Here is a 55,689-nt window from a genome sequence, read left to right on the forward strand (position 1 = left end):
ATGCAGGTTCAGAACTTAGCTGGTTCGGATCAATGGGATCGTGTGAAAAAGGAACTGAGAAACGAGCTCGGTGACGATGTATTTTCCAACTGGTTCGGCAGAGTAAACCACGAAGAAACCACGGGCGATGCGGTACGCCTGTCGGTGCCCACCCGCTTCCTGAAAAACTGGATCCAGAACAACTACGAGAAGCAGCTCGTCGGCCTCTGGAAACGTGAGCAGGACGATATCAACCGTATCGAGCTGACCGTTCGCGGTGCTCTGCGTCCTCGTCAACTCAATGTCGGCCTTGCCCCCAAGGCGATCTCCGCCCGGCGGATCAGCGGCCGTCCCGGCCCCTTTAGCAGCACGCCTCAATTCGGCGCGTCCCATGGCATGTCGGTTATTCCGTGCCTTGCGGACAGCAACGAGGATGCGGCGGCGGATTTCCTGAATGGTGCGTCTCTCAATCCGAAGCTGACCTTCGACACCTTTGCCGAAGGCGCCTCGAACAGCCTTGCCTGTGCCGCCGTGCGCCAGATGGCTGCCGGCCACCAGGGCACACTGGACCTGCTCTATATCCATTCGTCCACCGGCATCGGCAAGACCCACCTGCTGCAGGCAGCGGCGGCCGAAGCTCGCAAGACGGGACGGCAGGTTGCCTATCTGTCGGCTGAATTCTTCATGTACCACCTGGTGCCTGCTCTCAGAACGCCGGCCTTCCCGGTGCTGCGGCAGGCAATGCGCTCCATCGACCTGCTCCTGGTTGACGATCTCCAGTTCCTGCATGGCAAGCAGGCTGCGGACGAGTTCAGCAAGACGCTGGAACTACTCATGGAGTCGCCGACCCAGATCATCATGGCAGCCGACCGCTCGCCTGAAGACCTCGATACGCTTGGCGATGCGCTGCGCTACCGGATCCAGAAAGGTGAAGTCGTCGGCATCCAGTCAACCGATTATGCGCTGCGCCACGATATCCTGAAGAAGCGGATCACCGCAGCGCGTCGCACACATCCGGGCTTCTCCGTTCCCGAAGATGTAGCCGACTACATTGCGCGCTACGTGATCGCTTCGGCCCGTGACCTGGAAGGCGCTCTCAATCGCCTGTTCGCCCACAACCAGCTGACGAAACAGCCGGTAACGATGGACCTGGCGGAAAAGACCCTGCACGACCTGGTGCGGATCGGCGAGCCGCGCTCCATCAAGGTGGAAGAGATCCAGCAGGTGGTGTGCAAGCATTTCAGCGTTACCAAGGCGGACCTCCTGTCGTCCTGCCGGGCTCGCACGCTGGTTCGACCGCGCCAGATCGCGATGTATATCGCCAAGGTGATGACCGGACGCTCGCTGCCGGAAATCGGCCGGCGGTTCGGTAACCGCGATCACACCACCGTGCTGCATGCGGTCCGCAAGATCGAGGACATGGTGTCCAAGGACAAGGCCCTTGCACAGGAAGTCGAGCTCCTGAAGCGGCTGGTCCACGCCTGATCTGTTTCCGGGGACACCCCTCCCTCGGAAAACCTGCGGCGGCGGGCTTGCCCGTCTCCGCGATTGCCCTGCCCCCAATTCAGGGCAATCACCCTTCTGCGTCCGACGGGGCGCGGTCGAACTCAGGCGGTAAGAACCGCCGGGTGTTTCATCTTAACCTCCCTCTCCTTGAAGCCGCGCCAGCGGCTTTCTTTTTGCCGCGTTGACAGACTTCGAACCGGGGCGTATGCCTTGCGCCGGTTTGAGGGATCCGGCCGCCCGCAGGCTTCGGCCATGGTGAATTCCCTTGCGCAAGTCATCTTGCAGCTTTGATCGACCTTCACGAGACAGTGCAGGCTGATGGCAACGCGGGCCCCATGACGGGTCGCCGCCAATTGGCGAACACCTTACCGCCTGCCTTTCTTGGAAAGGTAATCGCATGACGCTGCCCAGCGTTGCCAATCTCAAAGCACAGGCCAAGCGCCTGCGCGCCGCGCTAGCTGCCAAGGGACAGGATATCTCCCACAGCCAGGCGCTCGAACTCCTGTCCGCCCAATACGGCTTCAAGGACTGGAACACCGTGTCCGCGACAGCCGCCAGACCAAACCAGATGCAGTTTGCCGTCGGCAACCGTGTCTCGGGCACCTACATGAAGCAGCCTTTCGAAGGAGAGGTGCTTTCGCTGACACGGGTGGGGCCGGCAGGCCAATACCGGGTGACCATCAAGTTCGACACGCCGGTGGATGTGGTCACCTTCGACAGTTTTTCTGCTTTTCGCAGCCGGGTCGTCGTTCTGATCAACGGTGACGGTGTCGCCGTCAAGCGAACCTCCGACGGTGAACCCTATCTGCGCATGCAAAGGGCAGACTGACGGAAAGGCGATTGTCTGCCGTGCCATCGGCCACGATGGAACGGCAGATGATCCCTGGCCGTCCCGTTGAAACTCGAACCGAAGGGATGCTCTTCAGCGCATGGGCTCTAGCGCAGCCGTGCAATCACAAGGTGCCCGGGGACAGGGTCTCCGTCCTCGAGACGAACAGTGATGGGGTCCATCGCGAGAATGTCGAAGCCAGCCGCATCCAGAGATGAGCGAATATAGCCTTCCCCCTGCGCAAACCGGCTTTTCGGCCCGACCATGTAGGGTCGCCCTTCAAGTGCTTCTTCGGACAGGGTTTCGGTAGAGAAAGCCAGGTAACCGCGCGGTTTCAGACGGTCAACTGCACCGGCAAGAAATGGTTCAACCGCCCCCAGATAGGGAAACACGTCGGTTGCCGCGATCATGTCCCAGCTGGGGCGAGAGCCATCGTCTTCCTCGAACTCTTCAAGGAACGCAACGGCCTCGCCCACATAAAGGTCGTCATAGACTTCCCGGTCATAGGCAAGTTCAACGATCCGCTCGGAGAGATCGACGCCGGTCCGGTGACCCGAGCAATCGGCAAGTGCCATACCTGTAAGACCCGTGCCGCAGCCGAGGTCGAGCAATCGATCGAATGGGGCAATCTCGAGCTTCTGGACGAGATCGCGAACCAGCAGGGGCACGCAGTAACCAAGCTCATCGACCAGAATGTCGTCGAACACATCTGCGTGCTGATCGAAAAGGGTCGCGACATAGGCATCCGGCATTTTCTGAGGGGTGGCTTCCGCGCCGATTGCCGCCAGACGAATGCTGACGCCGCCCGGGTCGTCCGGGTCCAGTGCAAGGGCTTCGCGATAGGCTTGCGCGGCACCTGCCAGATCGCCCGATTTCTGCAGGGCGAGACCTCGATTATAGGCTTCGGCCAACGCTTCGTTCTCCGAAGCGTCGTCTTCCAAGGCCTCGTCTAGCTCAAATTCTGGCTTGTCGTCGTTGCTCATGATCCATCCTTGCGGCTGAGCCCCTGCCCTACAGCCATGAGCAGACTTTTGCACGGCAATTCTGACGCCTGCGACGGTTCAAAACAGATCAAGCTGGTTCTTGTCCTCCTGCGATTTCTCCACGGCTGACGGCTTGGCAAGTTTTTTCAAGGGTACCGACATTTCTTCCGGCGAAATCTCGCACTGCACATCAGCATCGTCATTGACGACCTTGTTCACCCGGTTGGAAACCGGCGTCGCGACCAGAAAATCGTCTTCTACCGGCTGCAGCAGCTTTTCGGCTTCACGCCTGTCTACGTTGGCAACATCCAGCCACGTTCCGAAATCTTCCCGTTTCAGGATCACCGGCATCCGGTGATGGATCGCAGACATCATCCGGTTGGACTGGATCGTCAGGATTGCACCCGTGTCGATGTCACCGCCATCGGGATCCGACCAGGTTTCCCAAAAGCCGGCAAAGCCCATGACGTCGCCCTCTGCCGGACGGATCCAGAAAGGTTGCTTGCCTTCCGGCGTGCGACGCCACTCGTAAAAGCCGGACGCCGGCACGAGGCACCTGTGATGACGCATGGCATTGCGGAACGACGGCTTTTGCGATGCTGTTTCCGCCCGGGCGTTGATCAGCAGCGTAAAGCTTGCCGGGTCCTTGACCCAGGGCGGCATCAAGCCCCAGCGCACAAGATGAAAGCGGCGTGTGCCGTCGAGCGTCTGCCGCACGATGGCCAGCGGCTGAGTTGGCGCAATGTTGTATCGCGGCGGAAAATTGGGCTGATCGACGTAGTCGAAGAAGCTGCGCACAGCATCCGGTGGTGTCGTCAGAGCCAGGCGGCCGCACATCGTTCTTCTCCCGTTGGGGGCCCTGAAGCGGGGCAAACAGGGTTCCGCCAAGTTAGGCAATTGGAAATAAAAAAGAAGTACCGTAGACCCCAAGTCAATAACAGGGGGCCGGTATGGAATGTTTGCATCCAGTTTTGGGCGCCGGGGAGCTGGCAGCCGAGAGGCTGGAACAGGCAAACATTAATCCCCAAACCGGTTTGGCGACCGATTATCTCAATCATTTCAATGAAGTCATGATGCTTCTGGAAATGCTGCCGGATATGCCGGACTGCGCCGAAGATGTTCTGGAATGGGAGCCGCTCGACTATGAGGGCCATTTCGAGAACTCGAGTTTCAAGGACAAGAACCTGGCCATCCTGGCCTATCATGCCGCTCCGAACTACTTGCGCGAACACCTGGAAAAACAGGTCGCGGGTATAAACAAGCTCGTGGGCAAGATACAGGACCAGCTGCGCGATACGCCGGATCCCGCAATGATCGCGACTGAGATTGCCGACCGGGCCACGAACGAAATCAAGCCGCTGATAGCCGTTGCCGGCGCCGTCATCCACGGCCATGTGGAACCCGAAGCGACGCAGCACGAAGGCGAAGGCGCACAGGCGGAAATCGACGCCCTGTTCGCATAGCGCCTTGCGGCTTATTGTGCCCGGACAGAATCAGCCGTCTTTCCGCCCGCCGAGGTTCCATGTCCAGGTTTTATCCGGAAGCGCCACGCGCCAGTGTCAGTGTCCTGTGCCATCGTGATGGCCGTGCCCTGCTGGTGAAGCGCGGCAGGCCTCCTTTCAAGGATCACTGGAGTTTGCCTGGTGGAGTGATCGAGCTTGGGGAGACCCTTCAGGAAGCGGCCGCTCGTGAACTGCTGGAGGAAACCGGTGTCATTGCGGCAATCGGCGAGCCTGTCGAGACCTTCGATTCCATCCAGAGAGATGATGACGGCCGTGTCGTCACTCACTTCATCCTGACCGTCTTTTGTGGGCCGTATGTATCGGGAACCGCAGTTGCCGCCGATGATGCCGCGGCGCTCGACTGGGTCCGCCTGGAAGATCTCGACGGGCTGCTGACCACACCCGGTACGCCGGACCGCATTCGGCGGCACCTGGCAATCTCTTCAGCCAAGCAACCAGACCTCTAATCTTTGGATCAACTTGCCATAGTGCTTGCGGTGCGGCGCCGGGTTCAGCATGATCCGACCATGATCAAACGCCGCATGCAAGTTTTCCTGTCCCGGACCGCTGTTGTTCTGGCCCTTGGGGCTATGTATCCGGTGCAGGTTGTATCGGCGCAGGAAACCGCGGTCGACGCGCCCCCTTATGAACAGCAGCTCATGCGTCTGTCGGAGATTTTCGGAGCGCTGCATTTCCTGCGACCGCTGTGCAAGGAAAGCGATAACCCGAGCTGGCGTGACCGCATGGAAGATTTTCTGGACGCTGAAACGCTGGACGAGAATCGCCGCCGAAGGTTCATTGAGCGATTTAACCAAGGTTATCGTGGTTTCTCAGTCGCTTACCGAGAGTGCACAGAGGCTGCCCGTCTCGCAATGGGACAGTACTTGAGCGAAGGCGAGGTCATCATCAGCGACGTCACCAGTCGCTATGGTCGGTAATTTTCGCAGAAATCTTCAAATCGTTACGAGTTGGTTAACCTTTTGAATCAAATTTGTGGGTGGCCGTTAAGTTTGCGTTCACGGTTACTTATCAGCGCGGTTCGCCGTGCTAGGATCATTACTCAAGATTCGGGGCAGGAACACGCGGGGGTTGTCCCTCTTGCGTTCGGGAAGGACCGGTAAGGAAGCGAATGATAAACGACGATTACGCCGACGCGGCAATGGAAGCCGAATTTGCTGAAGACGAAGACATCAGACGTGCTGCACTCGGCTTCATTTCCGACGCCTGGGCCGAAGCCATCGCCAATGGTGTAGATGCGGATGCCGTCGCTCACGCGGCGATGTTCACTGCACTTGCGGATCTGGTTGCTGCCTATGGTGAAGATGCCGTGGCTAAATTGGCTGAAGGCCTGCCGGACCGCATCCTGCAGGGCGATTACACCGTGAACCGAGTACTTCAGTAAAACGCACGCTCACGACACGCATTCTGAAGAGGCCGGTCGCCCGGCCTTTTTGATTCCGGCGTTTCAGGAGCTGAGCGTATCGTTTCCGGCTAGCGCTACGCGATCAGATCAACGCCGGCCGCTTCGAGCGCCAGCTTGAGATAGATCAGCGCACCAAACACCACCAGCAGAAATCCGGCGATATGGTTGGCACGATCCAGCCAGAGATCGTCGATACGTGACTTGAAGTGTGAAACGGACGCCGAGACCAGCACCCACCATGTGGTCGCCCCCGCCGTGACACCGGCAACCATCACCAGTGCGCCGAAATGATCCCCCGTCTGGGGGCGATAATCTCCCAGACCACCAAATATTGCCACGAAGGCAAGCACCGCACCCGGATTGGTGATCGCCATGAAAAAGGCTGCGGTGGCATCGGCCCAAAATCCATGTTCTCTCGGATTGCCGTTCCTGGTCAGATGCGGATGGGTGTTCCAGATCTTGATGCCGAATATGATCAACAGCGCCCCGCCGACGATCTCGATGAGGTCGAACTGGCCTTCAATGAAATTGGTGACAGCGGAGATGCCGAATATCGCAGCCGCAGCAAAGATGGTGTCGGCAACGACAGCACCCAGCCCCACGAAGACACCCTGTCGAAACCCGCCATGCACGGCGTGTTGAATGGCCATGATGTTTACAGGACCAACCGGGGCTGTTGTGATAATGCCAACAAAAAACCCGATCAGCGCATATTCGAAAAACGACACGGCCGGTCCTTTTCTAGACCCTTGATATTACTTTTAAAGCGAACGGACCTCTCGATAGCGGCCCTGCGGCGTCGTGACAAGACAAGAGGAAATTCCAGTCCCGATGTTTTCAGTCTCGCATGAATTGTTTAAGGAAAGGCGCGGGGCGATGCCTGCTTGTGCCGGTGTGATACGACGGGGCCTGGCAGGCGCGGATAAACGAGGAACTTTCATGAGTCGGATTTATCAGGCTGCGGTTCTTGCCGCCGGTCTTCTGGCGGGCACAGCTATTGCAGCCCCCGGTTTCGCCAAGACTGTGCAGGTGGAAACAATTCCGGTTGCGCCGTCCGAGCCTGAAAGCGCCCCCTCAATTCCGGCGGAAGACCTCGCCGCGCCCGAAGCCGGGGAGCCGGCAGCCGCAGAAGGTTCCAAAGCACCCGCGCCGGATAGCGCCGAGTTGCCTCAGGTGCTCTACAGCACGTCCTATCTGCCGAAACCTGTGCAGCGCATGCAAGCCCAGCTGAAGGAAGCAGCGCTTTCGGGCGACATGGAACGGCTGCGCATGGTGTTCGAAAGCAACGAACTGCCGCCTACGGTCTCGTTCGGGCAAATCGACGACCCGATAGATTTTCTGAAGGAGATCTCCGGTGACGGCGAAGGCTTCGAGATCCTGGCCATTCTCGCCGACATCATGGATGCGGGGTTTTTGCACGTGGATGCAGGCACACCTCAGGAAATGTATCTCTGGCCGTATTTTGCCCGTTACCCCCTGCACGATCTGACACCCGATCAGAAAGTGGAGTTGTTCCGGATCGTTACCGCAGGCGACTTTGCTGAAATGCAGGATTTCGGTGCCTGGACGTTTTATCGCGTCGGCATCGGCCCTGACGGCACGCTTCATTACTTCGTGGCCGGTGACTGACAAAAGCCCCCCGCAGAACGCAAACCGCCAGATAAATCGGGCGCCTGTACCGATGGGGCTATTGCAGCAAAACAAAAAATCGTGACAATCAATACGAGCGCAAGAAGTTCATTACCCGAAAAGCACGTACTTGCGCCCCGCCTTCCAACTCCCGCCATCTGCGGCGCATGCGAGTGACCAATATGATTGTAAGATTTTTCTCCGCTGCCTTTCTGCTTTCGCTTCTGGCCCTGGGCGGCTGCCAATCCAGCAACCAGTCCGGCGATGGTCTGGAGAACGGTAGCGCAGCGCCCCCGATCGGCGGCCTGAGTTCAGTGGACCAGGGCCCGGATGGTGACCCGGACGCTTGCGCAGGCGAAATGTCCGAAGGCACTTCGATGACACCGGGCTGCTAAGCGCCCGGAACCTGATCAAAACCCGCTTTCCGGAACGCCTGCCGCAAACAGCACAAACGTTCAGGAAAGCTTCCGAGCTGCTTCGCCGGTGGGCGACCTTGACTGATTTCAAAAAATCGCCGGACCTCACTGTCCGGCAGGGGTGGTCCAGCCTGCTTCTTTCAGTCCTGCCATCAGGGAAGTGACAATCCGCTCGCTCGCCTGGTGGGAGCGCAGGAAGGTACCTGGGTCACGGCCCAGGCCGGGAGAAACGTCCGCCATCTTTTCCAGCGCAGCACGAGCTGCTGCCTTGTTGCCGAGCTTCGATTGGGCAATTGCGACGAGACACCAGCTGACCCCGGATCCATCCAGGACGCCCTTTTTCGCGGCTGTCAGCATCTCGGCGTAGCGGCCATTCAGCAGATGATTGATGGCGATCAGATGGAAATACCAGCCCGGCGCGTTCCGCGTGCGCTCGATCGCCTTTTCCAGATAGGGAATGCCTTCCTCGAACTTGCCCACCACGGCCAGTCGCCAACCCAGTTGAGCCAGGGTGTCCGGATCGTTGGGATTGAGATCGAGCGCCTTCTTGGCGAGCCTTTCCCCTTCCTCGATGTTTCCCATGTAGTGATTGATCGACGAAAGCGCCTTGAGTGCCAGGATGTTGTTACCATCAAGGCTCAGGGCATGTGACGCGGCGTTCAGGGCGCTGTCGAAGGCAAGTTCCTTGTCTCCCTCTGCAGCCAGACCGAAGCGTCCAGAATCCAGATAGAGCCAGCCCAGCATCGCCCAGGCTTCTACATAACCCGGATCCCGCTTGACCGCACTGTTCAGGCACTCCTGAACCTTTGCATGCAGTTGCCTGGAAAAGTTCCTCCGGTAAACGTAGCCCCGCAGCACGCACTCGAAACTGTCGTTGCTCGGTTCACTTCCGGCAGGCAGGTTGCTCGCAAGTTCCGACTTGATGACGCCGTAGGGCTGACCTGCGACCGTCGCAATTTCCGAAGCGATGCTTTTCTCGATTTCCAGCAAGGTTGTTCGGCTGCGCTTGCGATCGTAGCTGCCAGACCAGAGCACCCGCTTGCTGGGGCTGTGCACCAGCTTCGCACCGACACGGACGATCTCGCCTTCCGAGGCGACAGACCCGGAGATCAGGAAGGCGACATTTTCCTGCCGGCCGATTTCAACCGGGTCAAAGGTTTCGCCAACCTTTCTGCCGGATGGAGGCCAAAAGATCCGGAAGTCCGGAAACCGGCTCAATGCAGTCATGATCTGCTCGGCAATACCCGCCGCCAGGATCTGTTGTTCCGGATCCGTCGACGTCACGCTGAATGGAAGAACCATCACGGAAGGTTGGGAGGCCTCGAGCCGCACCTGTTGTGCCGGCTGAAAGAGCATCACGACTGCTGCCCCCAGCACCAGAAGCGCGAACAGGACAGCTCCCCCGGCAACCAACCAGGGCAACCTGGAGGAGGTTCGCACAGGTCTTGGCGACCCATTGACCTCTTCCGGCACATGAGAATCTGCCGTCTCATCGTTGCCGGTAGTCGAGCCGTCCCGTGCAGTCACACTGGCCAGATTGTCATGAAACTTCGGTGCATACTGGCCTTTGGGAATGGAAATGCGGATCGGGTTCCGCGCGCCTTCGGCAATGTAGTAACTGTCCAGATCATGCCGCAGGCGGCGGGCCTCCAGACGAACGATCGGGTCTGATTGCGGGTCAAAGTTCTCGTCACGACCGAAGACGGCCAACCCGATAGCATAGCCCTTCAGCGTGTCCGCGCGCCCGGCCAACGCCTCCTCTATCAGGAACGTCAGCATGGCGCGGCGCTTGGGCGTTGCGTGAAAATGATCGCTTTGCAGGACACGGGAAAGTTCTTCCCGAACGCGGGCCGGACAATCGAACTCCTCCACGTCACCCGTTGCAACCAATTGTTGCCTGCCTGACCGCATCTTTCCCCCTGAAAGTGCCGGAAAATAACTTCAGCCAAACGATAGTCCAATGCCTTGGCCTTTGCCATCCGTAACAAGCGCCCCAGTCCGCAAAGACGACGATCAGATCGCAGCAGACTCCTGTTCGTACCTGTTCATACCTTGTAACCAGCTTGAATCCCGTAGGTAATCCTGGAGGAATTTTCCTGGAGCCATCGACAACGGGGCATTGTCGTCATGCCGACAGCAGCTCTCATCATGCGTCGTTTCAACGTGGACGAACTCGCTGTCCGCCGCCTCTGCAACACTCATCCTGCCTTCTTGTCACTGTGCGAGGACTACGCAACCGCATGTTGTGCCCTCGAACGCTGGCAGAACGATGAAGCCAAGGCTGCTGACTATCGCTCCGTGATTGAAGAACTTGAACGGGAAATTTCAAGCTTCCTGACTGGAAGTGCACCTATCGACGGGCCGTCCCCGGCCTACTCCACAAATGGTCCAAATGGGAGCCATTAGGTATGTTCACCAAACTAGTAACCGGACTGGCGGTCGCAGGCATGGCCTGCACAGCGCTGTCAGGCGTGGCCTTCGCGCAAGACGCGAAGAAGCCAAACATCCTCTTCATTGTTTCGGACGACACCGGCTACGGCGACACGGGCCCGTATCTTGGAGGTGAAGCCCGCGGCATGCCGACGCCGAACATCGACAAACTGGCCGACGACGGCATGATGTTCACGCATTTCTACGCCCAGCCCAGCTGTACACCGGGCCGCGCCGCCATGCAGACAGGCCGTATTCCCAACCGGTCCGGCATGACAACGGTGGCCTTCCAGGGCCAGGGTGGCGGCCTTCCCGCAGCCGAGTGGACGCTGGCGTCGGTTCTGAAAACCGGTGGCTACGACACCTATTTCACCGGCAAGTGGCACCTAGGTGAAGCGGACTACGCGCTGCCAAATGCGCAGGGCTATGACGTGATGAAATACGTCGGTCTCTATCACCTCAACGCCTACACCTATGCCGATCCGACCTGGTTCCCGGACATGCCGAAGGACCTGCGCGAGATGTTCGCGAAGGTCACCAAGGGGTCGCTGTCCGGCAAGGCCGGTGAAAAGCCGACAGAAGACTTCAAGATCAACGGCCAATACGTCGACACGCCGGACAAGGGCGTGGTCGGTATCCCCTATTTCGACGGCTACGTTGAAAAGGCGGGGCTCGAGTTTCTGGAAGAAGCCGCCAAGAAGCCGGACACGCCGTTCTTCATCAACGTCAACTTCATGAAGGTGCACCAGCCGAACATGCCGGCGCCGGAGTTTGAAGGAAAATCGATCTCCAAGACCAAATATGCGGACTCCGTCGTCGAACTGGACAGCCGCATTGGCAATCTGGTCAACAAACTCGATGAGCTCGGCCTCTCCGACAATACGATCGTCTTCTGGACCACGGACAATGGCGCCTGGCAGGACGTTTATCCGGACGCCGGTTACACCCCGTTCCGCGGCACCAAGGGCACCGTGCGTGAAGGCGGCAACCGCGTTCCGGCAATCGTCCGCTGGCCCGGTCACGTCAAACCGGACACGAAAAGTGCCGCTGTCGTCGGCGGTCTCGATTTGATGGCCACTTTCGCTTCTGCCGCCGGCATTACGCTGCCGACCGAAGACCGCGAAGGCCAGCCGATCATCTTCGACAGCTATGACATGACACCTGTGTGGGAAGGTTCCGGTGACTCCGGCCGCAAAGCCTGGTTCTATTTCACCGAGAACGAACTTTCCCCTGGGGCAGCGCGCGTCGGCAACTACAAGGCCGTGTTCAACCTGCGCGGCGACGATGGCGCAACCACCGGCGGCTTGGCAGTCGACAGCAACCTTGGCTGGAAGGGTCCCGACAGCTATGTTGCTACTGTTCCGCAGGTGTTCAACCTGCTGGACGATCCGCAGGAGCGCTACGACATGTTCATGAACAACTTCACCGAACGCACCTGGTATTTGCCGGTGATCAACAACGAGGTGACGGAGCTCATGAAGTCCTACGTCAAATATCCGCCACGCAAGCTGCAGTCGGAAACCTATACCGGTCCGATCACGCTCAGCCAGTATCAGCGGTTCAAATATGTCCAGGAGGCTCTTGCCAAGGACGGCTTCTCGATCGGCCTGCCGACCGGCAACTGATTTTCGAAGCTGAACAGTGTCCACCCCGGCCTGGTCCGGGGCGGACATCGCTTTGAACAACACATAAGTGGAAGGGTGCAGCTATGAAGGTCAAATTCCTCTTCGGCGCAATGATCTCCGGCCTGTTGGGAGCGAGTGTCTGGATATCGGGTGCCCTTGCACAAACCGACCCGCTGCCATCGTGGAACGACGGTGCAAACAAGCAGGCGATCGTTGAGTTCGTCGAAGCCGTAACGAGCGAAGGTGGCGCGGATTTTGTCGCACCGGGAGAGCGGATCGCAACCTTCGACAATGATGGCACCTTGTGGGTCGAGCATCCCATGTACACCCAGCTTGCCTTCGCATTTGACCGGGTGAAGGCATTGGCGCCGGACCACCCGGAATGGAAGACGACCCAGCCTTTCCAGGCCGTTCTGGAAAACGACATGGAAGCCCTCGGCAAGGCCGGTGAAAAGGGATTGATGGAGATCCTCGCCGTCACTCATGCCAGCATGAGCACTGCCGAGTTCGAAAAGACGGTCACCGACTGGATCGCAACTGCCAGGCACCCGAAATTCGACAAGCCCTACACCGAGCTTGTCTATCAGCCGATGCTGGAACTTCTCGCCTATCTGCGCGCAAACGACTTCAAGACCTTCATCGTCTCCGGTGGCGGCATCGAATTCATGCGCCCATGGACAGAGAGCGTTTACGGGATACCAACCGAACAGGTGGTCGGCTCATCGATTGTCACTGAATACAAGGTCGTCGACGGCGTTCCCACCTTGATGCGGACACCCAAGATTGCCTTTGTCGACGACAAGGCTGGCAAGCCTGTCGGCATCCTCACCCACATCGGCAAGCGTCCGTTGGCAGCCTTCGGCAACTCCGACGGCGATTATCAGATGCTGCAGTACACGACCGCAGGCTCCGGCAAGCGCCTCGGCATGTTTGTCCATCATGATGATGCAGATAGAGAATATGCTTATGATCGTGATACCCATTTCGGGTCACTGAACAAGGGGCTGGACGACGCCCCGAAGGAAGGTTGGCATATCATCAGCATGAAAGACGATTGGAAGCAGATCTTTCCGGAATAGATTTGCCGGAAAAGACACATGAATTGAACAGCAACTGGATTGCACCGCTTTCGGGACAAATGCCTGAATGGCCGGACCGGGGTGATGCAAGCTGCAAGGATAGATCATGAAAAGAATTTTTTGCCTCGCCCTCATGACAGGATTGGCATTTGCCGGCCCGGCGCTGGCGCACGACCCCCAAAAGATTCAAAAACGCATGGAAGAGCGCATGCGGACACTCGGGCTGGATGTCGGCAATGCCTATGCCTGCACTCCGGACGACCAGAAAAAGGCGTTCCGTGACCAGGCCCGCCACCTGTTTGTACACGTCCTTTACGACCACGGTGAAGATGCTGCCTACGACTATGCAGCCTCTGTCGGTTTTGGCGCTGCTCGCGATCTTGAGAGCATCAATTGTGAAGAGCGGCTCGCCTATTGGGAAGACGTCAAGGAAACGCTGGAACTGGAGGAAAAGGAATGAGGCTTCGCACGATCAGACTTCTTGGTGTTGGCGCTGCCCTGCTCCTCGGCAGCAGTGGCATTGCAATGTCCCATGACGTTGTCCGCGGCGGGTACCATGGCGGTTATCACGGGGGCTACCATGGAGGATATCACGGCGGGTATCATGGTGGCCACAACGTGGTCGTGGAAAACAACAGCAGCCATGGCTACTACGGCCGCCCCTATTACGGCCCGACTGGCGGCTACCTGGCCGGAGCGGCCGTTGGCGCAGCAACCGGTGCACTGGTCGGATCTGCAATCGCAAGCTCGAACAGTGACAATGGTTGCCAGGTAACGGATGCTGCCGGCCAGAAACACGTCGTTCCCTGTTCAGACCTCGACTAGGCATCGGCGAGACGAAGCCGTGCGGAGAAGCAGCCGGAGCACGGCAGCTCCTCCGCATGGAGCTTGCACAAGCATCAGGCGGTGCCGGCAGAAACAGACGTCTCGTTGTACCCAGCGGATTTGACGGAGAGGTTTGAGCGTCCAGAATGTTGTTCACCCGATTGCTCGTCGCGCTCCTTGCCGTGCTCTGGTTCCAGAGCGCCTATGCAGCCGAAAACCTTTCTGCCGCTGTCCCGGACTATGCCGGCACAGCAACCTGTACCGGTTGTCACGAGGTGGAAGCCGACGCCTGGCGCGCTTCACACCATTCCAAGGCATGGATGGAGCCCGGACCGGATACGGTCGATGCGGACTTCGACAATTCGCAGTTCACGCACAAGGGACGCACCAGCCGCTTCTTTACCCGTGACGGCGACTATTTCATCGAGACGAGCGACGTTCCGGGTAAAACGCAAACATTCAAGGTGATCGGCGTCGACGGAATTGCACCGCTGCAACAGTATCTTGTCGAAACGGAACCGGGTCGGGTTCAGTCTTTCGACGTGGTCTGGGACCAGCAGAACAAGCGCTGGTATCACCTTTACGGAGACGATGCTCCCCCGCCTGAGGACGGGCTGCACTGGACCGGACCTTACAAGAACTGGAATGCCCGCTGCGCCGAGTGCCATGCCACCGGCTTTGAAAAGAATTACGACCCCGGCACCAGAACCTATTCCAGCCGGCAGGCGGAAATCGCCGTCGGATGCGAAGCCTGCCACGGACCGGGCGCGGCCCATCTTGCCTGGGCGAAAGACCCGGAAACCTACGGCAAAAGCCCCTTCCCCGGAACCGGGCCGACCGGTCTTCTGACGGTGTTTGCGAAAGGCCAGCCGGAAGCGGAAATCCAGCAATGCGCAGGTTGTCATTCGCGCCGCGAAGCCTTTGAGGACGGCAATCCGGTACCGGGTACACCGTTCCATGATGCATACCGCCTGTCGCCGCTTCGCGAAGGCCTTTATCACGCCGATGGGCAGATCCTTGACGAGGTCTATGTCTACGGTTCGTTCCTGCAGTCAAAGATGTATGCCAAGGGTGTGAGCTGCAGCAATTGCCACGAGCCGCACAGCGGAGAATTGCGCGCGGAAGGTAACGCCGTCTGCACACAATGCCACAGTCCCGCAGGCAACGAGGCGTTCCCGTCGCTGACGGGCAAGCTCTATGACGACCCTTCCCATCATTTCCATCAGCCGGAGACGCCGGGCGCCGAATGCAAATCCTGCCACATGATCGAGCGCGTCTATATGGGCATCGACGGGCGAAGAGATCATTCCTTCCGCGTTCCACGGCCGGATCTTTCGGAAAAACTCGGCACGCCGAATGCCTGCAACGACTGCCACACCGACAAGTCCGCCGCCTGGGCGGCCGGAGAACTTGAAAAGCGGCTTCCGGACAGTCGTCACCGTGGGCCGCATTTTGCGGAGATCTTTTCGGCGGCACGGCAAGACCCGGGCGTGAATGCCGCGGACCTTCTGGCAGTCGCCCATCAGGCGAGCTACCCCGGGATCGTGCGGGCGAGCGCGCTGGACCTGCTGCTGCCTGTTGCGACACCGGAGATCGCCGAGGCCGTCACCGACCTTTTGGCAGATCCGGAGCCAATTGTCCGCGCCGGAGCGCTGGCGTTACAGCAGCCGGTTCCGCCAACCCAGCGGCTTCCACGGATCATTCCTGCCTTGAGTGATCCGGTCAAAGCCGTCCGGATTGCCGCGGCCCGTCTCATGATCGGCGCGCCCATTGCCCATATGCCGGACCAAATGGCCGAGGCTGCCTCCAGAGCCACAACCGAATGGCAGCAATCGCTCGCGAACAAGGCGGATTTTCCGGAGACCCAGCTCGTTCTTGGGGGAACCGCGCTCGTTCTTCGCAATATCCCTGCAGCCATAGCGGCCTTTGAGGAAGTCACCCTGCTGGATCCGCAAATGATCAATGCCTGGGTGATGCAGGTGCGCATCAAGTTGGCGGTCGGTGACATGGCGGGAGCGCAGCTCAGTCTGCAAAAGGCCCTGGTTGCCAATCCTTCTGACCCGACATTGCAATCCTACAGGCAACAGCTTTCACAGCAATAAGACGAAAAGGCATGCTATACTCCTGATTGCCATTTCCTGAAATACATCCCAAAAAGCCCAGAAGGTGCGTCTGGGTTTCATGGATGATTAGGTCCCTGCAAGGGCAGTCCTCTTGAGCATGGAAGGCATGAGACCATGAAACAGCTGGTTCCCTTGTGCGCTCTGGCGCTTTTCTTCCAGATGACACCCGCAGGCGCTCAGGATTCCGATCTCGCAAAGAAGCTCTCCAACCCCGTGGCGTCGCTCATCAGCGTCCCGTTTCAATGGAACTACGATCACGGATTTGGTCCTGCCGACGGCAACAAGGTCACGCTCAACATACAGCCCGTGGTGCCGTTCTCGCTCAACGAGGACTGGAACCTGATCTCTCGAACGATCCTGCCTGTGGTCTGGCAGGATGACATTGCCGGAAATTCAGGCACGCAGTTCGGTCTCAGTGACACGACGCAGAGCTTCTTCTTTTCGCCAAAGGAGCCAACGTCCGACGGGATCATCTGGGGCCTTGGCCCGGTGTTGCTGCTTCCGACAGGAACCGACGACCTGTTGAGCACCCGCAAATGGGGCGCCGGTCCGACGGGCGTCGTGCTACGCCAGTCCGGCCCGTGGACCTATGGCGGGCTCGTCAATCACGTCTGGTCCTATGCAGGCGATGACAACCGCAACGACGTCAATTCGACCTTCCTGCAGCCGTTCCTGTCCTACACAACCGACGACGCCTGGACCTTCACGCTGAACTCGGAAAGTACCTATGACTGGACGTCGGACGAATGGTCCGTGCCGATCAACGCCATGGTTGCCAAACTTGTGACCATCGACAAGCAACCCATCAGCTTTCAGGCAGGTGTTCGGTATTATGCGGCAAGTTCCGACAACGGCCCGGAGGGCTTCGGCGCACGGGCAGCAGTAACCTTTCTCTTCCCGAAATAGGGAGCCAACAGGGGTGGGGTGATATGAAAAGAAGTGCTTTTCTTCTGATTTTGGCCAGCCTGCTGACCGGGGGCGCACAGGCTGCCGATCTGGCCCAGGCGCCTGCTCCGGTTGAAACACCGGATGTGCGTGTCGACCGAACGTGGAAATTCGTCGTCGCGCCTTACCTGCTTGCCCCGACAATTCAAGGAAACAGCCGTATCGGCCGACTGCCCAATACGTCGCTCGACGTTTCCCCCGGAACCATTTTCGAGAACCTTCAATTCGGGGCGATGGGTCATTTCGAGGCGCTTTACGACAATCGTTTCGGCGCGACGCTGGACGTGGCCTACATGGACCTTGGCAAGGGCCGCAGTTTTCCGCGTGTTGGCGGCAGTATCGATGCTGGCGTCAAGCAATTGGTGACCGAAGCCTTCTTCGGCTACCGCTTCTGGCATCAGGACCGGAACTGGGCCGAAGCCTATGCCGGGGGCCGCTGGTGGTACAACCAGCTGAAGGTCAGTGCCAACACGCCGGCCAACACCTTTACCCGAACAATCACAGAACAATGGATCGATCCGGTGATCGGCGTTCGCGGGCAGGTTTTCGTGGCACCCAAATGGTCGCTGTTCGGCAGCGGTAACGTCGGTGGTTTTGGCCTGGTGTCGGACTTCACCTGGGGTCTGCAAGGCGGTGTCGGCTATCACTTCAATGATCGTGTCGCGCTGCATTTGCAATACAAGGCAACCGGCGTCGATTACGACAACGGCAAGTCCGGCCAATCAGCCTTCAGCTATGACACGGTCACACACGGCCCATTGATGGGAATTGCCATCAGCTTCTAGGACGCAGGCAGGGACAACAAGTCAAAAGGCCGGTTCCTCATCGGGACCGGCCTTTCCATTTCGTGCTACGACTTCGTCGGAAGATCACGAAAGCACGTCCGTTGCCTTGTGATCCGCGTCGACGCCTTCGATCAGGAACACCTCGCCCACCGCCTTGTTCAGGCGTAACGGCAGGATCGTCCGGTAAGCCGGCGATGCATACCAGGCCTCGGCCCGTACCCGGTCAGGAAACGCAATCACGATGAGGTCCCCCTGGAACGCGCCTTCCAGCTGAAATTTCTCGCCTCCATGGATGATGAAGCGGCCGTCAAAAGGTGCCAGCGTTGCGTCGATCCCTTCCAGATAGGCCACGATGTCGGGCCCCATTTCGATTTCGCGCAGATGGCCGATAGCGTAACAGGTCATGGTCCGGCCTCTTCAAGCAAGCGGTTGCGCAATGACGGGCTGAAGCCTCGCGGCTTTCCACTCCAGCCAGGTGAAGCAGAGCACGACGACAGCCTGCGCCAACAGGAACGCCCAGCCCAGCACATTGGGCGCAATCAGGCCCGCCAACGGCAGCAGCAAACTGGCCAGCACCCAAAGAAGATTGCCGGCAACGACCAGGCTTGACGCCCAGACAGGCACCTGACCGGCAAACGCAAACACTCCCATGAAAACCGCTACCGGAAACAGGGCCAGACCTGCCCAGAACAGGAGCTCGCCTGGAAGTGCCGTTAGCCCGGCAATCCATCCGGATGCGCCGACCAGCAGGACACCCATCACCGCACAGGTGAGCGCGTCAAACCTTAGAACCACCTGTAACGGAACACCTGAATTCGATTTGGTCATCATCTGTCTCCACTCATGAAATCCACCCGCACACTGCAAGTGCGATGACAAGAGGATTGCCAATCGAAGTTCTGAAGTCGATTACTTCGCAGGTAATTGAATCTTCGAAACTGCACCGGCAGGGTAGTGCTCATGAAACGAACAGCGGAAACGGCGGGTGACTTGCTGCGCCAGTGGCGACAACACCGGCGAATGAGCCAGCTTGCACTGGCCAGTGAAGCGGATATCTCTCAGCGCCACCTGAGTTTTCTGGAATCAGGACGGTCTCGTCCGAGCCGGGACATGGTGATGCATCTTGCCGAACAGCTGGATGTCCCCTTGCGTGAACGCAATGCCATTCTCGTTGCGGCAGGCCATGCCCCGCAATATCCGCAGCACGGGCTGGATGAGCCTGAACTTGCCGCGGCAAGCGCTGTTGTCCGACAGATCCTCGACGGACATCTGCCCCACCCTGCCCTTGCCGTGAACCGGTATTGGGAGCTGCAAGCCGCCAATCAGGCGATCTTTGCCCTGCTGGACGGCGTCGCGCCGCACCTGCTGGAAGCACCGGTAAATGTGCTTCGTCTCAGCCTGCACCCTGATGGTCTCGCCCCACGCATCCTCAATCTCGGTGAATGGCACGCCCATATTCTTGCACGCCTCGCACATGAGGTAGATCAGTCCGCCGACCCGAAGCTTGCCGCGCTCAGGGACGAACTCGCCGAGATGGCTTCGGACCGGTCGCCCAAATCACGGAACGAGGCACCGTCACAGAAGGGACGCATCGCCGTTCCGCTTTATCTGCAAGGCCCCAACGGAACATTGAGCTTCCTGAGCACCACGACGGTGTTCGGCACGGCCGTGGATGTCACCTTGTCCGAAATCGCCATCGAGGCCTTCTTTCCCGCAGACGAGGAAACGGCAAGGCAGATGAGTGCCTTGAGCGCAGGAAGCGCAGGCGGCCGTTCTTGAACCGCCCGCGCTCCGGACTCAAACGTGTGCCTTGACGATCAGGATCATCGGGCGCTCCATCTCTTCCGCCAACGATGGCATGGCTTCGATCTGCTCTTCACCGGGGAACCATTCCAGTACATGATCGACCGTGAAACCTGCCGCGATCAGCGTGTTGAGCGTGGAGCCGATGGTACGGTGGTATTTGACGACGCCATCGGCCAGCCAACTGGTTTCCCGTGCTCCTTCGCGAAGATACTGGTTGACCGGCCAAGACTTCCGGCCGTTCAGCTCGATCCATCCAGGTTCTGCTGGTGCCATGAAGATCGGGTGTTCGATGCTGAAGACGAAACTGCCTCCTGCCTTGAGTGATCTGAAGATCTCTCCAGCCAGCCGGTTGAAGTCCTCGATATAGTGAAAGGCGAGCGAACTGTAGACCAGGTCGAAGGCAGCCTGAGGCAGCTTCAGGGTTTCCAGGTCAGCAGTCCGGTAAACGATCGCATCGTCTTCGGTTTCGTCCCGCGCACGGGCAAGCATGTTTTCAGACAGGTCGAAACCAAGTACATGCGCAGCACCAGCGCTCCGGACCCAGCGGGCAAACCAGCCGAACCCGCAGCCGAGATCTGCAACGTGCAGCCCATTTGCTTCCGGCAACAGTGCCCGGATAGCAGGCCATTCGGGAGCCCCGTTAAGGCCGAACTGCGACCTGGGCAGCTGGCTGTAGCCTTCAAAAAAGGCCGGTTCGTCATAGATGTTTTGTGCCATTTATTTCTCCATCAGAGTGCCGATGGACGGCGCGCACCGCAACAGGCAAAGCCCCGCCCGATCCGGCGGGGGTGCAGGTGCGCGAAACGCTTGAAACTCAGCGTACACAATCAGCCTGCATCCCGCCTATTGGGATGCAAGCGAGCCGGGACACGATATGAGTATCTTCTTCGCACATGAGAGCATCATTAGGAGCGCCCCTGGTACCTGTCAACGAGTTGCAGGTTTCTGGCGCGGTTCGCCCTGGCGAGAAGCAGCTACTTCCCGCAAATTGCGAAGAGGCCGGCTCTGGAGGTAATGCCAAGCTTTGCGTAGGCGCGTTTGCGGTATGTGATGACTGTCGAAGGAGCAACGTCGAGATCCGCCGCGATCGCCTCCGCCTTGCGTCCGGACAGGATGCCCAGACACACCGAACGCTCCCGCTCGCTGAGCGCCGCCAAAGGCGGTGGCAGATCCGTGTCCGATGCCTTTTCGAAATGGAGCAGAGCCAGACGGCCTGCAAGACGTGCAAGATCCGGATCACACAGGGGAGCGGCAGGATCGCTTTGATAGAGGCTGACGAAAAGGCGCAGTTTTTCTCCGACCGCAAGCAATGTCGTCTTTGCCAGCATGCCGGGATTTTCGAAAAAGAGCTTCCGGTAGTCTGAGCTCATCCGGCCCTCGATCTCGTCCAGCCGGCTCAAGGTCACGGACTGAGGCGGTGACGCCACCAGGTCGGGCAACAGTGGATCCTTGAGAAACCAGCCGTCGAGATAGGTCTCGGCAAGTTTTCCGGCCATGACGGAGCGGCTGAAGTGCCACGACAGCAGACAGCGAGCCTGCGTGTGCTCGATTGCAAAAACCATGATCTGGTCGACACCGAACGTTTCGACAAACGAGACAAAGGTCTGGGCAAACCGATCCGTGCCCAGATCCGCAAGGCAGGCTTCGATGTGACAGGCTGTGGTGTGTCCGTCCGGAGTGCTCATTAAATGCTGATAGCATGTCCTCCCCGAAAGGGGACAGACGCGAGACGGCAAGGCTCCTAATCTTCTGCCAACAATCAGGGAGGATCCTCAAATGAGGCCAGCCGGACGTGCCGAAACGGACTCGCTCTATTTCACCTATCCGCATTTCGAAGCGCCGACGGACCGTGCGCATCTGACCCGGCCTGCACGTGTTGCCATTGCCGGAGCGGGGCCGGTCGGCATGACTGCCGCGCTGGCACTTGCCCGCGAAGGAATTGCTTGCGTTCTGTTGGATGCGAAGTCCACCTTCAACGACGGCAGCCGCGCGATCTGTATCGCCCGGCAGAGCTACCACATTCTCGACCGGCTTGGCGCAGTGGAGCCCTTCCTGGACAAATCACTCGGCTGGACCACAGGGCGCAGCTTCTATCGCGGCAGGCAGATCCTCGAATTTGAAATGCCGGACAGTCCGCGCGAGAAATACCGGCCAATGTACAACCTCGAACAGCAATATATCGAGCAGTACCTGTGGGATGCGATCCAGCGGGAGCCGCTGATCGAAACAAGATGGCAAAGCCGGGTCTGCGGTCTGGAAGATCTTGAGCAGGGTGTGCGACTGACAATCGAGGATCCGCTTGGCACCTACCAGATGACCTGTGACTGGTTGCTGGCGGCGGATGGTGCTCGCAGCACCGTCCGGAGCTTGCGCGGTCTGCGGCTCAAGGGCGAGAATTTTGAAGGCCGCTACGTGATTGCCGACGTCCAGATGGAGCATGATTACCCGACGATCCGACGCGCCCTGTTCGATCCGGATTGTCGCCGGGGCGGAACGATCCTTGTTCACAAGCAGCCCGACAACATCTGGCGCATCGACTATCAGCTTCGCGATGGCGAGGACGAAGCCGAGGCAATCCGCGAGGACACTGTGCGTGCCTCAGTGGCCGCGGTTCTGACGGAAATCGGTTATGACGGAGACTGGGACCTGGAATGGTGGAGCATCTATTCGGCCAACACCCTGGCGCTGGATGACTACCGCGACGGCCGGGTGTTTTTCATCGGCGACAGCGCGCACATCGTGCCGATCTTTGGAGTACGTGGCCTCAACAACGGTCTCGCCGACGCCCATAACATTGCCTGGAAACTCGCCTGGGTACTGAACGGCAAGGCCGGTCCGGATCTCCTCGACAGCTACACTCCCGAGCGGCGTGGGGCGACGCTGGATGTGTTTCGGAACGCCTCCAAGTCTGCCCGTTTCATGACACCTCCGACGGCAGGCTGGCAATTGATGCGCGACGCAGCTCTCAATCTTTCGCTCAGCCACTCCTTTGCGGGAGAGCTCGCCAACCCGCGCCAGATGACACCCTACACTTATGCCGACAGTCCGGTAGTTACCCCGGACGACGAAAACTTCGAAGGTGGACCAAGACCCGGCGCTGTCTTGGCGAACGCGCGAGTTGGTGACGGGTTCCTGTCCGACTTGCTCGGTGGCGGGTTCTCGCTGATCGCGTTCAGTAAAGAGGTGGCGGATCTTCTTGCCGACCTGGATTTTACCCGGGTCGTGCTGCAGCCGGGCTCGGAAGCAGCTGAAGTGCTCGCGGCTTCCGCCGGCAGTGCCTATCTTGTCCGGCCCGACATGCACATTGCAGCGCGCTGGCAAACCGCTTCACCAGAGGCAATCCGCCAAGCTCTCGAGCTTGCAGTAGCTGGAGGAAAAGCATGACGCCCGCCGATCTGGAAACCGTTTACGAAGCCTTGGCCGAACAGCTCGATGCCATCGGATCCGCTCAACGGGAGCTTTACCTCGCCAAGCTCGCCTTGCTGCTGGCGCATGAGATCGCCGACGCCGGTCGTGCGCGCTCGCTTGTTGCCGAAGCTGCCAGCAATCTCGAAGTATGACGTCAGCGCAATTGAGCGGCGGATTCTTTTGAACGGTGCCCCTCGGCTCGTCATCCCCGACGCAGCGAAGCGGAGATCCGGGACCGGTGAGCCGGGGCCTCTCGTTTGAGCGGCCTCAAAAGATGGCTCCTTGGCTCCCCGATCCCGGCTCGCACTACGCCTGGCAGGGATGACGCCGGTGGGTGAAACCGGAAGTCCTGGCTTCGAACCGGCTGACCTCGCTTTAGGCGAGCGCCGCGATTACGATGATCTCGACCTTGTATTCCGGGGCTGCCAGTTTGGCTTCGCCGGTAGCGCGTGCCGGCGGGTTTGCCGGATCAACCCAGGCGTCCCAGACCTTGTTCATCTCGGCAAAGTCCTTCATGTCGTCCATCCAGATAGTGGTCTGGAGAATGCGGCTCTTGTTGCTGCCAGCCTGCTCCAGAAGGGCATCGATGCGCTCCAGGATCGTCTGGGTCTGGTTGGTAACGGTGTCACCAGGATTGCCGACCTGACCGGCAAGATAAACGAGACCGCCGTGGATAACAGCCTGGCTCATACGCGGGCCAACTTCCAGCCGTTTGATGTCGGACATGATTGATTTCCTTCTTGTCTTGAAACAGACGCCCGCTCAGAACAAGCGGGCGGGATCGAGAGCAGCCACTACCTTCTCGGGCAGTTCGCTCGGACGTTTGAGACAAAGATCCGCAACGAGCCGGGAGAGCGCTGGGGCCGTTTGTACGCCGTAGCCGCCCTGACCGGCAAGCCAGAAAAACCCTTCCGCATCCGGTGCAAATCCAACCACAGGCGTGCGGTCCGAAACGAAGCTGCGCAGGCCTGCCCAATTGCGCTCGACGCGCGTGACGGGCATCGTCACGGCCTGCTCGAACCGGTGCAGACCTTCAGCCAGAACCATGTCATCGGCCCAGGCATCGTGCGGCTCCACCGGGTCTTCATCGGCAGGCGATACCATGAACTTGCCGGCATCCGGCTTGGCATACCATTGCTCCGATGCGCTGGCGACGAGCGGCCATTTCGTGACATCGACTCCATCCGGCGGCGGCACGATGGCCGCCGAGCGGCGCATGGGCACCAGACCGACCTTGCGAACGCCTGCGAGACCCGCGATCTGATCCGCCCAGGCCCCGGCTGCATTGATGAGGACCGGCGCTTCGAAGGCCCCCTTGGGCGTCTCGACACGCCACTGCCCGCCGCTTCTGAGAATGCGCTGCGCGGGCGCTTCCGTTACGAACCGCGCCCCGGCCTTGCGTGCAAGCCGGGCAAAGCCCTGCAACAATCTGTCGACGTCGATATCCTGTGCGTCCCGCTCGATGGCAGCAGCGGCAATCGTTTCCTTGCGAAGCAGTGGAAACAGGGCAACAGCTTCTTCCGCCGTCAGGACTTCCATACCGTCGGCACCGTCCAGATAGGCCTTGAACGCGTCCAGTTCGTCCTCGGTCGCAATCAGCATTTCACCACGGGGCGACAGCAGGCTTTCCTCCGATATCCCTTCCGGGTTCTTCAGAACCGGTTCAGAAGCTGCATTCAAGGCCCGCAAGGTGGCATTGCCGTAGTTGCGGATGAAGATGGCGGCGGAGCGACCGGTCGCGTGCCGGCCAAGCGCATCTTCCATTTCCAGCACGGTGACCTTTGCGTCCGGCGCAAGCCGTGCCGCGGCCCCGGTGCCGGCAATGCCGCCGCCGATGATCAGAAAATCCGATGTCTCGATCATGCGTCCTGGAACCCTTTCAGGAAACTGGTGAGGTTCTGGCCGAGTTCTTCCGACAGGTAACCGCCTTCCTGCACGAACAGCACCGGCAGGCCGAGCTTCGCGATGGCGGCACCAATCCGTCCGAACCCGGGAGTGGTGATGGCGAGTCCCTTGAGAGGATCTTTTTCATAAGCGTCGAGCCCCAGGGCAACAACCAGAATATCGGTGCCGAAGGCCCGAATGTGGTCGAAGGCCGTTTCCAGGGTTTTCAGGTACGCGTCATCCCCGGTGCCGCGTGCCAGGGGCAGGTTGAGATTACAACCCCGTCCCGCGCCCTCGCCGCGCTCATGGCCGTGGCCCCAGAAGAACGGATAGAACCGCACCGGATCGGCATGCAGCGAAACGGTGAGAACGTCACCGCGCTCATAGAAGATGCCTTGCGTGCCATTGCCGTGGTGGACGTCGATGTCGAGGATCGCCGGACGCTTGCCTGCCTTCAGAAGCCTTTCGGCTGCAATGCCGGAGTTGTTGAGAAAACAGAAGCCGCCCGCCAGATCGGCGAATGCATGGTGACCGGGAGGGCGCGACAGCACATAGGCGGCCTGTTCCCCGGCCGCCACCATGTCCGCACCGTGGATCGCACTTTGGGCAGACCAGTAGGCCGCTTCCCAGGTACCGGCTGCGATTGGACAACTGGTATCGGCCTGATGGAACCCGGCCTGACCGACTGCGGAGCGCGGATAACTTGCCGTGCGCCGGTCCGGATGAATGTTCGGGATGACCTCGTCGGATGCTCCCTCGATCCGGCTCCAGCGTTCATGGATGGTCTGAAGAAAAACGAGGTATTCCGCAGAGTGGAGGGCGGCAATCGGGCCGAGTCCATGGTCGTCCGGCACCTCGAAACGACAGCCCGCTTCCTTTGCACCTTCGGTCAGGACCTCGATGCGCTTCGGCTGTTCCGGATTGGCCAGCCTTGTGCCGTTTGCCATGAAATGCTTGGGATCGTGCACCCATTGGCGGTCGTCAAAAATGGCTTTCATGAGCGGTCCCTCAATTTGTCGAGTGCCGGTGCGCGCAGATCGAACACGGTTTCGCCTTTCCGTGGCGCAAAACCGAGCCGTTCATAGAAACGGCGTGCATCCGGATTGTCGTGATAAACGGCGAGCTTCAGAAAGACCGGCGTCCAGCTATCAGGCGCAAGGTCCAGACTGGCGGCAAGCAGGCGCTGGCCCAGCCCTTCTCCGCGTGCTTCTCCATCGACCCAAAGATCGGAAACATAGAGACCGGTGCCACCACGCGTCGTCGAAAAGACAGGCGAGGCTTGCAACACGCCGAGTGTTCGGTCGTCAGAAGGCCGGATCGCAAGCAGCGCAAAGAAGGCGGGAGTTTCCGAGAAACCGTGGCGGATCACATCATCGAGACTGGCGACGTGAGTGTCGCCCATATCGGCAGAAAGCTGGAACAGCGCTGCGTGAAGCCTTTCGGCATCACCCCGCTCCGCCCGCCTGATCGTTATGTTGCTCATGATCAGAAGGCCGTCTCGCCGGCCCCTTTGAGGCCCAGCATCTGCCGGGCTTCTTCCGGTGTTGCGACCGTTCGCCCGAGTTCCTCGACAATCTTGCGGATCTTGGTGACCTGCTCCGCGTTGGAGCGGGCCAGCTCACCCTTGGCGATGTAGAGATTGTCCTCCAGCCCGACACGGACATGCCCGCCCATGCTGGCAGCAATGGTGGCGAAAGGGATCTGCTGTCGGCCCGCCGCAAGAACGGAGAAGATATAGTCGTCGCCAAAAAGCTTGTCCGCCATCCGCTTCATGTGCTGCAGGTTTTCCGGGTCCGCACCGATACCGCCCAGAACGCCGAAGACGAACTGGATGAAGTACGGCGGCTTGACGAGACCCCGGTCGGCGAAGTGGCGCAGCATGTAAAGATGCCCGACGTCGTAGCACTCGAACTCGAAACGCGCACCGCGCTGCTGACCCATCTGCGTCAACACGAATTCGATATCCCGCGGTGTGTTCTTGAAGACGAGATCATCCGTTCCGCGCAGGAAAGGCTGCTCCCAGTCATGCACCCACGCGTCGTAACGGTCGGCCAGCGGATAGAGCGCAAAGTTCATTGTGCCCATGTTGAGCGAGCACATTTCCGGTTCTGCCTTCAGCGGACCGGCAAGCCTGTCTTCCAGGCTCATGATCGCGCTGCCACCGGTGGACAGGTTGAGCACCGCGCCGCAGCCCGCCTTGATCTCCGGAAGGAAGGCCATGAAGTCGGCCTCCCGTGCCGACGGCTGGCCGGTTTCCGGATTTCGGGCATGAAGATGCAGGATTGCGGCGCCCGCCTCGGCAGCGCCTATCGCCTGGCCTGCAATCTCGGCAGGCGTCACCGGCAAGTGAGGCGACATGGTGGGTGTATGAATGGAGCCCGTGACGGCACAGGTGATGATGATCTTGTCTGTCATGTCTTGAATGTCAGCTGGCTCTGGCCTGTTGCTGCGAAATCCTGTCGAGAAACTGGCGGAGAGAAAGGTCGAGACCTTCGATGATCTCGGCTACATGATCCGGTGTCGAGATCATGGGGGGCGCAATCAGGAAGTGGTCGCCGCTGTAGCCGCCCCGCGTCCGGCGGGAATAGATGATAAGGCCATTCTCATAAGCAATATCGACCAGTTCGTTGAAGGCGTTCAGTTCCTTTGCGAGCGGTCTCAGGCTTGCTCGGTCCTCGACCAGTTCGAAGGCCAGCAACAGCCCTTCGCCGCGTACGTCGCCGATGATCGAATAGCGGTCCATCAGCTTTTTCAGTTCGCTCTTCAGGAGCGCCCCGGTCTCGGCCGCGTTCTGGCACAGGTTTTCCCGCTCGATCTCTTCCAGCACCGCCAGACCGGCAGAGCAGGCAAGCGGATTGCCGGCATAGGTGAAACCATGCAGGAAACCGCCATTGTCGAGCACGTTGGTGACGATGTCCTTGTGCGCAATCATGGCGCCCAGAGGCGCATAACCAGCAGCAAAGCCTTTGGAGATCACCAGAATATCCGGATCGACATTCCAGTGTTCACCGGCGAAGAACTTTCCGGTCCTCCCGCCACCGGTCATGACCTCGTCATGGATCAGCAGGACGCCATAGCGCGTACAGATCTCGCGAATGCGTTGCATGTACCCCTTCGGCGGCACGAGCGCGCCGGTGGAGGCGCCACCGATCGGCTCGACAATAAAGGCCAAGATCGTTTCCGGGCCTTCGGACAGGATCTTTGCCTCCAGCATGTCGGCGTAGTGTCTGCCCGTTGCCTCGTCGTCCGGATCCAGTCCGTCGAGATAGGCACGCGGTGCCGGGATCTTCGGCATCGGCCGCATCATGGGGTCGAACGGCGCAGTAAGGGGTGCGTAGCCTGTCAGGGCCAGAGCGCCGAGCGTGCAGCCGTGATAGCTCGGTTCGCGCGAGATGATCTTGTAACGCTGCGCCTGTCCGATCGCGATGGCGTTCTGGCGGGCCAGCTTGATGGCGCTCTCCACCGCTTCCGACCCGCCGGAAACGAAGAAGACCTTTTCCAGCCCCTCGGGCGCCAGTGCGGCGGTCCTGGCGGCCAGCAGTTCCGCAGGCTCTGTCTCGAAATGGAGGCGGTAACCGAAGGTGGACTTGTCCATCTGCTTGCGCATTGCCTCCAGCACGCGCGGGTTGGAATGGCCGATGTTGCAGACCATCGCCCCGGACGAACCGTCGAGATAGCGCTTGCCGTCGACGTCCCACATGTAGACACCGCGCGCCTGGTCCAGAACGGGCCGGCGCTGACGAGACTGATAGAACAGATGAGAGGTTTGCGGACGGCTCATGAAGCAGCTCCAGGCAGGGCTGCGCAGTCGCGCGGACGGAAGCGAACGGAGACATCCGAGCCTTCCTCGAAAGGGTGCTGATCGATCATGTTGATCACCTGAAGTTGCTGGTCGCCGACACGCACGAAATACCGTGCCGCCTGCCCCTGGTAGTCCACCGCCTCGACCTTGCCGTCGAGCGCGATGCGATCATCCGCCGGAGCGGATTTTTCCGCCAGCAGAAGTTTTTCAGCCCGGATAACAAGCTGTGCAGGACCGGCCTGCGAAAGATTGGGGGCCTTTTCCCTCGGCACATTGATCTTGCCGAAGTAAGGCAGTTCAAGGGACAGCTCATGCCCGTTCACCGCCTGGCACGTCGCTGGCAGAATGTTGGAGATGCCCAGGAAGCGCGAAACGAACTCGCTTGCAGGCGTGTTGTAAACCTCCTGCGGCGTGCCGATCTGCTCCACACGTCCGTTGGACATCACCACGATCCGGTCGGACATGGCGAGCGCTTCGGACTGGTCATGGGTAACGAAAACGGTGGTGATGCCGATCTGATGCTGGATGCGCTTCAGCTCGACACGCATGTCCTCGCGCAAGTTGGCGTCGAGCGCGGACAGCGGTTCGTCCAGAAGCAGCACGTCCGGCTCTATGACGATGGCCCGCGCCAGCGCGATACGCTGCTGCTGACCACCGGAAAGCTGCTTGGGATAACGGTCGCTGACATGGGGAAGCTGAACCAGTTCCAGCGCATCGCGCACTTTCTTTTCGGCATCCGCCTTCGGGATATCGCGGTATTTCAGGCCGAAAGCCACATTTTCGGCAATCGTCTTGTGCGGAAAGAGCGCGTAGTTCTGGAACACGAGACCGAGGTTTCGCCTGTGGATCGGCACATCGTTGATGCGTTGACCCTTGATGGTGATATCGCCTTCGGAAGGATCGATGAGACCGGCGATCATCCTGAGGGTGGTCGTCTTGCCACATCCGGAAGGGCCGAGCAGCGTTACGAAGCTTCCGTCCGGGATGTCCATGCTCATCCGGTGAACGGCGGTAAAGCCACCGAACTTCTTGACGATATTGTTGAGGGAAACCGCGCTCACGCAAATTCTCCAGGTCCTGGGGAGAAGACGACCTTCCGGCAATAACTGCCGGAAGGTACTGGGTCAGTGATGGGGCCGTACCGGGCTCAGTACCCCTTCTGGATCCGTCCGAACATCTTGGACCAGTCCTGTTCGTGACTGTTCCAGTATTCCGGATTGGCGAAGGTCAGACCGTCAAGCGTGCCGGTCGGATCGAACGCCGGAAGAGTCGGGATCTTCTTGCCGAGATCGACCTTTGTCGGGTCAAGCGCCGGCGGGTAGTTCTGGCCTTCGGCGACCGCGATCGAGGTTTCGGGCGCCAGCATGAAGTTCAGGAGTTCCTCGCAGGCTTCCATTGGCGAGCCCTTGATCACGAACAGGCATTCCTGCCAGCCGAAACCGTTGGGCGGATCGATATAGCCGATGTCATGACCCTGCTCCTGAAGGGCGTAGATCCGGCCGGACCAGCCCTCGGTAACGTAGATTTCCTCTTCGGCCAGAAGGCTCATCAGTTCCGCACCGGACTGCCAGTATTTCAACAGCAGATCGCGGTTGGTGCGCACAGCCTGCCAGACGGCATCCATATCCGTTGCGTTGTTCGGATCCTGATCGGTCTGCAGCGATGCGTACCAGATGCGGGTGCGCCAGTCGGACCAGCCGCCGATCTTGCCCTTGTAGGCTTCGTCGATCAGGAGCTTTGCACCCTTTTCCTTGGCTTCGTCGTCGGAGATGTATTTCCGGTTATAGGCAATGCCTGTGGTGCCGTAGTCATAAGGCACGCAGGACAGCTTGCCGTCGGTGACACCGCGGAAGACGTCGGTGAGTTTCGGGATCACGTATTTCAGGTTCGGGATGTTGTCCTCGTTGAGCGTCGAGTTCAGCCCGAGATTGACATAGCGTGCGTAGTCGAAGACGCCTGACAGGTGCGCGATATTGTATTCGCCTTCCTGGCTGGCCTTGACGCGCGACAGATATTCATCACCGCCGCCGAACGTTCCGTCGACAACCTTGATGCCGGTCTCTTCGGTGTAGGGATCGAAGGCATATTTGCGGAAGGCTTCCGAGACGACCCCGCCCCAACCGTCGAAGCGGACTTCCTCCGTCGCGGCCATGGCATGGCGGGCAAAGGGTGTCTGCACACCGTAGGCCAGACCGGCTGCCCCGATCAGCCCGAGAAACTTGCGGCGGTCGAGATCACCGTTGAGATAGCGTTCGCGCAGACGCTCATAGCGTTTGGTATTGTCCATCTTGTTTTCCACTCTGGTTCTTGTGTCGGTTTCTTGCTTTGATCACGCGGTTCTAACCGCCGCGCTGCATGGCCATCCGCCGGGCGATTGCCAGCCCGAGAAGCGGCAGGCCGACGGTCAGGAAAATCATCACGGTGCCGAGCGCGTTGATCTCCGGGGAGATGGAATTGCGCAGCATGGCAAAGATCTGGGTGGGCACGGTTTCGACGCCGCCCGGCTTCCAGAACAAGGTACCGGTGATATCGTCGAAGCTGATCGTGAAGGCGAAGAGCATGCCGGCGAAGACCGCCGGGGCCAGCAGCGGCAGCGTGATCTGGAAGAAGGCCTGCACGGGACTTGCGCCAAGGCTGAGTGCGGCTTCCTCGTAGTCGCGGCGGATGCCGACAAGGCGGGCCTGCACCACCAGGATGACGAAGGGCAGCGTGAAGATGACGTGCCCCATCAGGAGCAGGAAGAAGCTCTTGTTGATCGACAGGAAATTCAGGAACAGCAACAAGGCGACCGCCAGCACCACCTCCGGCACCAGGATCGGCGCAATCAGGAGGGTGGAGATCAGGTTGCGGCCGGGCACGTCGTAGCGCACCAGGGCAAGACTTGCCAGAACACCAAGTGTCGTGGAAATCAGCGCGGTCAGGGCACCAAGGACAATCGAGGTCTGGAACGCCCGCAGGATGGCGTCGTTTCCGGCCAGTTCGACGAACCAGCGGAACGAGAAGCCGGTCATCGGAAAGCTGCCGAACTGGCTGGCGTTGAAGCTGAGCAGAACCACCACCGCGACCGGCAGGAACATGAACAGATAGACCAGCAGCGTGTAGGCCCGGATCAGTTGCCACCCCATCAGCCAAGCCCCTTCATCAGTTGACCCATGCCGAGATAGTGGTTGTAGATCAGCACCAGGGCGCCGAGGACGGCGAGCAGCATGAGCGAGAGCGCAGAGCCGAGCGGCCAGTTGAGCTGTGTGATGATCGCCTCGAAAACGAGATTGGCGAACATGGCGTCCGTCGGACCACCCAGAACCAGCGGCGTGATGTAGGTACCGGCGCTCAGCACGAAACAGAGCAGACCACCCGCGGCGAGCCCCGGCAGGGACAGCGGCAAGGTGACTTCCCGGAATGCCTGCCAGCGGGTGGAGCCGAGGGAACAGGCCGCGTCCTCCAGCGAAACATCGATCCCTTCCAGCGCCACATAGACGTTCAACACCATGAAGGGCAGCAGGAAATGCACGAGGCCGAGGATCACGGTCGGCTCGTTGTAGAGCATCTGGACCGGTTCGGAGACGATGCCGAGGTTGAGCAGGGCCCAGTTGACCGCACCCGATACACCCAGGATGTTGATCCAGGACATGGTCCGGATGATGTAGCTGATCCAGAACGGCAGCATCAGCAACAGCAGCAGCAAGGCCTTGTTGCCACGCGAACGGGCAATGAAATAAGCGGCCGGATAGCCCATGACGGCACAGGCAAATGTGGTGATTGCGGCAATCCGCAACGTACCAAGCAGGATGTCCCGATAGAACGGATCGGTCAGCGCCTCGTTCCAGTTGTCCAGGTAAAAGCCCGCCTGGTCAGCGCCCGTGGCCGTGCGCAGCCAGAACGAATAGACGACAATAAAGACGAGCGGCACGAAAAGCAGCAGCCCCACTGCTGTGAGCGCAGGGGAAAGGAGTATCCATGGCTGTCGTTTTTCCCGCGCCTCGACGCTCATGCGCTCAAACCCTGCCAGATGCCTTGTCAAAATTGCTTGACTTCAGCGTCGCAGGCAGGTGTTCATTGATCAAATAGATAATGAAAATTATAACTATAGATCTGATCAATGGCAGATGGATTACGCCCGATCCAGGCAGAGCGGCTTGCCCGCGAACTGGACTGGAACCTGCTGAGAACCTTCATCGTCCTGGCCCAGTCCGGAAGTGTGACGCGGGCGGCAGACAGACTGCGCCTCAAGCAGCCCACCGTTTCCAGCGCACTGAAGCGGTTGGAGGACCGGTTGGGACGCAAGCTCATCAATCGCAAGCCGGGTCAGTTCGAGCTGACGGAAGCCGGCCAATTGCTGTTGAAGGAAGCCATCGAGATCCAGGGTTCCATCCTGAGGCTCGGGACCCTGATGCGTGACGTCACCGACGAGATCCGCGGCCACGTCGAAATCGCCATGGCCAGTCACGTGGTTTCGCCGCTCTATGACGACACTCTGCGCGAGTTTCACGAACGGCACCCGGCCGCAACCCTCACCATCAACGTTTCGGCCAGCAAGGACGCACTGGAAGCCGTCACGTCCCGCCGGGCTTCGCTCGCCGTCTGCCTGGTGCGCGAACGCAATCCAAAGCTTGAGTACCTGCGCCTTTTCCGGGAGTTTTTCGGCCTCTTCTGCGGTCCGCCTCACCCGCTTTACGGCAAGACCAACCTGACAAAGGCCGACCTTGCCGGCCAGTCCGCTGTCAGCTTCGTGACCGACCGGCTGGAAGACGCCCTTCGTCCGGTAACGCTGATGCGGGCGGAAGCGGATCTTGAAGACCGGATCGTCGGCACATCGGCCAACCTGGAAGAAGTCCGGCGCATGATCATTGCCGGACTGGGCATCGGCCCTTTGCCCGTCCACGTTGCCAAGCGGGACATTCGAGAGGGTCTTTTGTGGCAACTCCCACCCTATGACGCGCTGCCGGAGATCGACGTTCATGTGGTCTGGAACCCGAAGGCGAAACTCAACCGCGCCGAACAGGCCCTTCTGGACATGCTGCTGGAAAAGATAAGGCAGACGCCGATAGAGGAGCGGACCTATCGATGACATACATCGTGGAGCACTGGCCAGCCGGCTTCTTTACCAACCCGAGCGACCAATACGGGAAACCCGGTAGCGGCCCGTTGCATTCCCCCGCTGACGTTGTAAAACTTTCAGGACGTTACGAAAAATTGGCGATCAACGCCGTCCGGGTCGAAGGGGTAGGAAGATGAATGGTGTGCGGTTCGCCTGGAAAATGCTCTTCCTTGCACTGGTAACAGTGGCCCTTCTTCAGTCGCCTGCCAATGCGTCAGAAGATTTCCTTGAAGGCGGCTGGACCCTGCAACGGGATGCATCGTCCCTGCGTTTCCAGTCGGTCAAGAACCTGACCATCGTTGAATCCAGCTCTTTCGCGGAATTTGAAGGCGGCATAGACGATACCGGCAACGCCAGGGTCCGCATCTTTCTTGATTCGATCGATACGAAAATCGACCTCAGAAACGTGCGCATGCGGTTTCTCTTCTTCGAAACGTTCGAGTTCCCTGAAGCCGTCATCACGACGAAAATTGATGCGTCAGCCCTGGCTGACCTTCCTACCGTCAAACGCAAGACGATCCCGCTTGCTTTCAATCTCGATCTTCACGGCGTCTCAAAACCGTTCGAGGCCAATGTTACGGTGACCTATCTGAGCGAAGACCTGGTTGCCGTTTCGAGCACCGCGCCGGTGTCTGTCGCAGCTTCCGACTTCGCCCTCGGTGGCGGTATCAAGAAGCTCGAGGAAGCCGCTGGCGTCGTCATCGTGCCATCGGCAACGGTCTCTTTCGATTTCGTCTTCGCCCGCAAATCGGGCGAAACGGAGGAGGACGATGCCGACGACCAGACCCAGCAGGCGGCCGCTTCTCAGCCAGCCGCAAGCACCGCGCTTGAACCGCAAGGCAACCTGGACAACGAGGCTTGCACCGGCCGGTTCGAGATCCTGTCCCGCACGGACAACATTTACTTTCCAAGCGGCAGTTCGCAGCTTGATCCGCGGAGCCAGCCACTCCTGAACAGCCTTGTTGACATCATCATGAGATGTCCTGAGCTGACCATTGAAGTCGGAGGACATACCGACAGTGACGGCAGCGATACATCGAACCTGGCCCTGTCCGAACGCCGGGCGGGTGCGGTCAAGCAATACCTCGTCTCCAAGAACGTTCCCGACAGCAGGATCAGGAGTGTCGGGTACGGTGAAAGCCGTCCCGTAGCTCCGAACACCTCTGCGGAAGGAAAGCAACGCAACCGGCGGATAGAGTTTGTCGTTGTCGAATAGGTCCAACATGAACCGCTTTGCAATCGCAATCCTCCTGGCACTGACAGTGACCATTGCTGCGCTGTCTGAGAGGGCTCACGCGGAACCACGACTGGCTCTGGTTGTCGGCAATGGCGCCTACACGACTGTCACACCGCTGGACAATCCGGTGAACGACGCAAGCCTGATGGCCGACGCGCTGCGCAAGGTCGGCTTCGAGGTAACCCTCGTCACCGACTCCAGCCAGAACGAGATGATCACGGCGATTTCGCAGTTCGGCAGCAAGTTGCGGGCCGCGGGTGAGGATGCAACCGGGCTGTTCTATTATGCCGGCCACGGTGTGCAATCGTTCGGTGCAAACTTTCTCCTGCCAGTCGATATCGAACTTCAGGATGCTGCCGACCTCAGCCTGGTCGGTGTCCCTGCACAGGCCGTTCTACGGCAGATGTTTTCAGCGCGGAACCGGACCAACATCGTCATTCTGGATGCCTGCCGAAACAACCCGTTCGTTTCCATCCCGGACCTCAGCGACAACGGTCTGGCAGAAATGAAGGCTCCAAGAGGCACCTTCCTCTCCTATTCCACCGCACCGGGCGACATCGCGCTCGATGGTATCGGCGGCAACAGCCCCTTCACCGAAGCGCTGGCCCGGCACATGCCGACACCCGGCATGCCCGTCGAAACCCTTTTCAAGGCGGTGCGGGTCGATGTTCTGAAGGAGACCGGCAACCAGCAGACCCCTTGGGATACATCCTCCCTCACCGTGGATTTCCAGTTTGTCCCGGCCAAGGCGCCCTCGGCAGAGGAAGTCGAATTGCGCCAGATCTGGGACACGGTGAAACTCAGCAAGGACCCCTTGCAGGTCCTCCTGTTCCTGCGCGCGCATCCGGACAGCAGATACTCCGCAGAAGCCAGGGAACTCCTGACGGCCCTGATGGAAAAGGAAACGCAGCCCGCCGCGCAGGCGACACCTGCCCCGCAACAGGAATCCGAACCTGTCACGCCCCAGACAAGCGAGCGTGACATGATCGAAACAGCGCGCCGAGAGGGAACCGCAAGCGCCTATCAAACCTATCTGGATGCATATCCGAACGGTGCCTTTGCCGAACTCGCTCGCCTGGAGCTGCAAACGATCGTCAACAAGGAGCAGAGCACGGACCCGGTCGCCAATCAGCCGCAACAGGAAGACGCGCCGGCCATCGCCGAGCAAGGCTCACCTGCCGCCGATCCGGGGGAACCGTCAGCCGTCATAGCATTCAACGCTCCCCTTGCCATGGGAGAGCCGGATATCGCCACCCGAAGCATTTCGGAGCTGATCACCGGATCGCCGAAATTCCCGCCGATCGAGGGTCTGCCGGAAGCGGTCTGGAAGGACAAGACTTGTGCCGCCTGTCATCAATGGGAGCAGGCGAACCTGTGCGACCAGGCCAGGACCTATGTCGCAGACAAGTCCAGAACCATCGAGAAACAGCACCCCTACGGCGGCACTTTCAAGAATGCGTTGCGGCTTTGGGCCGAACAGGGGTGTCCGTAACTTCGACGCCGGGTCTGTAGCGATCCGACGTGTTTTGCGTGCGTCGGTTACTGCGATTTCGAGATCACCGCATAGTCCGAGTAGCCGGCATAAAGGCGATGGAAAGAGGCAACTGCGCCGATGCTGGCAGCCAGGGCCTTCAACTCGTCCTCCAGGTCGGCTCGCGGAGATACGTGGAAGGATTTGAGCCAGGCAAACAGCACGCGCTTGAACCAGCCAGGCAAGCGTTCCTGCTGACCGAAATCGACCACGTGGATCCGCCCTTCCGGCGCCAGCCGCGCGGCACCTGCCGCCAATGCTTCGCGCCAGATCGGGATCATGGACAGCGTATAGGAATAAAAGACGCGGTCGAAAGCCGGAACACCAAAACCTTCCGTTGCCGCCGGGTTTGCGGCATCGCCTTCCACAAGCGCGATCCGGTCTGTCAGGCCTGCCTTGTCGATGTTCTTCTGCGCGGTTTCCAGCATGTTCCTGGAAATGTCGAGACCGTAGAAACGAACGTCCGGGTAGGCTTTTGCAGCCGCTATCATGTTCCGGCCGGTGCCGCAGCCAAGTTCCAGTACGACGCCATCTCGCGGCGGCTGAAGCTCGCGGATCAGCTTGTCGCGCCCGAGCAGGTAGAACTTGCGGGTCAGGTCGTAAAAATGGCGCTGATGGCGATAGACGGTATCCATCAGCCGGGCCGTTTCGACGGCTTGGGTCATGACGCTATGTTTCCGTACGCAGGACGGCCAGCTTAGCCGTTGAACACATAAAGATGGAAGCCACCATAAATGGAGGAGCGGTCCTGACGGCCAAGCTCCAGGCTTTCCTCTTTCTCGTAGGTCCAGCGATTCAGGATCTGGTCGGATACGCGGCCCGGCAGAAGTGTCGGTTCGGCAGCGGTGCGGAAGATGACCCGGGCACCTGGAAGCGCGGTCCGTGTTATCTCGGTCCAGAGTGCATTGAGCTGATGATCTGTCATCCAGTCCTGGGCGTCCAGCAGCACATAGGCGTCTAGCGTATTGTCCTGAACCGACTGAAGGTGTTCGGTAAAATTGCGATTGAGCACACGGACCCGGCCCGCACGCTGACGGATTTCCTCGAAATGCTCGCGCTTGAGGTAAGGCGGCAACGGTCCGGCTGGACCGGTGCTGTCCTGACCGCTTGGAGCATAGCCACGGCCGAAGGCCTGCCAGGCGAAATAGTTGTCCTGCATGGAGAAGTCGCAAGCGAGTTTTTCAAGCCGCTGACGCAGAACCGCAGACATGTCGCGTTCGGCACTGGCCGATACCAGGGCGTCATACTGCGCAGGCGGAATGCCGAGGCCGTAGAGCGACATCTTCTTGGACGTTGCCCAGCGCACCAGACGCTTGTCGAACAGCGGTGCCAGTGCGGTATCGAAGAAGGTGCGCTGTTCCTCCAGCGACCTGGTCTTGACCATGTGCTTCGGATCGATGCCATAGAGCCTTGCCACGAGGTGTCCTGCTCCGATGCAATAGCCCAGCAGACCGTGATGATAGAGGTCGCGCGAGAACAGCGTGATCCTCTTGCGGCCCCAATTGGCCATGTCACGGCCTTCCCAGTAGGCGACCGTTTCAGGATCGAGCTTGTCTTTCAGGAAACGCTGATAGGCGGCAACATTGGCCTTTTCGTCTGCTTCGCCGAAGAACCTGTAGAAGATCTCGTAATTCGGCAGATGCTTGGCTGCCGCCAGTTTCAGCCGGCCCAGCGCCACATGTGCACGGTTGAGGTCCACCGCAGTGATCTCGGCCGGATTTGCCGTCAGGTAGGACATGACGTTGCAGCCGCCCGACGCGATCGTGATCATTCGGGAGTCCGGCGTCAGGCGAAGAGCCCTCATGTCCACATCCGGATCTTCCCAGATCTGCGGATAGACAAGGCCCTTGAAGGCGAATGTGAACAGCCGCTCGAGAAAACCGTCCTTGGAGGTGGCTTCGGAACGGTGAACCGCATTCTTGAGACGTTTCTTCGATGCGGTGAGCGTGCTCTGCGCCATGTCTTTCTCCCGAGTCACCTGCGCCAATAAACTGCCTTCCGATACGTGACGGACGCGACAGTTTGGTGACGTTTGCGGAGAATCGAGCCGTTATCCGGATAATAAACTGCCGGTGAGGACCTGCCTCAGTGTTCCAGGCGTGTCTTCGCCGAGGGAGAGCCTTCCTCCCCTGCGGAAATGAAACAAAAAGCCCCCGCCGAAGCGGGGGCTGTGTTTCCGTCCAGACCGTTGGGAGATCCGAACCTAGCGCGTGATAACCACGAAGTCGGTGCCAAGACCCGTGTTGCGGGTGAAGTTTCGGTCCGTGACCGTCAGGGACGAACCCGGGGTCAGCATCCTGGAAACTTCAAGCGCCACCTTCTTGGACATCTCGATCCGGTCGAGAACGTCCATCGACGCGCCACCGCGTTCACCTTCCGCAGATACCGCCATCCACTCGACCGACGAGTCGCCGGGCTTGAAATCCATGGCAGTGAAAACGTGCGTTCCGATTTCCTGGTCGATATCCTTGATCGAGACAGGGGCGGAATAGACATCGCGGAACTTGCGACGGATCCGCAGCGTTGCATTCTTCGGCTCTTCGTATCCGGCATCGGCATGGATGCGGACCTCAAGTGCATTGGTCAGCTGACCGGTTACCGGCAGCTCGGCACCTTCCTGGTACAGGCTGATTGCTGCACGGGTCTTGCGACCCATGACACCGTCTTCCGGACCGGCATTGAAGCCCATCTGGTTGAGCAGCTGTTGCAGCACCTGAATACGGCTTGGTGCTTTCTGCGGCGTGATGATCATCCGAAGAGGCTGATCGAAATAAGGATTTTCCGGTTGTACGGCCGGCAGGTTAGCCTGCAGGGGCGCTTCCTGAATGGCACCACGCAGCGCCGGATCGGCTGCAATGGTCTCGTCCGTCAGGCTTGCGACCTCGGTTTCAGGCACATAGGGCTGTGGCAATACAGCGTGATGCACACCAAGCGGGTTCGCCTCGCCCCGTGTCACGACAACATGCATGCCGCGCTCGGTCATGCTGTAAAGCGACTGTGCAAAGGCTTTCGGAAGACGAATGCAACCGTGCGAAGCCGGATAGCCGGGCAACCTGCCGACATGCAGGGCAATGCCCGACCATGTCAGACGCTGCATGAATGGCATCGGCGCATTGTCATAGAGGTTGGAAAAGTGCTTACGCCTCTTTTCCAGAATGGAAAACACACCGGTCGGTGTGCTGTGGCCGCGCTTCCCGGAGGAAATCGACGACACTTCGATCAGATCCAGGCCGCGATAGACCTTGATCTTCTGCTCGTCCAGCGACACCAGCATGTGCAATGGCGGTTCGCTTGCCACATCCGTTTCCGGAGCGGCGTCGCGCGCGAATGCGGCCGACATGGCGGCGAACGAAATAACTGCGGCACCGGTCAGGTTGAGCAGCGAGCGCTTGTGCCTGCTCCGGCTATTCATTTCCAATGACAACATCCCTGAGCTCCCCAACGCAAATACCCATAAAGCTCGATTAAAACTGTAACCGACACCTGTGTAGATCGGGTTAGGAAACACGGTTACTTATTGGTTTCCTTCGACCTTTCAGCCGCAAAATCGCACATTACCCAGCTCGCGGCTGTTATTCACATCACATTTTGTACAGCTAGCAGCCACAACGTGAACGGGGCCTGAATGGGGAAAACGGCCCATTCACGCCAACGGTTCCCGCAGGAGTGGCTTTTCTCAGGCTTTCAGTCCGTCCAGGAAACGGACGGGTTCGCCGCGCGAGGGTGTCGTCAGTTCACCGTCCCACATGACGCGCTGCCCGCGGACAACAGTCCCAACCGGCCAGCCGGTGACGTCCTTGCCGTCATAAGGTGTCCAGCCGCACTTGGAGGCGATCCACTCGTTGCGGATCGTCTCCTTGCGTTTCATGTCCACCACGGTGAAGTCGGCATCGTAGCCGACTGCGATCCGGCCCTTGAGTGCCGTCTGGAAGAGACGGGCCGGGCCTGCACTGGTCATGTCGACAAAGCGCGCGAGGCTGAGACGGCCTGCGTTGACGTGATCCAGCATGATCGGAACCAGCGTCTGCACACCGGTCATTCCGGACGGAGACGCCGGATAGGGCTTCTGCTTTTCTTCCAGAAGATGCGGGGCATGATCGGAACCGAAGATGTCGAGAATGCCCTGCTGCAAGGCCCACCAGAGACGTTCCGAGTGGCGCGGTGCACGTACCGGCGGGTTCATCTGAACCAGCGTACCCAGCCGGTGATAGGCTTCGTCCGTCAATGTCAGGTGGTGCGGTGTCACCTCGATGGAGGCGACATCCTTGTGGTCGATCAGGAAATCGACCTCCTCTGCCGTAGACAGATGCAGAATGTGGATCTTGGCGCCGGTTTCGCGCGCAATGCCCACAAGACGCTGGGTGCACTGGAGCGCTGCGATCTCGTCACGCCAGATCGGATGGGAGCTCGGGTCGCCTTCAACACGCTCTCCGTGACGGTCGCGCAGGCGGAACTCGTCTTCGGAGTGGAAGGCCGCCCGGCGGCGGGTTACGGACAGGATTTCCTTCACGCCCTGGTCGTCTTCCACCAGAAGGTCGCCGGTGGAAGACCCCATGAACACCTTGATGCCCGCTGCCGCCGGCAGTCGTTCCAGCTCGGGAATGTCCTTGACGTTATCCCGCGTGCCGCCGACCCAGAAGGCAAAGTCGCAGTGCATGCGGTGGTGTCCACGCCGCACCTTGTCGGCAAGGGCTGCCTCGGAGGTTGTCAGCGGATTGGTGTTCGGCATCTCGAAGACCGCGGTGACGCCGCCCATGACGGCAGCACGGGAACCGGATTCCAGGTCTTCCTTGTGGTCGAGACCGGGCTCGCGGAAATGCACCTGGGTGTCCATGACGCCCGGCAGGACATGCAGGCCCGTGCAATCGACCGTTTCGCCTGCCTGTGAAGCGTCGAAGGTGCCTATGCCGACAATCCGGCCGCCGCGAACAGCGACATCACGCTGCCCCTCGCCGTCCTGATTGACTACGGTTCCGCCCTTCAGGATCAGGTCATAGGTCGCGCTCATGTGGCTCCTCCGCGTTAATTCGGGTCTATCGGCAGGTCGGTTTAACGGGCTTATACGCGGCCCGGCGGCAAAGGACCAGACAGGGGTCGACAGATTCAGAACCTTGCCCACGGTGGGGAAAGCGCCTATGTGGCACTCAAGTGAAACTGGCCAGACAAACTGTCTGAAACAGTCATCCGTTCCATGGAGCCTGCCGTGTCGACCCTGTCCTATGCCCATCTGTCCGACCGCTCGTTGATCCGCGTTGGCGGTGCCGAGGCACAGCATTTCCTGCAAAACCTGGTGACGGCAGATATCGACGGCATGACGGGAGGTGGCGCTCGCGCAGGTGCCCTGCTGACGCCCCAGGGCAAGATCCTGTTCGATTTCCTGATTTATCGCGTCGAAACCGGGTATCTGCTGGATGCCCCCGCCGAAACGGCAGCCGACCTTCTGAAACGGCTGACATTCTATCGGCTGCGGGCAAAGGTGGAACTGGAACTGCTGCCGGAAGACGTCGGAGTGATTGCGGTTTGGGATGACACTCCGGAAGCGGACAACGCTTTGAACCTTGTTCCGGAGGCAGCCCTGGCCTGCGTCACGGATCCGCGGCTGCCAGCACTCGGGATGCGCATTTCCGGTTCAGTGGCTGATCTTTCCGCAATGCTCGATGGTTCACCTGCGGACGTTGCGGCCTATGATCTTCACCGCATTTCAAAAGGCGTGCCGGAAGGTCTGAAAGACTACGACTACTCGGACATTTTCCCTCACGATGCCGATCTGGATCAGCTTGGCGGTGTTTCCTTTTCCAAGGGATGCTACGTCGGTCAGGAAGTGGTTTCGCGCATGCAGCACCGGGGCAGTGCCCGCAAGCGGTTCGTTCAGATCGAAAGCGGCGCGATGCTTCCTGAAAAGGGTGCTGATATCATGGCCGGCGGCAAATCCGTCGGGGCGCTCGGGTCCAGTGCCGGTACCGGCGACAGCGCTGTGGGCCTTGCCCTGCTCCGTCTTGACAAGGTAGCCCAAGCCAAGGACAACGGCATCCCTCTGCAATGCGGTGACACGGAGATTCTGGTCAAGGTGCCCGACTGGGCATCGTTTTCCTTGCCGGAGCCCAGCACCGCGGATTGAAACCGCGAGATCTTTGAGGACCGATGGCCTCTGCCCGAACCGACCAGCCCCCGCGCGCCTGGCAGCGCATGTTGTCCGGCAGACGGCTCAATCTTCTGGACCCCTCACCGCTCGACGTCGAGATCTCCGACATCGCCCATGGCCTTGCCCGTGTCGCCCGCTGGAACGGACAGACCTATGGCAACCATGCCTTCTCGGTCGCGGAACATTCGCTGATCGTTGAAGACATCGCCATGATGCTGAAACCGGACCTGCCGCCGCACTGGCGCCTGGCTGTTCTGCTGCATGATGCGCCGGAATATGTCATCGGCGACATGATATCCCCCTTCAAGTCCGTCATCGGTGAAGCCTACAAGGGAGTGGAATCCCGCCTGCAGGGGGCAATCCACCTGCGGTTCGGTCTGCCCGCCGCAATTCCCGTGGCCGTAAAGAAGCTCGCAAAGCGCGCCGACATCATCTGTGCCTATTTCGAGGCGGTGGAACTGGCCGGTTTCGACGAAGACGAAGCTGCCAAGATTTTCGGCAAGCCACGCGGTTTCCCGCTCGATGCGGACGGCAAGTTGCGTTACGGCCTTGAGCCTCTGCCGGTGAAATCTGCCCAGGAAATGTTCATGCAGCGCTTTGAAGCAATCGAAGCCCTGCGCGAAGCTGGGAACAACCCGAAAAGCAGACAAGCTAACGGGTGACCTTGCCCACGAATGACCCTAGTTTATTGACGGATACGAAGAACCGGTTCTGTCATGCTGCACGTTTGTTCCTTGTCGAAATTGCCCGAAACGGTGGTCTCCACCGGCGCCAAATCCGTGATCACCCTGATCAACGCCGAAATGAACGTGCCGACACCCGTCGGTATCTTGCCGGAGCGCCATCTGTTTCTTGCCTTCAACGACATTGTAACGCCGGTGAAGGGGCTGATCCCGGCCAGTGAAAGGCAAGTGGAGGCTTTTCTGTCCTTCGTGAGATCCTGGGACCGGCAGGAACCGCTGGTGATACACTGCTGGGCAGGCATCAGCCGCTCGACGGCCGGTGCCTATGTGGCAGCCTGTGCGCTCAACCCGAATGCGGATGAATACGATCTTGCGAAGATCCTTAGGACGCGTTCGCCGTCGGCCACACCAAACGCCCGGATTGTTGCGATGGGCGACAAGATCCTCGGCCGTGATGGCCGCATGATCGACGCCATCCGCGGCATCGGCCGCGGTGCAAATGCCTTTGAGGGCACCCCCTTTGTCATGCCGATCGACTGACGACCAACCACGGAGACGCAATGCCCCACCGGCAAGCCAATATTGAAATCGGATTGAATGCCGTCATCGTATCGGTTGCCGGGGGCCTGCCCCAGATCGTTCACGTGAACGATGCGAAGGAGGCAAGTCCGCAGACAGGTGGGCAAACCGGAGCAGAGAGCGGCGCGAACGCACCAGGTGAGGCGACACTCGACAGCCTTCCGTTTGGTCCATTCGACCCGATCCGTCACCGCACCTTCGAAATCGGCCTGCGTTCCTGGGTGGAAAACCAGACCGCGCTGAGGTTGGGATACGTCGAACAGCTTTACACCTTCGGCGACCGTGGCCGGCACCGTGTTTTCGGTGACGAAGGACCGCATGTGGTTTCGGTCGGATATCTGGCTTTGACACGTCAGACCCCGGATTCGGAAAGCATGCTCCTGCGGCACGATTCGGCATGGCGTTCCTGGTACGACTATTTCCCCTGGGAAGACTGGCGCACCGGGCGTCCCGATGTCCTGGATCGGGACATCCTGCCGGCTCTCGACGCCTGGGCCAGCGAACCGCCGCCTTCGGGCGAGCCGCCCAAACCACTTGGGCGTCAGGAACGGGTGCGGCTTGCCTTTGGTACTGGCGGAACTTCCTGGGATGAAGAGAGGGCGCTGGAGCGGTTCGAGCTTCTTTATGAAGCAGGCCTCGTCGAAGAAGCCCGGACCGACGGACGGCCCGCGGCCCTGCGGCGGTCAAACCTGCCTTTTCTCGGCGCGTCGATGCGCTTCGACCATCGCCGGGTGCTGGCGACCGCCATTTCCCGGTTGCGCGGCAAGTTGAAATACCGGCCGGTGATCTTCGAGCTGATGCCGGAGACCTTCACGCTCACCGAGCTTCAAACGTCGGTCGAGGCCATTTCGGGACGTCATCTGCACAAGCAGAATTTCCGCCGCCTGGTAGAAAACGCCGACCTTGTCGAACCGACCGGCGCAACGTCGACCGCGACCGGGGGCCGCCCGGCTGCCCTGTTCCGGTTTCGCCATCAATTGTTGAGCGAACGGCCTGCCCCCGGGCTTCGTGTAGGCGGACGCTGACGGCTTTCTGCGATTTTTTTCAACACGACCATTAAAGTTAAGTCCTTAGTAATATTAACCATAACTCCTCCCATCGGCGCGAAAACTTCCACGATTTTCCACGAATTCCAGTCTTATTAACGCTCTTTCAAGGTTAAGCAGACATCTTCAATTTCAGCGTCGTTGTTTACACAGCGTTCACGCTGTTCGTCCGGCGTTTTCGGGACGATGTGTAACGAGTTGGAGTTGGCTGCGTATGTCTGGCCTTAAGTCCCGCAACGGAAAGCGGTTTTCTTCTAAAGTGACACAAGATTTCGGCCCGGTCCGTGCGCGTATGCGCCGGCTCAAATATGTTCTTGTTGCCTGTCCACTGGTCTGGCTCGGTATCGGCGGATCGGTTGGAAACCAGGACATCTTTTCGCTCGTCAACTCGCGCAAGGCGGAATCGCCGCGCTGGATGATGTATCTTGAGCCAGCGAATTTCACGACGAAGGTTGCACCGAAACTGGCGCTCGGCACGACGCCGGTACCGGACCATATCTCCGCACCGATTCTGACACTGACGTCCGCAGATGAGGGTTTCGAGGCCAAGCCACTCGTCGGTTTTGAAGAGGTCGCCATGAGTGCCAGGCCGACCGAAGTCCCCGATACGATCGTTACCAACAGCACCGCCAAAAGCGACCGCCTGATCACGATGGCACCGGACCGTCAGATGGTCGACAGGGCAGCCGGCAATCTCTACGCCATGTCGAGCCTGATCTCGACGGAGAAGAAACACGAGGACCTGCCCCGCGTCGCCTTCGTCAAGGCACAGCCGCTCAACTCCCAGGAAACCAGCATGCTCGCCAGCAACGGCAAGGATGGTTTCCCGGAAGGTGGGCCGCTGGACCTGCAAAAGGTCATGATGGCGCGCAATGCCGCTGCCGCCAGCTTCTCCCTCGTTTCCGCCTACGCTCCTGAAAGCGTGAAGGAAACCAAGGAACCCTTCGACGCGCTGTTCGGCGCTGCCATGTACGAGCAGGAGCTGCCGCCGCCGGAAGATCCCGACAACCCGCACTGGTGGGCACAAAAGCCGCTGCCGCTGTCCGTTGGAGACAAGAAAGAGCAGCGCTGCCTTGCCGAAGCCATCTACTTTGAAGCTCGCGGTGAAAGCGAAGACGGTCAGGTGGCCGTCGCACAGGTCGTGTTGAACCGGGTCAAGAACCCGGCCTACCCGGACAGCATCTGCGGCGTCGTTTACCAGAACCGCCACAAACGCAACCGCTGCCAGTTCTCCTTTGCCTGCGATGGTATCAAGGATCGCATTTCCAGCCCGACTGCCTGGGCAACGGCCCAGAAGCTGGCAAGGGATGTCGCTGACGGCAAGCGCTATTCGAAGATGGTCGACGCTTCGACCCACTATCACGCGACCTACGTCAACCCGCGGTGGGCGAAGTCCATGGCCAAGCGCGGCAAAGTCGGCCTGCACATCTTTTACAAGACCTACGCCGGCGGCTGGAACTGATCCTGCCGCCCGGGGCCTTCCTGCTTCCTTCTTCAGGGCTCGCACGTGTATGGATTGTAGACCGACCCGGAAGACCGGCCTGCTATCCGCATTCACGGCCGGCATCTAACGCCGGCCGGATCAAACGGCTGATATCAAGCGGTTGCGAAAGTGTCCTTGAACTGCTCACGAAGAACGTTCTTCTGGACCTTGCCCATGGTGTTGCGCGGCAGGCTGTCGACCAGAACAAGCTTCCGCGGATGCTTGAAACGGGCGAGCGATGTTCCGGCAACAGCAAGGATCGCATCCAGGTCGGGCGTTTCCGGGCTATCCGGCACCACCAGGCCCAGCACTGTTTCACCGAAATCGGAATGCGGCACACCAATGACGGCGCTTTCCCGAACACCGGGCTGGGCATCCAGGATCAACTCGATTTCCTTCGGGTAGACGTTGTAGCCACCGGAAATGATCAGGTCCTTGTTGCGCCCGACGATATGGACATAGCCGTCTGCGTCGACCATCCCTAGATCGCCGGTGATGAAGAAGCCGTCTTCCCGCAATTCGGCAGCCGTCTTCTCCGGCATCTGCCAATACCCCTTGAAGACATTCGGTCCGCGCACCTCGATCTGGCCAACCGTTTCGGCCGGCAACGTGTCGCCCGTCGCGGGGTCCGTGATCTTCAGCTCCACGCCCGGAAGCGGGAAGCCGACTGTCCCGGCGCGGCGTTCGCCTTCGTACGGGTTGGAGGTGTTCATATTGGTTTCGGTCATGCCGTATCGCTCCAGGATCCGGTGACCGGTCCTTTCCTCGAACTGCCGGTGCGTTTCGGCAAGCAGCGGCGCGCTTCCGGAAATGAACAGCCGCATGCCCTTTGTGAGGTCCGCCGTAAAACGTTCGTCCTGAAGCAGTCGGGTGTAGAAGGTCGGCACGCCCATCATCGTCGTTGCCTTGGGCATCAGATCGATCATGGCGTCGAGATCGAATTTCGGCAGGAACAGGATCGCGCCACCAGCAGCCAGCGACACGTTGGTCGCAACGAAAAGCCCGTGTGTGTGGAAGATCGGCAAGGCATGCAGCAGCACATCCTGGTCGGAGAAGCGCCAGAGCTCCGCCAGGGTGGCGGCGTTCGACAACAGGTTCGCCTGCGTCAGCATTGCCCCCTTGGACCGCCCGGTGGTGCCGGAGGTATAAAGGAAAGCGGCCAGATCGTCCGGCGCTCGTTCCACTGTTGCAAATTCCGAGGGTTTGGCATTCGCCTGATCCGTCAGCGAACCGCTTCCGTCAGCGTTGAGCGTCTCGAGGCGGGCGCCGAGTTTCGAGACGACAGGGTCCAGCAAGGTCTTGCTGCCACCGTCGCAGACCACGGTCCTGGCGCCGCTGTTTTCAATAAAGTAGCTAAGCTCATCGACGGTGTAGGCCGTATTGAGCGGCAGGAACACGATCCCTGCCTGGGCACAGGCCGCGTAAAGAGCCAGAGACGTGGCCGACTTTTCGACCTGGGCGGCGAGACGGTCGCCAGCCACCATGCCGTTGTCGGTCAGAACATGGGCAATCTGCGCCGCGCTTTCCAGAAACGCAGCATGTGTCAGGATGGAGCCGTCCTGAAAGATCAGAAAGGGTGTGTTCTTGCCGGCATGCTTTCCGAACAGTTGGTCGTAGAGTGGGTTTGTCATCTATGGGGCTCCTGGATCAGCAGGCTTTCGATCTAACCTTGCAAGGCCAAAAAGCTGATCGATTCTATATTGTTAGAGCTTATTAGCCGCATTCAGTTCAGTGCGGATAGCTCTAATGTGAACGCATTTTCTCCAGCAGTGCTGAGTGATTTGATTTCAGATGAAGCGGCAATTGTCCGGGTCGAAGCGAACCTCTCATGGTTCTGGGTTACCTTCTCCAGATCGTAGAGATAATTGACCATGACGCCGGCAGACTGCTTCATTCCCTTGTCGGAAAGATCCGCGCCTGCGTGCACCTGGTGCACCAATGCGCCGTTGCCAAGGTGGAAGCGGGCGACAGGGTCCAGCGGCAGACCGTCCTTGCGCTTTGCGGTCATCAGGTACCGGGCTGCAAGCTTGCGCAAGGTATCCTCGTCGGCAGAGCCGTGGTCGACCCCCTCACCTTCCAGCCAGCGGACCAGCCCCGGGATCGGCGACAAGGTGACGAATGTCTTGAGCTTGGGCAGCTCAAGCGACAAATCCGCGGCCACCTGTTTGATAAGCGAGTTGCCGAAGGAAATGCCGGCAAGGCCGGCCTGGCAGTTGGAGATCGAATAAAACACTGCGGTATCCGCCGTATCTGCTTCGATCTGGGTTCTGTTTTCAGCAAGAAGCCCCTGGATGGAGCCTGGAATTCCTTTTGTCAGGGCAACTTCGACGAAGATCAGCGGCTCGTCCGGCATTGCCGGATGCAGAAACGCGAAGCAGCGCCGGTCAACGGGCTCCAGCCGGCGTCGAAGATCGCTCCAGCTGTCGATCGCGTGAACGGCTTCATAGGCGATGATCTTTTCCAGAAGCTGGGCCGGGCTTTCCCAATTGATCGGCCTAAGCACCAGGAACCCGCGATTGAACCAGCTGGCAAACAGATGCCGGAAGTCCAGATCAAGCGCCTGAAGGGCATCATCGCCCTTGCTGAGGCGCAACAGGTCCTCACGCATGCCGACAAGAAGCCGGGTTGCATCCGGAACCTGGTTGAGCCGTCGGATCAGTTCCTGCCGCGGAGGTTCGACAGCCTCCATGAATTCGCGGTAACTGGCCTTCGACTGCCCCTTCTCATAATGCTCCAACGCCAATCTGACAGCCGGAGCCGACACAGCCAGACCGTCCGCGAGATGACGGAAGAAGGCACGTTTTTCCTCGTCATCGAGAGCGCCATACCGGCTGAGGATCTGCCGGGCAAGATTTTGCCCGGAGACCTCCCCTGTTGCACCGATCAGATCGGCGACGAGCGCCTCGAGCGGACGATCATCCGCCTTGTCTGCCCCCTTCGACAGGTATCTTCGTTCGAAAACGGTCGTCAGCAGATCGGCCAGGAACATCACCGCGCTTCTCCCATCACCACGTCCGGCAGCCAGGTGGCCAGTTCCGGAAACAGACAGAGGATGACGATCGCCACGAACATGCACGCCACGAATGGCAGGGACCCGGTGAGGATCGTCTTCAGGGAAATGTCCGGAGCGATGCCGTTGATCACGTATAGATTCAACCCGACCGGAGGAGAGATCAGACCGATCTCCATGTTGATGGTCAGGACAACCGCGAACCAGATCGGATCGAAGCCGGCTGTGGTGATGATCGGCAGCAGGATCGGTGCCGCCATCAGGATCACCGCGACGGGCGGCAGGAAGAAACCGGCAATCAGCAGGAAGACGTTGATTGCCGCCATCAGGATCCAGCGGTTGACGGACAGCGTGCCGATCCATTCTGCAATCGCCTGCGTGATGAATAGCGACGACAGCATGTAGGAGAAGACACCGGCTGCCGCGATGATGAAGAGGATCATCACGCTTTCCCGCGTGCTGTCACGCAGCACGGTCCAGAGCAGTTTCGGGCTCCAGAGCCGGTAGATGATGACCGCGATCAGCAGACAGAGCAGAGCGCCGACGGCAGCGGTTTCAGACGGTGTCGCGATGCCGCCGTACATGGCGTAGAGCACACCCAGAATAATGAGCATGAACGGCAGGACGCGCGGCAGGATCTCGAACTTTTCCGCCCAGGAATAGTTGCCCGCGCTGAGCACACTGGCATTGCCGCTGCGCCAGGTCGAATAGAGCGACCAGGCCATGAAAAGACCCATCAGCATCAGGCCGGGAATGACACCTGCCAGGAACAGACGACCGATCGAGGTTTCGGTTGAAATGCCGTAGACGATCATCGTGACGGACGGCGGGATCAGGATGCCGAGCGTGCCGCCCGCGGCGATGGAACCGGCGGCGACGCCATCCGGATAACCGCGCTTGCGCATTTCCGGAATACCCATCTTGCCGATGGCCGCACAGGTGGCGGGTGAAGACCCGGACATGGCAGCGAACAGAGCGCAGGCACCGAGATTCGAGACGACCAGTCCACCGGGTACCCGGGTGAGCCAGCGTTCCAAAGCTTCGTAGAGATCGGCCCCCGCCCGAGTGGAGGCGATGGAGGCCCCCATGATGATGAACATGGGGATTGACAGAAGGGCGAAGTTATCAAGTTTGCCGAACAGGATTTCGGGCATCAGTTCGAGCGACCGGAAGCCGTCGAATGCCAGCAGGAAGCCGGCGGACACGATCAACAGACCGATCGCGACGGAAATGCCGGAGAAGAGGACCAGGATGGTGGCGACCGCCACCAGTGCGCCGAGCAGCAGGGGATCCATTATTTGTCCTCCAGACCGAAGGGTTTGTCGATACCGATGAGAACCGCGTAAAGATCTGCGGCGAGCTGCAGCAACAGCAGCCCGAATCCAACGGGGATCGACAGATAAGGGATCCAGAGCCTGACGCCCCAGACAGTGTCTGAGGTCCAGCCCTTCGACCAGGCGAGGTACCAGAATTCAGTGCCGTAAAAGAGCATCATCGCCATGACCAGGATCGAGATCGTCAGCGTGATGCAGGCCAGCACGAAGCGGGCACGCGGTGCCAGCGACAGGGGAAACAGGTCGACGTTGACGTGCCCCCGGAGCCGCTGAACGTAAGGCAGCCCCACAAGGGTTGCGGCGATGACCAGATAAATGACCGTTTCGGTCTGCCAGACGGTGGAAGCGTTGAGCACGAGGCGCACGAAGATCATCTGGCAAGTGACGACGACGGCGACAACGATCATTGCTGCCGCACACCAGCCGGCCACGGTCGAAATCGCTGCGACAACGCGCAAGAAGGGGTTGCTGCCGGCATGCGCTACCGCAGCCGTACTGTGGCCCGCCATGGGTCACTCCTTGAAATGAGGTCCTTTGGAACAGGTTTCGGGGCGGCTTTCAGGCCGCCCCGCAAATTCAGTCGTTTATTCGACGGCGAATGCCAGATCGAGAAGCTGCTGACCGTTCGGGGTTTCTTCCACGAACGCCTTGTAGGAGGTTTCCTTGGCAAGAGCCCGCCAGGCATCGAAATCCGCAGCGGTCATTTCGGCGATTTCGACACCGTTTTCACGGAAGACTTCTGCCGAGGCTGCATCTTCCTTCTTGGCTTCTTCGAGATAGAAAGCCTGCGCCTTTTCAGAAGCCGCCAGCAGCGCTTTTTGCTGGTCTTCGGTCAGGCTGTCGAACTTGGCCTTGTTCATCAGGAGCGGCTGGTACATGAACCAGAGCGCATATTCGCCAGCCGGGGTGTAGCAGGACACCTGCTCGTAAATGCGATAGCTGACGAAGGACGAGGACGAGGTGTTGACCGCGTCCAGAACACCGGACTGCATGGCATTGTAGACTTCCGAAGACGCCATCGAGGCAATCGAGGCGCCTGCGCCTGCAAGCATCTGCTCAAAGGCCTTGCCCGCAGCGCGGGTCTGAAGGCCCGGCATGTCTTCCGGCTTGGTGATGCACTTGTCCTTGGCTGCGAAGCCTCCGGCCAGATAACCGTGCACCAGCACGATCACATCGTCCTCGGCCATGATTTCCTCAATGGCCTCCATGAACGGGCTTTCGTTCATGCGTGCCGCATGGTCATGGTTTTTCACCAGACCCGGCATCAGGGTGAGGTTATAGGCAGGTTGCTGGCCACCGGCATAGCTGAGCGGCAGAACGGTCATGTCCAGCAGGCCGCGAGACAACGGCTTATACTGTTCGCGTGCCTTCAAAAGCGACTGGGACGGGAAAATCTTGATGTCGAGATCGACACCGGCCGCTGCCACGTCGTCGGCAACCATCTGGGCCACCTTGTGGCGAACGTCGCCGGTGGACCACTGGTGAGACAGGCGCAGCTCGGTCGCGTTGGCGGTGAGCGCGCTGGCGAAAAGCGTCACGGCAGCAACCGACGCTGAGAATTTGAAGTTCATTTTTTCCTCCCTGATGGTTCCGGACGGGAACCGGAATTCGATCTTACCCTCATGTGATGTTTTTCTGTCAAGTCATTTTGTATACAAGATCGACAATATTGCGCGCGAAAAACTCCTATGCTAAATGCGAAACATGGAAAGAAAACGATCCGACCGCATCGCGGATGCGCTTGAAGGGCTGATTTTCGACGGCACTTTCGCCGATGGCGACAGGCTGGACGAGGTTCAGCTTGCGGGCCGTTTTTCGGTTTCCAGAACGCCGGTCCGGGAAGCCCTTCACAGGCTTTCCCAGTCCGGTCTGGTGGTGCAGATTCCCCGCCGCGGTGTCTTCGTCCGGCAACCTGGCCCGGTGGAACTGATCGAAATGTTCGAAGTGATGGCAGAGCTGGAAGCCGTGAGTGCACGCCTGGCTGCCGCGCGTATTTCCGAAACTGCCCTTGCCGATCTTCACGCTGCGAACGAGCGTTGCAAACACGCCGTCGAGGCGCAGGACACGGATGGCTACTATCTGGAAAACGAACAATTCCACGCCATCATCTACCGCCAGTCAGGCAACCGTTTTCTGGAGCAGGAGTGCCTTCGCCTTCAACGGCGTCTGCAGCCTTTCCGAAGGGTGCAGTTGCGCGTGCGCGGGCGCATGAAACAATCCATGGCCGAACATGAAGACGTCGTTGCCGCCATCGAGGCTGCCGACGGTGAACGGGCGGCGGCTGCCATCCGTCGGCACGTTTCCGTACAGGGCGAGAAATTCCATCACCTGATGGCAAGCCTGAAGCCCGCAGCCGAGTAAGTCCTTCTAGAATTCGAAAACCCGGCCATGCTGCTGGCGGTCCGCGGCAGGACTTGTGCCGAGGGCAGACCGGTAGCGTTTCGAAAAATGGGATGCGCTGGCAAAGCCGCAGGCCATCGCGATGTCGATCATGCGCATTGAGGTGCGGCAGACGAGCTGGCGGGCAATGTCCAGACGAACCTTGGCGTAATATTCCTGCGGGCTGCACTTCAGATATTTCTGGAATTCCCGCTGCAACTGGCGGGGGCTGACGTCCAGTTTCTGAGCTATTTCCTGCAAGGAGAGCGGCTCGACGACGTTCTCCGTCATCAGGGCGATGCTGCTGCGCACCCGCTGCGAGACGGATTCCAGATCATCACGCATGTGCTTGTGCTGCCGCTCGTTGCCACTGCGCCAGTCGTGATGAAGGGCAATTTCGGCAACATCCGCAGCAACCGCGCCGCCGTGGACCTGGGCCACGAAGCCGATCATCAAATCGAGCGCGGAGGTTCCCCCGGCACAGGTCATGTACTTGCCGTCCGTCTGAATGAGACTGTCCACCAGCCGCGCATCCGGGAACCGTTCCTTGAAGAAATCGGCATATTCCCAGTGGATCGTGCAGTTCCTGTTGTCCAGCAGGCCGAAGTCGGCCAACACATAGGCACCAGTGCAGATGCCTGCGATCCGGCTGGAGCGGTTGGCCAGTTTCCGGATTGCAACCTTCTGGGCCAGTGTCAGCCCAATGCGTTCCACATCGTCACTGCTGCAAACTGCAAGAAGATCCGGTCGCTCGACATCGCCGATGGCGCAGTCGGCCCGTATGGTGCTGCCGTTGCTGGCAACGGCATCGCTGCCGTCCAGACTGCAACAGCGATATGTGAAGGCCTTGCGTTTCAACACCTTGTTCGCGATCCGCAGAGGCTCGATTGCAGAGGCAAAGGAAAGCAGGGAAAAATTTCTCATGAGCAGAAAGCAGATCTCGACGGTTCGCGAGGCAAGCGCCTCTCCGCCGTCATCTCCTTCGCTTCGGCCGGGGTCCGGAGAGAATTTCCGCCCTGGGGAAACTTGTGCTTCGTCCAATCTAGCGCTCACCGGTATCCTGCCTTCACCATCTTCATCGGCTCGAACCGAACTTGAAGAACCTTCAGCCGGCAATTTAGCAGCCTGAAAAGCTGCTCCCTATCGGGAAACCGGACTACATTGTCGCAGTTCTTCCGTTGCGCTACCCGGCACACGCCTCACGAAAGAGACCGCCGTTGTGGTTTACAGGCTCCCAGAATCATCGATAGTACACAGGTCTTGAGCTCTTCATGAACGGTGCGACCCATCCCGGGGCACCGGAGTGACCAACCGAAGGAACATTTCATGCTCTACCGCCTCGGCCTTGCCACCGCATTCGGCCTGTTGACCGCCTCTCCCGCCCTCGCCCATCTGGATCCGTCCGAACACGGCTCCTTTGCCGCCGGCTTCACGCATCCACTGTTCGGCACCGATCACGTGCTGGCGATGATTGCCGTTGGTCTTTGGGCCGCCCTTCTTGGCGGGCGCGCCGTCTGGGCTCTGCCGACCGCCTTCGTCGGTGCGATGATCGTCGGCTTCCTGCTCTCGCTTGCCGGCGTTCCGCTGCCCTACGTCGAACCGTTCATTCTGACATCGGTTGTGGTTCTGGGTGTCGTCGTCGCCCTGGCACTGCGCCTGCCACTTGGCGTGTGTGCGGCACTGGTGGGTGTGTTCGGCATATGTCACGGCCATGCCCACGGCGGTGAAATCGGCTCGGCTGGCGAACTTTCCTATGCCGGTGGCTTTGTTTTGGCGACCGCGCTCCTGCATGCAGCCGGGCTCCTGATCGGCTACGGCGCCAATGTGGCCACCCGGAACGATCCCGCCTGGGCACCACGCATCATTCGCAGCCTGGGTGTGCTGACGGCACTCGGCGGCTTGTATCTTGCGGCAGCGTGAATTCGGTGACTGATTAAAACAGCCGCGACTGTCGTCTCCCTGCTCACCCTCATCCTAAGGAAGCGCGCAGCGCCGTTTCGAAGGATGGCCGGCAAACTCCAGAGCAAGTGGCTCATCCTTCGAGACGGACCTGACGGTCCTTCTCAGGACGAGGTGGAGACGGGATGGCAGACAGGGCAGAACACCGAACGGGTAGCCGGTAAAGAGATCTCAGCCGATCTCGATATCCAGACCCAGATCCAGAACCGGAGCCGAATGGGTGATCCAG

The 55,689-nt window shown here is 59.6% G+C and carries 58 protein-coding genes (1 of these 58 only partly in view); 29 read left to right on the plus strand and 29 right to left on the minus strand.

The window, feature by feature from the left end:
- Entirely contained in the window at nt 1–1,464 is a 1,464-nt protein-coding gene (dnaA, locus tag FIV03_RS00005; protein WP_062491873.1) for a chromosomal replication initiator protein DnaA, read from the plus strand.
- Nucleotides 1,465–1,882: 418 nt separating this feature from the next.
- Nucleotides 1,883–2,314 carry a glyoxalase superfamily protein gene (locus FIV03_RS00010; RefSeq protein ID WP_023001881.1) on the plus strand — a complete coding sequence of 144 codons (432 nt, stop codon included), beginning with the start codon at nt 1,883–1,885 and terminating at the stop codon, nt 2,312–2,314.
- 107 nt (nt 2,315–2,421) lie between these two features.
- On the opposite strand, the gene FIV03_RS00015 is transcribed toward FIV03_RS00010, so the two are convergent.
- A complete protein-coding gene (locus tag FIV03_RS00015; RefSeq protein ID WP_152508246.1) occupies nt 2,422–3,297 on the minus strand; it encodes a methyltransferase in 876 nt (291 codons plus the stop codon).
- A 78-nt stretch (nt 3,298–3,375) separates the two neighbouring features.
- Nucleotides 3,376–4,134 (minus strand): SOS response-associated peptidase, encoded by a 759-nt coding sequence (locus FIV03_RS00020; protein ID WP_152508247.1) that lies wholly within the window; start codon nt 4,132–4,134, stop codon nt 3,376–3,378.
- Nucleotides 4,135–4,247: 113 nt separating this feature from the next.
- Between FIV03_RS00020 and FIV03_RS00025 the strand changes: the two genes are divergently transcribed.
- The 4 genes from FIV03_RS00025 to FIV03_RS00040 all read left to right on the plus strand — a co-directional run bounded on the left by FIV03_RS00025 (nt 4,248) and on the right by FIV03_RS00040 (nt 6,201).
- Nucleotides 4,248–4,760, plus strand: a complete 513-nt coding sequence (locus tag FIV03_RS00025; protein ID WP_286202241.1) for a hypothetical protein — start codon at nt 4,248–4,250, stop codon at nt 4,758–4,760.
- A gap of 59 nt (nt 4,761–4,819) precedes the next feature.
- Nucleotides 4,820–5,266: an NUDIX hydrolase gene (locus tag FIV03_RS00030; RefSeq protein ID WP_152508248.1), complete on the plus strand. Its 447-nt coding sequence runs from the start codon at nt 4,820–4,822 to the stop codon at nt 5,264–5,266.
- 60 nt (nt 5,267–5,326) lie between these two features.
- Nucleotides 5,327–5,737, plus strand: a complete 411-nt coding sequence (locus FIV03_RS00035; RefSeq protein WP_152508249.1) for a TIGR02301 family protein — start codon at nt 5,327–5,329, stop codon at nt 5,735–5,737.
- Nucleotides 5,738–5,928: 191 nt separating this feature from the next.
- Nucleotides 5,929–6,201: a hypothetical protein gene (locus FIV03_RS00040; protein WP_006933467.1), complete on the plus strand. Its 273-nt coding sequence runs from the start codon at nt 5,929–5,931 to the stop codon at nt 6,199–6,201.
- A gap of 95 nt (nt 6,202–6,296) precedes the next feature.
- On the opposite strand, the gene FIV03_RS00045 is transcribed toward FIV03_RS00040, so the two are convergent.
- Nucleotides 6,297–6,950, minus strand: a complete 654-nt coding sequence (locus FIV03_RS00045) for a LysE family transporter (protein WP_152508250.1) — start codon at nt 6,948–6,950, stop codon at nt 6,297–6,299.
- A gap of 211 nt (nt 6,951–7,161) precedes the next feature.
- Between FIV03_RS00045 and FIV03_RS00050 the strand changes: the two genes are divergently transcribed.
- Nucleotides 7,162–7,851 (plus strand): hypothetical protein, encoded by a 690-nt coding sequence (locus FIV03_RS00050; protein ID WP_152508251.1) that lies wholly within the window; start codon nt 7,162–7,164, stop codon nt 7,849–7,851.
- 182 nt (nt 7,852–8,033) lie between these two features.
- Nucleotides 8,034–8,246, plus strand: a complete 213-nt coding sequence (locus tag FIV03_RS00055; RefSeq protein ID WP_152508252.1) for a hypothetical protein — start codon at nt 8,034–8,036, stop codon at nt 8,244–8,246.
- A 126-nt stretch (nt 8,247–8,372) separates the two neighbouring features.
- Here the strand turns inward: FIV03_RS00055 and FIV03_RS00060 are convergent, their stop codons facing one another.
- Entirely contained in the window at nt 8,373–10,157 is a 1,785-nt protein-coding gene (locus tag FIV03_RS00060; RefSeq protein WP_152508253.1) for a tetratricopeptide repeat protein, read from the minus strand.
- Between the two features lie 237 nt (nt 10,158–10,394).
- On the opposite strand from FIV03_RS00060, the gene FIV03_RS00065 reads away from it, so the two are divergent.
- From FIV03_RS00065 to FIV03_RS00100, 8 genes are all read left to right on the plus strand, one after another.
- Nucleotides 10,395–10,673, plus strand: a complete 279-nt coding sequence (locus tag FIV03_RS00065) for a hypothetical protein (RefSeq protein WP_152508254.1) — start codon at nt 10,395–10,397, stop codon at nt 10,671–10,673.
- A gap of 41 nt (nt 10,674–10,714) precedes the next feature.
- The gene (locus FIV03_RS00070) at nt 10,715–12,322 is read left to right on the plus strand and encodes an arylsulfatase (RefSeq protein WP_286202317.1); all 1,608 of its coding nucleotides are present in this window, start codon (nt 10,715–10,717) and stop codon (nt 12,320–12,322) included.
- Nucleotides 12,323–12,432: 110 nt separating this feature from the next.
- Complete coding sequence (locus FIV03_RS00075) at nt 12,433–13,401, plus strand: HAD family hydrolase (protein ID WP_152511757.1); 969 nt, start codon at nt 12,433–12,435, stop codon at nt 13,399–13,401.
- A gap of 106 nt (nt 13,402–13,507) precedes the next feature.
- Nucleotides 13,508–13,861, plus strand: coding sequence for a hypothetical protein (locus tag FIV03_RS00080; protein ID WP_145903679.1), 354 nt, complete (start codon nt 13,508–13,510; stop codon nt 13,859–13,861).
- On the plus strand, nt 13,858–14,226 hold the full coding sequence (locus FIV03_RS00085) for a hypothetical protein (RefSeq protein WP_023001895.1): 369 nt from the start codon (nt 13,858–13,860) through the stop codon (nt 14,224–14,226). Before FIV03_RS00080 ends, FIV03_RS00085 begins: the two co-directional genes overlap by 4 nt.
- A 146-nt stretch (nt 14,227–14,372) precedes the next feature.
- On the plus strand, nt 14,373–16,328 hold the full coding sequence (locus tag FIV03_RS00090; protein WP_152508256.1) for a multiheme c-type cytochrome: 1,956 nt from the start codon (nt 14,373–14,375) through the stop codon (nt 16,326–16,328).
- A gap of 180 nt (nt 16,329–16,508) precedes the next feature.
- Complete coding sequence (locus tag FIV03_RS00095; protein WP_286202318.1) at nt 16,509–17,255, plus strand: transporter; 747 nt, start codon at nt 16,509–16,511, stop codon at nt 17,253–17,255.
- A 23-nt stretch (nt 17,256–17,278) separates the two neighbouring features.
- A complete protein-coding gene (locus FIV03_RS00100; RefSeq protein WP_152508258.1) occupies nt 17,279–18,079 on the plus strand; it encodes a hypothetical protein in 801 nt (266 codons plus the stop codon).
- An 84-nt stretch (nt 18,080–18,163) separates the two neighbouring features.
- On the opposite strand, the gene FIV03_RS00105 is transcribed toward FIV03_RS00100, so the two are convergent.
- Nucleotides 18,164–18,484, minus strand: coding sequence for a DUF1330 domain-containing protein (locus FIV03_RS00105; RefSeq protein ID WP_152508259.1), 321 nt, complete (start codon nt 18,482–18,484; stop codon nt 18,164–18,166).
- 12 nt (nt 18,485–18,496) lie between these two features.
- Complete coding sequence (locus tag FIV03_RS00110; RefSeq protein ID WP_209009812.1) at nt 18,497–18,907, minus strand: hypothetical protein; 411 nt, start codon at nt 18,905–18,907, stop codon at nt 18,497–18,499.
- 132 nt (nt 18,908–19,039) lie between these two features.
- On the opposite strand from FIV03_RS00110, the gene FIV03_RS00115 reads away from it, so the two are divergent.
- A complete protein-coding gene (locus tag FIV03_RS00115) occupies nt 19,040–19,858 on the plus strand; it encodes a helix-turn-helix transcriptional regulator (protein WP_152508261.1) in 819 nt (272 codons plus the stop codon).
- Between the two features lie 18 nt (nt 19,859–19,876).
- On the opposite strand, the gene FIV03_RS00120 is transcribed toward FIV03_RS00115, so the two are convergent.
- Both FIV03_RS00120 and FIV03_RS00125 read right to left on the minus strand, forming a co-directional pair.
- Nucleotides 19,877–20,602, minus strand: coding sequence for a class I SAM-dependent methyltransferase (locus tag FIV03_RS00120; protein ID WP_152508262.1), 726 nt, complete (start codon nt 20,600–20,602; stop codon nt 19,877–19,879).
- A 257-nt stretch (nt 20,603–20,859) separates the two neighbouring features.
- Nucleotides 20,860–21,570: a LuxR family transcriptional regulator gene (locus FIV03_RS00125; RefSeq protein ID WP_152508263.1), complete on the minus strand. Its 711-nt coding sequence runs from the start codon at nt 21,568–21,570 to the stop codon at nt 20,860–20,862.
- A gap of 91 nt (nt 21,571–21,661) precedes the next feature.
- Here FIV03_RS00125 and FIV03_RS00130 point away from each other — a divergent pair, with 91 nt between their 5' ends.
- Together FIV03_RS00130 and FIV03_RS00135 are read left to right on the plus strand one after the other, a co-directional pair.
- Nucleotides 21,662–23,269, plus strand: coding sequence for an FAD-dependent monooxygenase (locus FIV03_RS00130; protein WP_152508264.1), 1,608 nt, complete (start codon nt 21,662–21,664; stop codon nt 23,267–23,269).
- Nucleotides 23,266–23,445 (plus strand): DUF2783 domain-containing protein, encoded by a 180-nt coding sequence (locus tag FIV03_RS00135; protein WP_152508265.1) that lies wholly within the window; start codon nt 23,266–23,268, stop codon nt 23,443–23,445. The genes FIV03_RS00130 and FIV03_RS00135 overlap by 4 nt, the downstream gene beginning before the upstream one ends.
- Before the next feature lie 223 nt (nt 23,446–23,668).
- On the opposite strand, the gene FIV03_RS00140 is transcribed toward FIV03_RS00135, so the two are convergent.
- The 10 genes from FIV03_RS00140 to FIV03_RS00185 form a co-directional block, all read right to left on the minus strand.
- On the minus strand, nt 23,669–24,019 hold the full coding sequence (locus FIV03_RS00140) for a RidA family protein (protein ID WP_023001906.1): 351 nt from the start codon (nt 24,017–24,019) through the stop codon (nt 23,669–23,671).
- A gap of 36 nt (nt 24,020–24,055) precedes the next feature.
- The gene (locus tag FIV03_RS00145) at nt 24,056–25,156 is read right to left on the minus strand and encodes an FAD-binding oxidoreductase (RefSeq protein WP_152508266.1); all 1,101 of its coding nucleotides are present in this window, start codon (nt 25,154–25,156) and stop codon (nt 24,056–24,058) included.
- Entirely contained in the window at nt 25,153–26,175 is a 1,023-nt protein-coding gene (locus FIV03_RS00150; protein WP_152508267.1) for a histone deacetylase family protein, read from the minus strand. Before FIV03_RS00150 ends, FIV03_RS00145 begins: the two co-directional genes overlap by 4 nt.
- Entirely contained in the window at nt 26,172–26,660 is a 489-nt protein-coding gene (locus FIV03_RS00155) for an N-acetyltransferase (RefSeq protein ID WP_152508268.1), read from the minus strand. The genes FIV03_RS00150 and FIV03_RS00155 overlap by 4 nt, the downstream gene beginning before the upstream one ends.
- 2 nt (nt 26,661–26,662) lie before the next feature.
- On the minus strand, nt 26,663–27,592 hold the full coding sequence (locus FIV03_RS00160; RefSeq protein WP_062490162.1) for a 3-keto-5-aminohexanoate cleavage protein: 930 nt from the start codon (nt 27,590–27,592) through the stop codon (nt 26,663–26,665).
- 10 nt (nt 27,593–27,602) lie between these two features.
- Entirely contained in the window at nt 27,603–28,958 is a 1,356-nt protein-coding gene (locus tag FIV03_RS00165) for an aspartate aminotransferase family protein (protein WP_023001911.1), read from the minus strand.
- Entirely contained in the window at nt 28,955–30,040 is a 1,086-nt protein-coding gene (locus FIV03_RS00170; protein ID WP_152508269.1) for an ABC transporter ATP-binding protein, read from the minus strand. Before FIV03_RS00170 ends, FIV03_RS00165 begins: the two co-directional genes overlap by 4 nt.
- 86 nt (nt 30,041–30,126) lie before the next feature.
- Nucleotides 30,127–31,266, minus strand: coding sequence for an extracellular solute-binding protein (locus FIV03_RS00175; protein ID WP_152508270.1), 1,140 nt, complete (start codon nt 31,264–31,266; stop codon nt 30,127–30,129).
- 52 nt (nt 31,267–31,318) lie between these two features.
- Nucleotides 31,319–32,104, minus strand: a complete 786-nt coding sequence (locus FIV03_RS00180) for an ABC transporter permease (RefSeq protein ID WP_055657952.1) — start codon at nt 32,102–32,104, stop codon at nt 31,319–31,321.
- Nucleotides 32,104–32,970: an ABC transporter permease gene (locus tag FIV03_RS00185; protein ID WP_031269698.1), complete on the minus strand. Its 867-nt coding sequence runs from the start codon at nt 32,968–32,970 to the stop codon at nt 32,104–32,106. Before FIV03_RS00185 ends, FIV03_RS00180 begins: the two co-directional genes overlap by 1 nt.
- Nucleotides 32,971–33,078: 108 nt before the next feature.
- On the opposite strand from FIV03_RS00185, the gene FIV03_RS00190 reads away from it, so the two are divergent.
- The 3 genes from FIV03_RS00190 to FIV03_RS00200 all read left to right on the plus strand — a co-directional run bounded on the left by FIV03_RS00190 (nt 33,079) and on the right by FIV03_RS00200 (nt 36,806).
- On the plus strand, nt 33,079–34,047 hold the full coding sequence (locus FIV03_RS00190; RefSeq protein ID WP_152508271.1) for a LysR family transcriptional regulator: 969 nt from the start codon (nt 33,079–33,081) through the stop codon (nt 34,045–34,047).
- Nucleotides 34,048–34,210: 163 nt separating this feature from the next.
- Nucleotides 34,211–35,293 carry an OmpA family protein gene (locus FIV03_RS00195; protein WP_152508272.1) on the plus strand — a complete coding sequence of 361 codons (1,083 nt, stop codon included), beginning with the start codon at nt 34,211–34,213 and terminating at the stop codon, nt 35,291–35,293.
- A gap of 7 nt (nt 35,294–35,300) precedes the next feature.
- Nucleotides 35,301–36,806, plus strand: a complete 1,506-nt coding sequence (locus FIV03_RS00200) for a caspase family protein (protein WP_152508273.1) — start codon at nt 35,301–35,303, stop codon at nt 36,804–36,806.
- Nucleotides 36,807–36,853: 47 nt separating this feature from the next.
- On the opposite strand, the gene FIV03_RS00205 is transcribed toward FIV03_RS00200, so the two are convergent.
- The 4 genes from FIV03_RS00205 to FIV03_RS00220 form a co-directional block, all read right to left on the minus strand.
- The gene (locus FIV03_RS00205) at nt 36,854–37,510 is read right to left on the minus strand and encodes a class I SAM-dependent methyltransferase (RefSeq protein ID WP_152508274.1); all 657 of its coding nucleotides are present in this window, start codon (nt 37,508–37,510) and stop codon (nt 36,854–36,856) included.
- A 32-nt stretch (nt 37,511–37,542) separates the two neighbouring features.
- Nucleotides 37,543–38,805: a DUF3419 family protein gene (locus FIV03_RS00210; RefSeq protein WP_152508275.1), complete on the minus strand. Its 1,263-nt coding sequence runs from the start codon at nt 38,803–38,805 to the stop codon at nt 37,543–37,545.
- Nucleotides 38,806–39,048: 243 nt separating this feature from the next.
- Nucleotides 39,049–40,257, minus strand: a complete 1,209-nt coding sequence (locus tag FIV03_RS00215; RefSeq protein WP_209009813.1) for a L,D-transpeptidase — start codon at nt 40,255–40,257, stop codon at nt 39,049–39,051.
- A 264-nt stretch (nt 40,258–40,521) separates the two neighbouring features.
- Nucleotides 40,522–41,853 carry a dihydroorotase gene (locus tag FIV03_RS00220; protein WP_152508276.1) on the minus strand — a complete coding sequence of 444 codons (1,332 nt, stop codon included), beginning with the start codon at nt 41,851–41,853 and terminating at the stop codon, nt 40,522–40,524.
- Nucleotides 41,854–42,048: 195 nt separating this feature from the next.
- On the opposite strand from FIV03_RS00220, the gene FIV03_RS00225 reads away from it, so the two are divergent.
- From FIV03_RS00225 to FIV03_RS00245, 5 genes are all read left to right on the plus strand, one after another.
- On the plus strand, nt 42,049–42,963 hold the full coding sequence (locus FIV03_RS00225; RefSeq protein WP_286202242.1) for a folate-binding protein YgfZ: 915 nt from the start codon (nt 42,049–42,051) through the stop codon (nt 42,961–42,963).
- A 23-nt stretch (nt 42,964–42,986) separates the two neighbouring features.
- Nucleotides 42,987–43,649 carry an HD family hydrolase gene (locus tag FIV03_RS00230; protein WP_152508278.1) on the plus strand — a complete coding sequence of 221 codons (663 nt, stop codon included), beginning with the start codon at nt 42,987–42,989 and terminating at the stop codon, nt 43,647–43,649.
- A 54-nt stretch (nt 43,650–43,703) separates the two neighbouring features.
- On the plus strand, nt 43,704–44,210 hold the full coding sequence (locus FIV03_RS00235) for a tyrosine phosphatase family protein (protein WP_152508279.1): 507 nt from the start codon (nt 43,704–43,706) through the stop codon (nt 44,208–44,210).
- 20 nt (nt 44,211–44,230) lie between these two features.
- A complete protein-coding gene (locus tag FIV03_RS00240) occupies nt 44,231–45,274 on the plus strand; it encodes an NAD regulator (protein ID WP_152508280.1) in 1,044 nt (347 codons plus the stop codon).
- Nucleotides 45,275–45,509: 235 nt separating this feature from the next.
- Complete coding sequence (locus FIV03_RS00245; RefSeq protein ID WP_152508281.1) at nt 45,510–46,757, plus strand: cell wall hydrolase; 1,248 nt, start codon at nt 45,510–45,512, stop codon at nt 46,755–46,757.
- A 134-nt stretch (nt 46,758–46,891) separates the two neighbouring features.
- Here the strand turns inward: FIV03_RS00245 and FIV03_RS00250 are convergent, their stop codons facing one another.
- From FIV03_RS00250 to dctP, 5 genes are all read right to left on the minus strand, one after another.
- Nucleotides 46,892–48,409: a malonyl-CoA synthase gene (locus FIV03_RS00250; RefSeq protein WP_152508282.1), complete on the minus strand. Its 1,518-nt coding sequence runs from the start codon at nt 48,407–48,409 to the stop codon at nt 46,892–46,894.
- A 92-nt stretch (nt 48,410–48,501) separates the two neighbouring features.
- Nucleotides 48,502–49,767, minus strand: a complete 1,266-nt coding sequence (locus FIV03_RS00255) for a malonyl-CoA decarboxylase (protein WP_152508283.1) — start codon at nt 49,765–49,767, stop codon at nt 48,502–48,504.
- Nucleotides 49,767–51,083, minus strand: a complete 1,317-nt coding sequence (locus FIV03_RS00260) for a TRAP transporter large permease (protein WP_023001931.1) — start codon at nt 51,081–51,083, stop codon at nt 49,767–49,769. The genes FIV03_RS00255 and FIV03_RS00260 overlap by 1 nt, the downstream gene beginning before the upstream one ends.
- Nucleotides 51,083–51,631, minus strand: coding sequence for a TRAP transporter small permease (locus FIV03_RS00265; protein ID WP_152508284.1), 549 nt, complete (start codon nt 51,629–51,631; stop codon nt 51,083–51,085). The genes FIV03_RS00260 and FIV03_RS00265 overlap by 1 nt, the downstream gene beginning before the upstream one ends.
- A 75-nt stretch (nt 51,632–51,706) precedes the next feature.
- On the minus strand, nt 51,707–52,693 hold the full coding sequence (dctP, locus tag FIV03_RS00270) for a TRAP transporter substrate-binding protein DctP (protein WP_152508285.1): 987 nt from the start codon (nt 52,691–52,693) through the stop codon (nt 51,707–51,709).
- 133 nt (nt 52,694–52,826) lie between these two features.
- On the opposite strand from dctP, the gene FIV03_RS00275 reads away from it, so the two are divergent.
- A complete protein-coding gene (locus tag FIV03_RS00275; protein WP_055657918.1) occupies nt 52,827–53,483 on the plus strand; it encodes a GntR family transcriptional regulator in 657 nt (218 codons plus the stop codon).
- Nucleotides 53,484–53,489: 6 nt separating this feature from the next.
- On the opposite strand, the gene FIV03_RS00280 is transcribed toward FIV03_RS00275, so the two are convergent.
- Nucleotides 53,490–54,425, minus strand: a complete 936-nt coding sequence (locus FIV03_RS00280; protein WP_023001935.1) for a GlxA family transcriptional regulator — start codon at nt 54,423–54,425, stop codon at nt 53,490–53,492.
- Nucleotides 54,426–54,827: 402 nt separating this feature from the next.
- On the opposite strand from FIV03_RS00280, the gene FIV03_RS00285 reads away from it, so the two are divergent.
- Nucleotides 54,828–55,421, plus strand: coding sequence for a HupE/UreJ family protein (locus FIV03_RS00285; RefSeq protein ID WP_023001936.1), 594 nt, complete (start codon nt 54,828–54,830; stop codon nt 55,419–55,421).
- Nucleotides 55,422–55,631: 210 nt separating this feature from the next.
- Here FIV03_RS00285 and nadC read toward each other — a convergent pair whose 3' ends face one another.
- Nucleotides 55,632–55,689 carry the 3' portion of a carboxylating nicotinate-nucleotide diphosphorylase gene (gene nadC, locus FIV03_RS00290; RefSeq protein ID WP_152508286.1) on the minus strand. Its footprint extends 806 nt past the window's final position, so only the last 58 of its 864 coding nucleotides appear in the window; its start codon lies beyond the right edge, outside the window; its stop codon occupies nt 55,632–55,634.

Source organism: Labrenzia sp. THAF187b, assembly GCF_009363375.1.
In the GTDB taxonomy this organism is placed as follows: Bacteria; Pseudomonadota; Alphaproteobacteria; order Rhizobiales; family Stappiaceae; genus Roseibium; species Roseibium algicola.

Excerpts from the sequence above, each read along its gene's own strand:
- FIV03_RS00075 (WP_152511757.1), top strand. The coding sequence starts at position 12,433 with ATGATCTCCGGCCTGTTGGGAGCGAGTGTCTGGATATCGGGTGCCCTT.
- FIV03_RS00115 (WP_152508261.1), top strand. The coding sequence starts at position 19,040 with ATGAAACGAACAGCGGAAACGGCGGGTGACTTGCTGCGCCAGTGGCGA.
- FIV03_RS00210 (WP_152508275.1), bottom strand. The coding sequence starts at position 38,805 with ATGGCGCAGAGCACGCTCACCGCATCGAAGAAACGTCTCAAGAATGCG.
- FIV03_RS00090 (WP_152508256.1), top strand. The coding sequence starts at position 14,373 with ATGTTGTTCACCCGATTGCTCGTCGCGCTCCTTGCCGTGCTCTGGTTC.
- FIV03_RS00190 (WP_152508271.1), top strand. The coding sequence starts at position 33,079 with ATGGCAGATGGATTACGCCCGATCCAGGCAGAGCGGCTTGCCCGCGAA.
- FIV03_RS00135 (WP_152508265.1), top strand. The coding sequence starts at position 23,266 with ATGACGCCCGCCGATCTGGAAACCGTTTACGAAGCCTTGGCCGAACAG.
- FIV03_RS00030 (WP_152508248.1), top strand. The coding sequence starts at position 4,820 with ATGTCCAGGTTTTATCCGGAAGCGCCACGCGCCAGTGTCAGTGTCCTG.
- FIV03_RS00040 (WP_006933467.1), top strand. The coding sequence starts at position 5,929 with ATGATAAACGACGATTACGCCGACGCGGCAATGGAAGCCGAATTTGCT.
- FIV03_RS00085 (WP_023001895.1), top strand. The coding sequence starts at position 13,858 with ATGAGGCTTCGCACGATCAGACTTCTTGGTGTTGGCGCTGCCCTGCTC.
- FIV03_RS00125 (WP_152508263.1), bottom strand. The coding sequence starts at position 21,570 with ATGAGCACTCCGGACGGACACACCACAGCCTGTCACATCGAAGCCTGC.
- FIV03_RS00150 (WP_152508267.1), bottom strand. The coding sequence starts at position 26,175 with ATGAAAGCCATTTTTGACGACCGCCAATGGGTGCACGATCCCAAGCAT.
- FIV03_RS00205 (WP_152508274.1), bottom strand. The coding sequence starts at position 37,510 with ATGACCCAAGCCGTCGAAACGGCCCGGCTGATGGATACCGTCTATCGC.
- FIV03_RS00230 (WP_152508278.1), top strand. The coding sequence starts at position 42,987 with ATGGCCTCTGCCCGAACCGACCAGCCCCCGCGCGCCTGGCAGCGCATG.
- FIV03_RS00240 (WP_152508280.1), top strand. The coding sequence starts at position 44,231 with ATGCCCCACCGGCAAGCCAATATTGAAATCGGATTGAATGCCGTCATC.
- FIV03_RS00095 (WP_286202318.1), top strand. The coding sequence starts at position 16,509 with ATGACACCCGCAGGCGCTCAGGATTCCGATCTCGCAAAGAAGCTCTCC.
- FIV03_RS00145 (WP_152508266.1), bottom strand. The coding sequence starts at position 25,156 with ATGATCGAGACATCGGATTTTCTGATCATCGGCGGCGGCATTGCCGGC.
- FIV03_RS00105 (WP_152508259.1), bottom strand. The coding sequence starts at position 18,484 with ATGACCTGTTACGCTATCGGCCATCTGCGCGAAATCGAAATGGGGCCC.
- FIV03_RS00180 (WP_055657952.1), bottom strand. The coding sequence starts at position 32,104 with ATGGGGTGGCAACTGATCCGGGCCTACACGCTGCTGGTCTATCTGTTC.
- FIV03_RS00275 (WP_055657918.1), top strand. The coding sequence starts at position 52,827 with ATGGAAAGAAAACGATCCGACCGCATCGCGGATGCGCTTGAAGGGCTG.
- FIV03_RS00165 (WP_023001911.1), bottom strand. The coding sequence starts at position 28,958 with ATGAGCCGTCCGCAAACCTCTCATCTGTTCTATCAGTCTCGTCAGCGC.
- FIV03_RS00195 (WP_152508272.1), top strand. The coding sequence starts at position 34,211 with ATGAATGGTGTGCGGTTCGCCTGGAAAATGCTCTTCCTTGCACTGGTA.
- FIV03_RS00035 (WP_152508249.1), top strand. The coding sequence starts at position 5,327 with ATGATCAAACGCCGCATGCAAGTTTTCCTGTCCCGGACCGCTGTTGTT.
- FIV03_RS00245 (WP_152508281.1), top strand. The coding sequence starts at position 45,510 with ATGTCTGGCCTTAAGTCCCGCAACGGAAAGCGGTTTTCTTCTAAAGTG.
- FIV03_RS00010 (WP_023001881.1), top strand. The coding sequence starts at position 1,883 with ATGACGCTGCCCAGCGTTGCCAATCTCAAAGCACAGGCCAAGCGCCTG.
- FIV03_RS00065 (WP_152508254.1), top strand. The coding sequence starts at position 10,395 with ATGCCGACAGCAGCTCTCATCATGCGTCGTTTCAACGTGGACGAACTC.
- FIV03_RS00140 (WP_023001906.1), bottom strand. The coding sequence starts at position 24,019 with ATGTCCGACATCAAACGGCTGGAAGTTGGCCCGCGTATGAGCCAGGCT.
- FIV03_RS00120 (WP_152508262.1), bottom strand. The coding sequence starts at position 20,602 with ATGGCACAAAACATCTATGACGAACCGGCCTTTTTTGAAGGCTACAGC.
- FIV03_RS00285 (WP_023001936.1), top strand. The coding sequence starts at position 54,828 with ATGCTCTACCGCCTCGGCCTTGCCACCGCATTCGGCCTGTTGACCGCC.
- FIV03_RS00055 (WP_152508252.1), top strand. The coding sequence starts at position 8,034 with ATGATTGTAAGATTTTTCTCCGCTGCCTTTCTGCTTTCGCTTCTGGCC.
- FIV03_RS00050 (WP_152508251.1), top strand. The coding sequence starts at position 7,162 with ATGAGTCGGATTTATCAGGCTGCGGTTCTTGCCGCCGGTCTTCTGGCG.
- FIV03_RS00020 (WP_152508247.1), bottom strand. The coding sequence starts at position 4,134 with ATGTGCGGCCGCCTGGCTCTGACGACACCACCGGATGCTGTGCGCAGC.
- FIV03_RS00200 (WP_152508273.1), top strand. The coding sequence starts at position 35,301 with ATGAACCGCTTTGCAATCGCAATCCTCCTGGCACTGACAGTGACCATT.
- FIV03_RS00130 (WP_152508264.1), top strand. The coding sequence starts at position 21,662 with ATGAGGCCAGCCGGACGTGCCGAAACGGACTCGCTCTATTTCACCTAT.
- FIV03_RS00155 (WP_152508268.1), bottom strand. The coding sequence starts at position 26,660 with ATGAGCAACATAACGATCAGGCGGGCGGAGCGGGGTGATGCCGAAAGG.
- FIV03_RS00175 (WP_152508270.1), bottom strand. The coding sequence starts at position 31,266 with ATGGACAATACCAAACGCTATGAGCGTCTGCGCGAACGCTATCTCAAC.
- dctP (WP_152508285.1), bottom strand. The coding sequence starts at position 52,693 with ATGAACTTCAAATTCTCAGCGTCGGTTGCTGCCGTGACGCTTTTCGCC.
- FIV03_RS00220 (WP_152508276.1), bottom strand. The coding sequence starts at position 41,853 with ATGAGCGCGACCTATGACCTGATCCTGAAGGGCGGAACCGTAGTCAAT.
- FIV03_RS00070 (WP_286202317.1), top strand. The coding sequence starts at position 10,715 with ATGGCCTGCACAGCGCTGTCAGGCGTGGCCTTCGCGCAAGACGCGAAG.
- FIV03_RS00160 (WP_062490162.1), bottom strand. The coding sequence starts at position 27,592 with ATGACAGACAAGATCATCATCACCTGTGCCGTCACGGGCTCCATTCAT.
- FIV03_RS00265 (WP_152508284.1), bottom strand. The coding sequence starts at position 51,631 with ATGGCGGGCCACAGTACGGCTGCGGTAGCGCATGCCGGCAGCAACCCC.
- FIV03_RS00235 (WP_152508279.1), top strand. The coding sequence starts at position 43,704 with ATGCTGCACGTTTGTTCCTTGTCGAAATTGCCCGAAACGGTGGTCTCC.
- FIV03_RS00185 (WP_031269698.1), bottom strand. The coding sequence starts at position 32,970 with ATGAGCGTCGAGGCGCGGGAAAAACGACAGCCATGGATACTCCTTTCC.
- FIV03_RS00015 (WP_152508246.1), bottom strand. The coding sequence starts at position 3,297 with ATGAGCAACGACGACAAGCCAGAATTTGAGCTAGACGAGGCCTTGGAA.
- FIV03_RS00025 (WP_286202241.1), top strand. The coding sequence starts at position 4,248 with ATGGAATGTTTGCATCCAGTTTTGGGCGCCGGGGAGCTGGCAGCCGAG.
- FIV03_RS00255 (WP_152508283.1), bottom strand. The coding sequence starts at position 49,767 with ATGTTCCTGGCCGATCTGCTGACGACCGTTTTCGAACGAAGATACCTG.
- FIV03_RS00250 (WP_152508282.1), bottom strand. The coding sequence starts at position 48,409 with ATGACAAACCCACTCTACGACCAACTGTTCGGAAAGCATGCCGGCAAG.
- dnaA (WP_062491873.1), top strand. The coding sequence starts at position 1 with ATGCAGGTTCAGAACTTAGCTGGTTCGGATCAATGGGATCGTGTGAAA.
- FIV03_RS00260 (WP_023001931.1), bottom strand. The coding sequence starts at position 51,083 with ATGGATCCCCTGCTGCTCGGCGCACTGGTGGCGGTCGCCACCATCCTG.
- FIV03_RS00280 (WP_023001935.1), bottom strand. The coding sequence starts at position 54,425 with ATGAGAAATTTTTCCCTGCTTTCCTTTGCCTCTGCAATCGAGCCTCTG.
- FIV03_RS00110 (WP_209009812.1), bottom strand. The coding sequence starts at position 18,907 with ATGACCAAATCGAATTCAGGTGTTCCGTTACAGGTGGTTCTAAGGTTT.
- FIV03_RS00100 (WP_152508258.1), top strand. The coding sequence starts at position 17,279 with ATGAAAAGAAGTGCTTTTCTTCTGATTTTGGCCAGCCTGCTGACCGGG.
- FIV03_RS00080 (WP_145903679.1), top strand. The coding sequence starts at position 13,508 with ATGAAAAGAATTTTTTGCCTCGCCCTCATGACAGGATTGGCATTTGCC.
- FIV03_RS00215 (WP_209009813.1), bottom strand. The coding sequence starts at position 40,257 with ATGAATAGCCGGAGCAGGCACAAGCGCTCGCTGCTCAACCTGACCGGT.